45 protein-coding genes (2 of these 45 running past the window's edge) are annotated in these 57,671 nt (G+C 66.6%); 21 read left to right on the top strand and 24 right to left on the bottom strand.

Features of this window, described 5'->3' with window-relative positions; all coding sequences use genetic code 11:
• Positions 1 to 989, bottom strand: partial view of a DNA topoisomerase IB gene (locus tag NDN16_RS07240; RefSeq protein ID WP_251112934.1) — the 5' portion only. 49 nt of this gene lie to the left of the window's left edge; 989 of the gene's 1,038 nt are visible here — the first part of the coding sequence; its start codon is at positions 987 to 989; the stop codon falls past the left edge of the window.
• Positions 990 to 1,120: 131 nt separating this feature from the next.
• Here NDN16_RS07240 and NDN16_RS07235 point away from each other — a divergent pair, with 131 nt between their 5' ends.
• The 9 genes from NDN16_RS07235 (at position 1,121) to NDN16_RS07195 (ending at position 8,935) form a co-directional block, all read left to right on the top strand.
• Positions 1,121 to 1,330 carry a DUF2945 domain-containing protein gene (locus tag NDN16_RS07235; protein ID WP_251112933.1) on the top strand — a complete coding sequence of 70 codons (210 nt, stop codon included), beginning with the start codon at positions 1,121 to 1,123 and terminating at the stop codon, positions 1,328 to 1,330.
• 71 nt (positions 1,331 to 1,401) lie between these two features.
• On the top strand, positions 1,402 to 2,739 hold the full coding sequence (locus NDN16_RS07230; RefSeq protein ID WP_251112932.1) for a TldD/PmbA family protein: 1,338 nt from the start codon (positions 1,402 to 1,404) through the stop codon (positions 2,737 to 2,739).
• Positions 2,740 to 2,741: 2 nt separating this feature from the next.
• Positions 2,742 to 3,527, top strand: coding sequence for a 3'(2'),5'-bisphosphate nucleotidase CysQ (locus NDN16_RS07225; protein ID WP_251112931.1), 786 nt, complete (start codon positions 2,742 to 2,744; stop codon positions 3,525 to 3,527).
• Positions 3,528 to 3,584: 57 nt separating this feature from the next.
• Entirely contained in the window at positions 3,585 to 3,824 is a 240-nt protein-coding gene (locus tag NDN16_RS07220; RefSeq protein WP_251112930.1) for a DUF4170 domain-containing protein, read from the top strand.
• Positions 3,825 to 3,855: 31 nt separating this feature from the next.
• A complete protein-coding gene (locus NDN16_RS07215) occupies positions 3,856 to 4,647 on the top strand; it encodes a lysophospholipid acyltransferase family protein (RefSeq protein WP_251112929.1) in 792 nt (263 codons plus the stop codon).
• A complete protein-coding gene (waaA, locus tag NDN16_RS07210) occupies positions 4,640 to 5,974 on the top strand; it encodes a lipid IV(A) 3-deoxy-D-manno-octulosonic acid transferase (protein WP_251112928.1) in 1,335 nt (444 codons plus the stop codon). The genes NDN16_RS07215 and waaA overlap by 8 nt, the downstream gene beginning before the upstream one ends.
• On the top strand, positions 5,971 to 6,999 hold the full coding sequence (gene lpxK / locus NDN16_RS07205) for a tetraacyldisaccharide 4'-kinase (RefSeq protein ID WP_353050199.1): 1,029 nt from the start codon (positions 5,971 to 5,973) through the stop codon (positions 6,997 to 6,999). Before waaA ends, lpxK begins: the two co-directional genes overlap by 4 nt.
• Positions 7,000 to 7,144: 145 nt before the next feature.
• Positions 7,145 to 7,771 carry an NYN domain-containing protein gene (locus NDN16_RS07200; RefSeq protein ID WP_251112927.1) on the top strand — a complete coding sequence of 209 codons (627 nt, stop codon included), beginning with the start codon at positions 7,145 to 7,147 and terminating at the stop codon, positions 7,769 to 7,771.
• A 96-nt stretch (positions 7,772 to 7,867) separates the two neighbouring features.
• Positions 7,868 to 8,935: an NAD(P)-dependent alcohol dehydrogenase gene (locus NDN16_RS07195; RefSeq protein ID WP_251112926.1), complete on the top strand. Its 1,068-nt coding sequence runs from the start codon at positions 7,868 to 7,870 to the stop codon at positions 8,933 to 8,935.
• Here NDN16_RS07195 and NDN16_RS07190 read toward each other — a convergent pair.
• The 5 genes from NDN16_RS07190 to NDN16_RS07170 form a co-directional block, all read right to left on the bottom strand.
• On the bottom strand, positions 8,881 to 10,542 hold the full coding sequence (locus NDN16_RS07190; protein ID WP_251113020.1) for an ABC transporter ATP-binding protein: 1,662 nt from the start codon (positions 10,540 to 10,542) through the stop codon (positions 8,881 to 8,883). The genes NDN16_RS07195 and NDN16_RS07190 overlap by 55 nt on opposite strands.
• A complete protein-coding gene (locus NDN16_RS07185) occupies positions 10,539 to 11,672 on the bottom strand; it encodes an ABC transporter permease (RefSeq protein WP_251112925.1) in 1,134 nt (377 codons plus the stop codon). Before NDN16_RS07185 ends, NDN16_RS07190 begins: the two co-directional genes overlap by 4 nt.
• Entirely contained in the window at positions 11,665 to 12,588 is a 924-nt protein-coding gene (gene oppB / locus NDN16_RS07180; protein ID WP_251112924.1) for an oligopeptide ABC transporter permease OppB, read from the bottom strand. Before oppB ends, NDN16_RS07185 begins: the two co-directional genes overlap by 8 nt.
• Before the next feature lie 21 nt (positions 12,589 to 12,609).
• Positions 12,610 to 14,205, bottom strand: coding sequence for a peptide ABC transporter substrate-binding protein (locus NDN16_RS07175; RefSeq protein WP_251112923.1), 1,596 nt, complete (start codon positions 14,203 to 14,205; stop codon positions 12,610 to 12,612).
• Between the two features lie 134 nt (positions 14,206 to 14,339).
• Positions 14,340 to 14,780, bottom strand: coding sequence for an Lrp/AsnC family transcriptional regulator (locus tag NDN16_RS07170; protein ID WP_251112922.1), 441 nt, complete (start codon positions 14,778 to 14,780; stop codon positions 14,340 to 14,342).
• A gap of 127 nt (positions 14,781 to 14,907) precedes the next feature.
• Between NDN16_RS07170 and NDN16_RS07165 the strand changes: the two genes are divergently transcribed.
• Positions 14,908 to 16,029: a saccharopine dehydrogenase family protein gene (locus NDN16_RS07165; RefSeq protein WP_251112921.1), complete on the top strand. Its 1,122-nt coding sequence runs from the start codon at positions 14,908 to 14,910 to the stop codon at positions 16,027 to 16,029.
• A 7-nt stretch (positions 16,030 to 16,036) separates the two neighbouring features.
• Here the strand turns inward: NDN16_RS07165 and NDN16_RS07160 are convergent, their stop codons facing one another.
• From NDN16_RS07160 to NDN16_RS07100, 13 genes are all read right to left on the bottom strand, one after another.
• On the bottom strand, positions 16,037 to 17,512 hold the full coding sequence (locus tag NDN16_RS07160; RefSeq protein ID WP_251112920.1) for a CHAD domain-containing protein: 1,476 nt from the start codon (positions 17,510 to 17,512) through the stop codon (positions 16,037 to 16,039).
• 9 nt (positions 17,513 to 17,521) lie between these two features.
• The gene (locus NDN16_RS07155) at positions 17,522 to 17,764 is read right to left on the bottom strand and encodes a DUF2093 domain-containing protein (protein WP_251112919.1); all 243 of its coding nucleotides are present in this window, start codon (positions 17,762 to 17,764) and stop codon (positions 17,522 to 17,524) included.
• A 65-nt stretch (positions 17,765 to 17,829) separates the two neighbouring features.
• Positions 17,830 to 19,653 carry a DNA mismatch repair endonuclease MutL gene (mutL, locus tag NDN16_RS07150; RefSeq protein ID WP_251113019.1) on the bottom strand — a complete coding sequence of 608 codons (1,824 nt, stop codon included), beginning with the start codon at positions 19,651 to 19,653 and terminating at the stop codon, positions 17,830 to 17,832.
• 45 nt (positions 19,654 to 19,698) lie between these two features.
• Entirely contained in the window at positions 19,699 to 21,744 is a 2,046-nt protein-coding gene (gene glgX / locus NDN16_RS07145; protein WP_251112918.1) for a glycogen debranching protein GlgX, read from the bottom strand.
• The gene (locus tag NDN16_RS07140; protein ID WP_251112917.1) at positions 21,741 to 22,313 is read right to left on the bottom strand and encodes a DUF2585 domain-containing protein; all 573 of its coding nucleotides are present in this window, start codon (positions 22,311 to 22,313) and stop codon (positions 21,741 to 21,743) included. Before NDN16_RS07140 ends, glgX begins: the two co-directional genes overlap by 4 nt.
• An 11-nt stretch (positions 22,314 to 22,324) precedes the next feature.
• Positions 22,325 to 23,956 (bottom strand): alpha-D-glucose phosphate-specific phosphoglucomutase, encoded by a 1,632-nt coding sequence (locus NDN16_RS07135; RefSeq protein WP_251112916.1) that lies wholly within the window; start codon positions 23,954 to 23,956, stop codon positions 22,325 to 22,327.
• Positions 23,953 to 25,398, bottom strand: coding sequence for a glycogen synthase GlgA (gene glgA / locus NDN16_RS07130; RefSeq protein WP_251113018.1), 1,446 nt, complete (start codon positions 25,396 to 25,398; stop codon positions 23,953 to 23,955). The genes NDN16_RS07135 and glgA overlap by 4 nt, the downstream gene beginning before the upstream one ends.
• Position 25,399: 1 nt before the next feature.
• Entirely contained in the window at positions 25,400 to 26,671 is a 1,272-nt protein-coding gene (gene glgC / locus NDN16_RS07125; protein WP_251112915.1) for a glucose-1-phosphate adenylyltransferase, read from the bottom strand.
• Positions 26,672 to 26,800: 129 nt separating this feature from the next.
• The gene (locus tag NDN16_RS07120) at positions 26,801 to 29,269 is read right to left on the bottom strand and encodes a glycogen/starch/alpha-glucan phosphorylase (protein WP_251113017.1); all 2,469 of its coding nucleotides are present in this window, start codon (positions 29,267 to 29,269) and stop codon (positions 26,801 to 26,803) included.
• A 49-nt stretch (positions 29,270 to 29,318) separates the two neighbouring features.
• Positions 29,319 to 31,001 (bottom strand): glucose-6-phosphate isomerase, encoded by a 1,683-nt coding sequence (gene pgi, locus NDN16_RS07115; RefSeq protein WP_285292506.1) that lies wholly within the window; start codon positions 30,999 to 31,001, stop codon positions 29,319 to 29,321.
• A gap of 113 nt (positions 31,002 to 31,114) precedes the next feature.
• Positions 31,115 to 31,351 carry a hypothetical protein gene (locus NDN16_RS07110; RefSeq protein ID WP_251112914.1) on the bottom strand — a complete coding sequence of 79 codons (237 nt, stop codon included), beginning with the start codon at positions 31,349 to 31,351 and terminating at the stop codon, positions 31,115 to 31,117.
• A 143-nt stretch (positions 31,352 to 31,494) separates the two neighbouring features.
• The gene (locus NDN16_RS07105; RefSeq protein WP_251112913.1) at positions 31,495 to 36,858 is read right to left on the bottom strand and encodes a translocation/assembly module TamB domain-containing protein; all 5,364 of its coding nucleotides are present in this window, start codon (positions 36,856 to 36,858) and stop codon (positions 31,495 to 31,497) included.
• Positions 36,858 to 38,807, bottom strand: a complete 1,950-nt coding sequence (locus tag NDN16_RS07100; RefSeq protein ID WP_251112912.1) for an autotransporter assembly complex protein TamA — start codon at positions 38,805 to 38,807, stop codon at positions 36,858 to 36,860. Before NDN16_RS07100 ends, NDN16_RS07105 begins: the two co-directional genes overlap by 1 nt.
• A 307-nt stretch (positions 38,808 to 39,114) precedes the next feature.
• On the opposite strand from NDN16_RS07100, the gene NDN16_RS07095 reads away from it, so the two are divergent.
• Positions 39,115 to 40,350, top strand: a complete 1,236-nt coding sequence (locus NDN16_RS07095; protein ID WP_251112911.1) for a putative DNA modification/repair radical SAM protein — start codon at positions 39,115 to 39,117, stop codon at positions 40,348 to 40,350.
• 1 nt (position 40,351) lies between these two features.
• Positions 40,352 to 41,824 carry a UdgX family uracil-DNA binding protein gene (locus NDN16_RS07090; RefSeq protein ID WP_251112910.1) on the top strand — a complete coding sequence of 491 codons (1,473 nt, stop codon included), beginning with the start codon at positions 40,352 to 40,354 and terminating at the stop codon, positions 41,822 to 41,824.
• 12 nt (positions 41,825 to 41,836) lie between these two features.
• Here NDN16_RS07090 and NDN16_RS07085 read toward each other — a convergent pair whose 3' ends face one another.
• From NDN16_RS07085 to NDN16_RS07075, 3 genes are read right to left on the bottom strand one after another with little or no spacing between them, the layout of a single operon-like run.
• Positions 41,837 to 41,941: a DUF2474 family protein gene (locus NDN16_RS07085; RefSeq protein ID WP_251112909.1), complete on the bottom strand. Its 105-nt coding sequence runs from the start codon at positions 41,939 to 41,941 to the stop codon at positions 41,837 to 41,839.
• A gap of 6 nt (positions 41,942 to 41,947) precedes the next feature.
• A complete protein-coding gene (gene cydB / locus NDN16_RS07080; RefSeq protein ID WP_251112908.1) occupies positions 41,948 to 42,961 on the bottom strand; it encodes a cytochrome d ubiquinol oxidase subunit II in 1,014 nt (337 codons plus the stop codon).
• Between the two features lie 12 nt (positions 42,962 to 42,973).
• Positions 42,974 to 44,398 (bottom strand): cytochrome ubiquinol oxidase subunit I, encoded by a 1,425-nt coding sequence (locus NDN16_RS07075; RefSeq protein WP_251112907.1) that lies wholly within the window; start codon positions 44,396 to 44,398, stop codon positions 42,974 to 42,976.
• A 235-nt stretch (positions 44,399 to 44,633) separates the two neighbouring features.
• On the opposite strand from NDN16_RS07075, the gene NDN16_RS07070 reads away from it, so the two are divergent.
• The 5 genes from NDN16_RS07070 to NDN16_RS07050 all read left to right on the top strand — a co-directional run bounded on the left by NDN16_RS07070 (position 44,634) and on the right by NDN16_RS07050 (position 51,058).
• On the top strand, positions 44,634 to 46,145 hold the full coding sequence (locus NDN16_RS07070; protein ID WP_251112906.1) for an ATP-binding protein: 1,512 nt from the start codon (positions 44,634 to 44,636) through the stop codon (positions 46,143 to 46,145).
• A gap of 80 nt (positions 46,146 to 46,225) precedes the next feature.
• On the top strand, positions 46,226 to 47,476 hold the full coding sequence (locus tag NDN16_RS07065) for a glycosyltransferase (protein ID WP_251112905.1): 1,251 nt from the start codon (positions 46,226 to 46,228) through the stop codon (positions 47,474 to 47,476).
• Positions 47,473 to 48,633, top strand: a complete 1,161-nt coding sequence (gene crtY / locus NDN16_RS07060) for a lycopene beta-cyclase CrtY (protein WP_251112904.1) — start codon at positions 47,473 to 47,475, stop codon at positions 48,631 to 48,633. The genes NDN16_RS07065 and crtY overlap by 4 nt, the downstream gene beginning before the upstream one ends.
• Complete coding sequence (locus tag NDN16_RS07055; RefSeq protein ID WP_251112903.1) at positions 48,630 to 50,126, top strand: phytoene desaturase; 1,497 nt, start codon at positions 48,630 to 48,632, stop codon at positions 50,124 to 50,126. The genes crtY and NDN16_RS07055 overlap by 4 nt, the downstream gene beginning before the upstream one ends.
• Positions 50,123 to 51,058 carry a phytoene/squalene synthase family protein gene (locus NDN16_RS07050; protein WP_251112902.1) on the top strand — a complete coding sequence of 312 codons (936 nt, stop codon included), beginning with the start codon at positions 50,123 to 50,125 and terminating at the stop codon, positions 51,056 to 51,058. Before NDN16_RS07055 ends, NDN16_RS07050 begins: the two co-directional genes overlap by 4 nt.
• Here NDN16_RS07050 and NDN16_RS07045 read toward each other — a convergent pair.
• Positions 50,973 to 51,497 carry a sterol desaturase family protein gene (locus NDN16_RS07045; protein ID WP_251112901.1) on the bottom strand — a complete coding sequence of 175 codons (525 nt, stop codon included), beginning with the start codon at positions 51,495 to 51,497 and terminating at the stop codon, positions 50,973 to 50,975. The genes NDN16_RS07050 and NDN16_RS07045 overlap by 86 nt on opposite strands.
• Positions 51,494 to 52,420, bottom strand: coding sequence for a polyprenyl synthetase family protein (locus NDN16_RS07040; RefSeq protein WP_251112900.1), 927 nt, complete (start codon positions 52,418 to 52,420; stop codon positions 51,494 to 51,496). Before NDN16_RS07040 ends, NDN16_RS07045 begins: the two co-directional genes overlap by 4 nt.
• Positions 52,421 to 52,559: 139 nt before the next feature.
• On the opposite strand from NDN16_RS07040, the gene fni reads away from it, so the two are divergent.
• From fni to NDN16_RS07020, 4 genes are all read left to right on the top strand, one after another.
• The gene (gene fni, locus NDN16_RS07035; RefSeq protein WP_251113015.1) at positions 52,560 to 53,594 is read left to right on the top strand and encodes a type 2 isopentenyl-diphosphate Delta-isomerase; all 1,035 of its coding nucleotides are present in this window, start codon (positions 52,560 to 52,562) and stop codon (positions 53,592 to 53,594) included.
• 73 nt (positions 53,595 to 53,667) lie between these two features.
• Positions 53,668 to 54,687, top strand: a complete 1,020-nt coding sequence (locus NDN16_RS07030; protein ID WP_251112899.1) for a class 1 fructose-bisphosphatase — start codon at positions 53,668 to 53,670, stop codon at positions 54,685 to 54,687.
• 49 nt (positions 54,688 to 54,736) lie between these two features.
• Positions 54,737 to 56,746 carry a transketolase gene (tkt, locus tag NDN16_RS07025; RefSeq protein WP_251112898.1) on the top strand — a complete coding sequence of 670 codons (2,010 nt, stop codon included), beginning with the start codon at positions 54,737 to 54,739 and terminating at the stop codon, positions 56,744 to 56,746.
• 147 nt (positions 56,747 to 56,893) lie between these two features.
• Positions 56,894 to 57,671, top strand: partial view of a TerC family protein gene (locus tag NDN16_RS07020; protein ID WP_251112897.1) — the 5' portion only. The gene runs 251 nt beyond the window's last position; 778 of the gene's 1,029 nt are visible here — the first part of the coding sequence; the start codon lies at positions 56,894 to 56,896; its stop codon lies off the right edge, out of view.

The raw sequence follows: 57,671 nt of genomic DNA, 5'->3' as shown, positions 1-57,671 counted from the left end.
GCCTTGCTGAGGCCCTGCCGGGCGCGACCCTTCATCAGATCGAAGTCCAGCTCCTGCGCTTCGAACGCCGTGACGATGCCGGGATGCACATAGGACGAGCGCGCAACGGACGGCGTGTTGCGCAGGACATCGCTGACGGCGCGCATGGCCGCCGCCACCGCCCGCCGACGTTTCGGCTCGGTATCGGCCGACGGGCCGACCTCGTCTATGAGATAGCGCAAGGCCTCGGCCGACCCGCGAAAGGTGCGGAAGTCCTTTGCCGAAATGCGTGCGTGGCCGGCGGCATGGAGATAGTCGTTCAGCCGGTTGGCCGTCAGGATATGATTTTGCCTGTCCGATCCCTGGAAACGGAACAGGCGCTTGCCGCCGCCCTTCCGCATCTTGGCCAGACCGTTGACGAGCCGCCTGTCGCGGATTTCGACCGTCTGCTGCTTGCGGGATTTGCCGACGAAATCCAGCACCGCGCCATTGCCGCGCATGCGCAGGTTGCTCTTCTCGAGGGATGCGACGCCCCGGCCGCCGTCGATCGCGTACTTCTCGTGGCCCGGCCGCATGGACGACAGGTCGATCAGCCGCACGGCAGTCGCCGCCGCCAGCTTCTCGTCCGGCTTGCGGCGGCGCATGTCGCGGTCGATCCGCCGGCGCAACTGCGGCAGGGTGCGGCCGAAGCGGAGCAGGCGCTCCGTCTTCACGGCGTTGCGTACGTTCACCCATATGTCATGGTAGCGATATTGCAGGCGGCCCTTCTCGTCTCGCCCCGTAGCCTGGATATGGCCGTTTTCCTCGACGCAGATCCTGACGTCGCGCCAGGCCGGCGGCAGCACCAGCGCCTTGACCCGGGCCTTCAACCTCTTGTCCTGGATCGCGTCGCCATTGGCAAAGCAGATCCGGTGCCCCTTGCCGTGCGGCCTGCGCTCTACCTGGAAATCGCCCGGATCGACGATTGTCAATCCGTTTGCGGTGGCATGGAACTCGAGTGTCTTGGTCATGGGTTGCATCATCCGCTCCGGCCATTGGAAACGGGCGGTGCGCCATGCCGGTTCCTGCGGCGACGTGTCCCGGGAACGCGTGTCCGTCCGCACGATTGCCCCTCATGAACGCAAGACCGGGAGTGCGCGCGATGTATCGCAAGGGACAGAAGGTGACTTGGACGTGGGGCAACGGCACTGCCGAGGGAAAGGTCGAGGAAAAGTTCACCGAAAAGGTCACCCGTACGATCAAGGGAAAGGCGATCACGAGGGACGCCGACAAGGACAATCCTGCCTATCTTGTCGTGCAGGAGGACGGCGCGAAGGCGCTCAAGTCCGAATCGGAACTGTCAAAGGCCTGAACGGCATGCGCCGGGTTGATGGATGACGACCAACTGATACATGTGGACGGGAAGAATTCCGGGCCGAATCCATGCACGAAAAGACAGAACGCCTCCTGAACGCGGGACAGGACATCATTCGCGCAGCCTTGCGCCACGGGGCCGATGGTGCGGACGCGGCGATATCGCAATCGCGGTCGCGCGCGGTTCAGGTCCGCCTCGGCAAGCTCGAGGAGGCGGAATCGTCCGAATCCGACAGCATGTCCCTACGGGTTTTCGTGGACAGGCGCGTGGCGACCGTCAATGCCGACCTGTCCGGAGATCTCGACAAGGCCGCTGAACGCGCCGTCGCCATGGCGCGCGTGTCTCCCGCCGACCCGTATGCCGGCCTTGCCGAGCCGGACAGGCTCGCCACGGAATTTCCCGATCTCGACCTTTACGACGATACCGATATCGCCACCGTCGACCTGATCGAGCAGGCGCAGGCGCTGGAAGCAGCCGCCCGTTCGGTCGCGGGCGTGACGAATTCGGGCGGAGCCAGCGCCTCATGCGGGTTCGGCGGCTTCGTGCTGGTAACCTCGGACGGCTTTTCCGGAACACGTGCGCGCTCGGCCTATTCGCGCTCGGTCAATGTGATCGCGGGCGAAGGCACCGCGATGCAGCGGGACCACGATTTCGATTCCCGCATCCATTATTCCGACCTCGACTCATCCGAGACGATCGGCCGGAATGCCGGCGAGCGGACGGTGCGCCGCGTGAACCCGGCAAAGATCGAAACGGGCCGCTATCCCGTCGTTTTCGATCCGCGCATGGCGCGAGGGCTGATCGGCCATCTGGTCGGCGCCATAAACGGTGCGGCCATCGCCCGCGGAACGAGCTTCCTGCGCAAGCGGATGGGCATGCGCATCCTGCCGGACACCATCTCGATAACGGACGATCCGCTTCTGGCCCGCGGCTGGGGCTCCCGTTCGTTCGATGGCGAGGGCGCGGCTGCGGCGGCGCTGCAGCTGGTCACGGACGGCGTCCTCGTCAACTGGTTGCTGGACGGCGCCACCGCCCGCGAACTGGGTCTGGAGCCTAACGGGCGGGCTTCCCGCAGCGGCGGCGGCGTCTCTCCCTCGGCTTCCAATGTCATTCTGTCGGGCGGTCAACGTCCCGTTGCGGAGCTTCTGGCGGAAGCTGAAGGGGGCATCTACGTCACCGAACTGATCGGGCATGGGGCCGATCTGGTAACGGGCGACTACTCGCGGGGGGCATCCGGATTCCGCATCCGGGGTGGTCAGCTTGCCGAGCCCGTGGCAGAATTCACCATTGCCGGCAATCTTGCCGACATGCTCCTCAAGATATCCCCCGGAGACGACGTGGACAGGCGCTTCCCGATCATGTGCCCGACCATCGGGGTCGGCGAGATGACCGTGGCCGGGGTCTAGGCGTGCGATCCGTCGACGATCTCGTCCTGCTCCAACGTGCGGCCGGCGAGGCCGCGCGGATCGCGCTCGATTATTTCAGGCGCGATCCGGAGGTGTTCTGGAAGGAGGGAAACTCTCCCGTCAGCCAGGCGGACCTTGCCGTCGACGGCTTCCTGCGGGACTTCCTGTTTTCCGCGCGGCCGCGCTACGGCTGGGTCTCGGAAGAGACGGCTGCAGAGCCGCCCAGCGGCTCCGAGGAACGCTTTTTCGTTGTCGATCCGATCGACGGAACGAGGTCGTTCCTGCGCGGCGAAACCACCTGGTGCGTGGCCCTGGCCATCATCGAGGGCGGCCGCCCGACGCATGGCGTGATCCACGCTCCCGTCACCGGCGAGATCTTCACCGCCATCGCCGACGGACCGGCGCTCGTCAACGGCCAGCCGCTTGCAGAGCTGCCGCAGGCGGCCGAGGGCCGCATGACGCTGTCCCTGCCCGATGGCGTCCGGCGCCGGTTGGGCGCGGCGGATACGGCGAACATCGACCTCGCCCCGTCCATACCCTCTCTCGCCTATCGTCTGGCGCAGGTGGCGCGCGGCCGGCTCGACGGAACCATCGTCCAGCCGAGGGCGAACGATTGGGATATCGCGGCCGCCGACCTGATCCTGGACAGGGCGGGCGGCGCGCTGCTGAATGCCGCCGGCCAGCGCCACAACTACAACTTGACGCCACGACGCCACGGCCTGCTGGTCGCCGGTGGAATGGGCGTGCTGCCGCGCCTGCAGGAGATCGCTGCTTCCTTGCACGAATAGCCGGTTTCGTGGCAAGCATCCCGGCGAGAGCAGCATGGCCGACAAGGACGACTGACGATGATTGAAGAGAGCATCCCCAAGCAGAGGCTGCATCTGGTTTTCGGTGGCGAGTTGGAAAGCCTCGACGGTCTTTCCTTCCGCAACCTCGCCGACCTCGACATCGTCGGCATCTTCCCCGACTACTCGTCCGCGCTGGCGGCGTGGCGTGGCAAGGCGCAGGCTACGGTGGACAATGCCGCCATGCGCTACTTCATCGTGCATATGCACCGTCTGCTGGAGCCGGAAGCAGGCGCATGATGCGCGGCTGCCACGGGTGATGAGAGACGGCGTGCCATCGGACGACCAGCAGGGCGAGACCGGCAGACAGCGCGGGGACAGGCGGCGCTTCCTGCGCCGGAAACTGCGCGCGCTCGGCCGTTCCGGCGCGGCGGTGCGCATCGGCGGGGCCGCCATATACGGCGTGCTCCAGGCGATCCGGGCCACGCAGCGCATCGCGGACGGCTCGTCCGACTGGCGCGGCATCCTGGCCAGGGAGCATCCCGCTATCGTTGCGCTTTGGCATGGCCAGCACCTTCTGGCCCCCTTCTTCAGGCCTCGCGAATTGCCTTATGTGGCGCTCCTGTCGCGCAATGTGGATGCGGCCATCAACGCCGACGTCGTCGAGCGGTTCGGTATCGGCACCGTGCGCGGGTCGGGCGGACGGGTCCGGCACGCAGCGTCCGAAAAGGGCGGCGTGAAGGCGCTGATCCAGCTTCGGCGCTTCCTCAAGGAGGGATACGGCGTCTGCATGATCGCCGATGTTCCGAAGGGCACCCCGCGGGAGGCCGGTCTTGGGGTGGTGACGCTGGCGCGCCTGTCCGGCCGCCCGATCATTCCCGCCGCCGCGGTGACGAGCCGCAGGCATGTCGTGCAGCGTAGCTGGGACAAGACCACGATTCCGCTGCCGCTGGGCCGGATGGCCGTGTGGATGGGAGAGCCCATCCATGTTCCTGCCGATGCCGACGATGCGACGATGGAAGAAATCCGCCGGCAGGTCACGCTGGCCATAGAAACGGCCAACCGCCGCGCCATCGCATTGGCCGACGGCGTTCAGGCAGAGGCAGGTATCGCGCATGAGTGACGGCTGGGCGCGTGGCGTTCTGACCACGTACAGGCTTGTCGGGTCCCTCGCATATCCGATGCTTGGAGCCTATGTCGGCTGGCGGGCGGCACGCGGCAAGGAAGACCCCCGGCGACGGCGCGAGCGATATGGCTTCACCGATGCCGAACGCCCCGAGGGCGGGCCGCTGGTGTGGATCCACGCCGCTTCCATCGGCGAAAGCGCGGCCGTCGCGCCGCTGGTGCGCGAGATCGCCAACGAAGGCTTCAACATCGTCATGACGACGGGCACCGTCACCTCGGCCGCCATCGTGCGGGAGCGCCTGTCCGACGCCGTCATCCACCAGTATGTGCCGCTGGACCTGAAGCCATCCGTGGGGCGCTTCCTGGACCATTGGCGGCCCGATCTCGCCATCGTCGCGGAAAGCGAGATCTGGCCGATGACGCTGATGGAACTGACCAAGCGTCGCATACCGCAGGTGCTGGTCAATGCGCGTCTGTCGGACCGTTCCTTCCGGCGCTGGCGCGCCGTGCCGGCGCTGGCCGAGGCCCTCCTTGAGAACCTTTCGCAGATCGTGGCGCAGTCGGACGTCGACGGCGAGCGGTTCCACATGCTGGGCGCCCGCAGCGTCACGGTGGCCGGCAACCTCAAGGCCGATACGGCGCCGCCGCCTTTGCCGGACCGCGAGGCAGCCCTGGCGCTGGCGCAGGCCATTGCCCGGCGTCCCACCTTCGCCGCCGTTTCCACCCATGCCGGCGAGGAGACGATCATCGCCGACGTGCATCGCACGGTCGCCGAGCGGCTACCGCGCCTGATGACGATCATCGTGCCGCGCCACGTGGAGCGCGCGCCGGAGATCGCCAGGGAACTGACGGCCAGGGGCTTGCGCGTCGCCCGCCGCTCGCAGGGGGAAATGCCCGACCCGACCACCGATATCTATCTGGGCGACACGGTCGGAGAGATGGGCCTCTATCTGCGTCTGACGGAGGTGGCCTTCGTGGGCCGTTCCCTGGCCGGGGAGGGCGGGCAGAACCCGCTCGAAGCCGCGATGCTGGGCACGGCCGTCCTGTCCGGGCGTTATGTCCAGAACTTCCGGGACATCTATCAGCGCCTGATCAAGAACGGCGGCGCGCGTATCGTCAAGGACGGCGGGCAACTGGCCGAAGAGGTCGAGCTTCTCCTGACGGATGCCGAGGCGCGCGCCGCGATGAGCGCCGCCGGCAAGGCGAGCGTGCAGGAAATGCGCGGCGCCCTGTCCCGCACGATGCAGGCGCTGGAGCCATTCCTGCACCCGCTGCGCCTCGCCCTCAACTTCGAGCGTCGGCAGCGCGGCGATCCGCGCCGATGATGGGTGGCGAAACCCCTGCCTTCTGGTGGGGTGGGCCGCAATGGGCGGCGATGGCGTTGCGGCCCGTGTCTGCGGTCTACGGGTCGATCGCGCGTCGGCGCATGGACCGGGGGGTCCGCGAGGCGGTGGACGCACCCGTCCTGTGCGTCGGTAATTTTACGGTCGGCGGCGGCGGGAAGACGCCGACGGCGTTGGCCATGGCAGGCGCAGCGGAAGCTTGCGGCCTGCGCCCCGGCTTTTTGTCGCGCGGCTATGGCGGGTCTGCCGCCGGTCCGCTGCTTGTGGATCCGACCGCCCATGCGGCGCGGCTCGTCGGCGACGAGCCCCTGCTTCTGGCGGCCCGGGCCCCGACCGTGGTGGCGAAGGACAGGGGCGCAGGCGCGCGTTTCCTGATGGAGACCGCCGGCGTCGATTTCATCATCATGGACGATGGCTTCCAGAGCGCCCGGCTGCGGATCGACTTCGCTCTTCTGGCCATCGATGCCGGGCGTGGGCTCGGAAACGGGCAGGTGGTGCCGTCCGGCCCTCTGCGCGCTCCACTGAAAGACCAGATCCGCCACGCGGATGCCCTCCTGGTGATCGGGGAGGGCGCCGCCGGGGCACAGGCCATCCGCCTGACCGCACGGGGCGGCAAGCCCGTCTTCGAGGCGCGCCTGGAGCCGCTTGCCCATGCGCTTGCCGGACGGCGGGTGCTGGCGTTCGCGGGCATTGCCGATCCGGAGAAATTCTATCGATCGTTGCGCGCCGCCGGAGCGGACCTCGTGCGAACGCGCGATTTTCCGGATCATCACCCGTTGCAGCCGGCGGAAATCTCGGAACTGATGGCCGATGCCGCGCGCGACGCGCTGCACCTCGTCACCACGCGCAAGGACGCCGTGCGCATGGCGGGGGAGGGCGATTCCGCGCAGCGGCTTCTGGCCGAGACGAGCGTACTGGACGTCGATCTCGTCTTCGAGCCTTCGACCCTCGGCGCCCGCTTCGTGGCCGAAACGCGCGAAGCCTTCCACCGCCGGAAGTTCGGCTAGCGGCGGACGATACGACCCGGGAAAATGCAACCAGTAGTTTATTGACCCGGCTCGTCAAAGAGCGCAAACAAGCCTTACTTGCTCCCCGTCGGACCTGGCCGCCTCATGGCGGTCCCCGGCGGGGTTTTCATTTGTGGGGTCGCGTATGTCGAACGTTGCGCCGGCGAAGATCGCGATGGCCTTTTTCGATGGCCAGAACCTGTATCGTCATGCCAAGGACGCTTTCGGCCACCATCACCCCAACTACGATCCCGTCAAGCTGCATTCCGCTGTCTGTGCCGCACATGGCTGGCGGTCGAATTTGATACGTTTCTATACCGGCGTTCCCGATGCGCGGCGCGATCCGGTATGGGCAGGTTACTGGAATAATCGTGTCCTTGCGATGAAGCGCGCCGGGATCAATGTAACAACCCGAAAAATTCGCTATCACGACGAGCAGGTCACGATCGACGGAGCGACCACGACCGTAAGCTCCAGTCGCGAGAAGGGGATCGACATACGGATCGCACTCGATCTAGTGGCCTGCGCGCGGCGGTCGGAGTTCGATGTCGCGGTACTCTTCAGCCAGGACCAGGATCTGCACGAAGTCGTTGCCGAAGTCAGGGATATTGCCCGGTGCCAGAACAGACAGATCGAAATCTGTTGCGCTTTCCCATCGGGAGAGAACGCTTCGTCGAAACGCGGGATCGACAAGACGAACTGGTTCAGGATCGAGCGAAGCCTCTACGACGCATGTCTTGACTCCCACGACTATAGGCCGCGCGATAGCTGATTTGGCAGCCGCCGGAAGTTCGGCTGATTGCGCTTTCCATCCGACCGGCGGACCTTATCTTCGGATACGACTTTTCCCGACCCGAAAGGATTGAAGATGATCCAGAGCTATGGCTTTGCCTGCACGGCCGCCAACGAGCCGCTAAAGCCGTGGAGCTTCGAGCGGCGCGACCTGCGGGACGACGATGTTCGCATCGAGATCACCCACTGCGGTGTCTGCCACTCCGATATCCACCAGGCCCGCAACGATTGGGGCTTCGCCACCTATCCGCTGGTCCCCGGACATGAAATCGTCGGGCGGGTAACCGAAGTCGGCCCGGCCGTCACGGCATTCAAGCCGGGCGACAGCGTCGGCGTCGGCTGCATGGTCGACTCCTGCCAGGACTGCCCGTCCTGCGCCGATGGACTGGAACAGTACTGCGAAAAGGGAATGACGCAGACCTATGCCGACACGGACAAGCAGGATGGCCTGCCGACCTATGGCGGCTATTCCGACCAGATCATCGTTCGCGAGGCATTCGTTCTGCGGATGCCGGAGGGGCTGGATCCGGCCGCCGCGGCGCCCCTTCTGTGCGCCGGCATCACGACCTATTCGCCGCTGCGCCACTGGAAGGTCGGCAAGGGCCACAAGCTCGGCGTCGTCGGGCTCGGCGGGCTCGGACACATGGCCATCAAGTTCGGCGTCGCGCTCGGCGCGGAGGTGACGCTGTTCACCCGCTCGAAGTCGAAGGAGGCCGAGGCCCGCGCACTCGGAGTGCACCACGTGGTGCTGTCGACCGACGACGATCAGATGAGTGCGGTGGCCGGAACGCTGGATTTCGTGTTGAACACCGTGCCCGTGCCGCACGATCTGAACCCCTACTCGAACGCGCTGAAGCGCGACGGCACGCAGATCATCGTGGGGGTTCTGGAGCCCATCGAGCCGCCGGTCGCCGGCTTCCCGCTGATCTTCCGGCGACGGTCGCTGGCCGGATCGCTGATCGGAGGCATCGCCGAGACGCAGGAGATGCTGGATTTCTGTGCCGAGCATGGCATCGTCTGCGATATCGAGACGATCCGCATGAAGGATATCAACGAAGCCTTCGAGAGAACCGTCAAGGGCGACGTGCACTACCGGTTCGTCATCGACATGGCGTCGCTGGACGAGACGCGCCAAGCGGCCTGAGCGTTCCCGGCCTCGAAGGCCGCGGCGATGAGGCTGCGGGTATAGGCGGCCCTGGGGCGGGTGAAGATCTCATCCGTCCCGCCTTCCTCCATCAGTTTCCCGTCCTTCATGACCATGATGTGGTCCGACATCGCGCGCACGACGCTGAGGTCGTGGCTGATGAAGACGTAGGACAATCCGTGCTCGTCCTGCAGCTTGCGCAGCAGCGCCACGATCTGCACCTGCACCGACCGGTCCAGCGCCGAGGTCGGCTCGTCCAGCACGATCACCTTCGGCTTCAGGATGATGGCCCGCGCGATGGCGATGCGCTGTCGCTGCCCGCCGGAAAACTCGTGCGGGTAGCGGTTGCGCGCCGATGGCGGCAGGCCCACTTCCTCGAGCGCGGCGGCCGCCCGCTTGTCCCTGTCGGCCTTGCCGATGGATGGCTCGTGGACGAGAAGACCCTCGGTGATGATCTCGCCAACGGTCAGGCGGGGGCTGAGCGAGCCATAGGGATCCTGGAACATCAGTTGCAGTTCGCGGCGCAACGGCCGCATCGCCGCCTTGTCGCGCGTGCCGATCTCCTGCCCTTCGAAGATGATACGCCCTTCCGAGGGAACCAGCCGCAGGATGGCGCGCCCAAGCGTCGATTTTCCCGATCCCGATTCCCCGACGATGCCGATGGTCTGGCCACGCTTGAGGTCCAGCGAGATGGCGTCGACGGCGCGAAACAAGCGAGGTCCGCGTAACAATCCGTTGCCGCGAAGCCGATAGTCGACGCTGATCTCTTGGGCCGACAGGATGGAGGGCGCGTCCGCCGCCACCGGCGGCTTGCGGCCCTTGGGCTCCGCCGCGATGAGCATGCGGGTATAATCATGCCGTGGATCGGCGAAGATGCCGGACGTCTGCCCGGTTTCCACGATCTCTCCATGCCGCATCACCACGACGCGCGAAGCGTAATGGCGCACCACGCCAAGATCGTGCGTGATGAGCAGCACGGCCATGCCGAGGCGCTTCTGAAGGGATGCGATCAGGTCGAGAATCTGCGCCTGGACCGTCACGTCGAGTGCCGTGGTCGGCTCGTCCGCGATCAGGAGTTCGGGCTCGTTGGCGAGCGCCATGGCGATCATGACGCGCTGGCGTTGCCCGCCCGACAATTCGTGGGGGTAGGCGTCGATACGGCGTTCGGGCTCCGGGATGCCGACCAGGGCCAGAAGCTCCAGGACGCGCGCCCGCGCCGCCCGGCCCCGCATGGGACTGTGGTGGCGGATCACTTCGCCGATCTGCCGCCCGACCGTATAGAGCGGGTCGAGCGAGGTCATCGGCTCCTGGAAGATCATGGAGATGCGGGCCCCGCGGTAGCGGTTCAACTCCCTGGGCGGCAAGCCGATCAGATCCGTCCCGTGATACCGCGCCGAACCGGTGGCGCGGCCGTTTGCGGCCAGAAGGCCCATCACCGCCATCATGGTCTGACTCTTGCCCGAGCCGGATTCGCCCACCACGGCCAGCGTTTCGCCGCGCCGCACGCCGAACGACACCCCGCGCACCGCATGCACCGGCCCGTCCTCGGTGTCGAAGGTGACGTTAAGCCCCGTCAGCGTCAGGATATCGTCGTCGCTCATCGTCAGCGATCCTTGGGGTCGAAGGCGTCGCGCAGCCCGTCGCCGATGAAGTTCAGCGCGAACAGCGTGACGCAGAAAAAGGTGGCCGGAAAGATCAGCAGCCAGGGCGTCGCCTGTATGGTGGCCGCGCCTTCAGAGATGAGGGCGCCCCAGCTGGTCAGCGGCGCCTGCACGCCGAGGCCGAGAAAGGACAGGAAGCTTTCGAGCAGGATCACCTTGGGCACGACGATCGTGACGAAGACGACGACGGGGCCGATCGTGTTGGGGATGATGTGGCGGCGGACGATCTGCCAGTCGGTCAGGCCCATCGCCTCCGCAGCGGCCACGAATTCCCGCCGCTTGAGGGACAAGGTCTGCCCGCGCACGATGCGGGCCATGTCCAGCCATTCCACCAGCCCGATCACGATGAAGATCAGCACGAAGGAGCGTCCGAAGAAGACGACCAGCATGATGACGAGGAAGACGAAGGGCAGGGAATAGAGAATCTCCACCAGCCGCATCATGACATTGTCGACGCGCCCGCCGAGATAGCCCGCGATGGCGCCGTAGGTGACGCCGATGACGAGGGCGACGATGGAGGCGAGAACGCCGATGACCAGCGATATCTGCCCGCCGACCATCGTGCGTACCAGAAGGTCGCGTCCGTTGCGATCCGTGCCGAAGGGGAACAGGGCCTGTTGCACCCGGCCGGTGACGACCATGCTGCGGCCGTCGGCGGAAGTTTCCTCGACCTGCGAGCCGGCGAATTCGTTGACGCGGTCGAAATAGCGGGTCACGCGCGGATCGATCTCCCGCTCGCTGGTGACCGTTGCGCGGAACATGCCGTCCTCGATGGCGAAATCGGCAAGGTCGACCCGGGCGCGCCGCGTGACGCCCTCGACCGCGCCTTGCAGGTCGGCCTCGCGCGGGAGAGGTTCGAGGCTCGGCGGAACCGCCACGTAGGACGCGAAGACCTGGTCGTAGCGATGGTCGATGAGATGGGGCCCGACGAAAGAGAACAGCGTCACCAGAAACAGCACGACGAAGCCGGCCATGGCGGCGCGGTTGCGGCGCAGCCGCGTGAGCGCCAGTTGCAGGAGGCTTCTGCTGCGCGTCTCCGCCGCCGGCACGCGGGCCTCTGCCGAAAGATCAGTCATGGCGAATCCTCGGGTCCAGCAGCGCGTAGAGGATGTCCACGAGAAGGTTGAACACGATGATGAAGACGGAGATCAGGATGACCGTACCCATCACCAGCGTGTAATCCCGGTTCAGCGCGCCCTCCACGAAATAGCGGCCGACGCCGGGGATGGTGAAGATTGTCTCCACCACCGTCGAGCCCGTCAGCAGCGCCGCGCAGCACGGCGCCAGATAGGACACGATGGGCAGCATCGCGCCGCGCATGGCGTGGGTGACGACGATGCTGCGTGCGGGCAATCCATAGGCCCGCGCCGTGCGGATATGGTCGGTGCGCAGCGCCTCGATCATCGAGCCGCGCGTCAGCCGTGCGAAAACGGCAAGTTGCGGCAGGCCGAGGGCGACCACCGGCAGGACAAGGTTGCGGAAGCCGCCGTCGCCCCAGCCGCCCGCCGGCACCAGCGACAGGATCACCGCGAAGACCAGCGACATCAGCGGCCCGACCACGAAGTTGGGAATGGTCACGCCTACGGTGGCAACGCTCATCACCGCATAGTCGACCCAGCCGTTCTGGCGCAGGGCCGCGATGACGCCGGCGGTGACGCCGCCAACCAGGGCGAAGGCCAGCGCCCAGAGGCCGAGCGTGATCGAATAGGGCAAGGCCTGCATGATCAGTTCCGCCACCGAATAGTCGCGGTAGATGTAGCTGGGCCCGAAATCGCCGGTCAGGGCGTTCTTCAGGTAGGTGCCGTACTGCACATACAGAGGCTGGTCGAGCTGGAACGTCGCCATGATGTTGGCCATCGTCGCCGGCGGCAGCGGTCTTTCGAGGTTGAAAGGGCCGCCCGGCGCAAGCCGCATCAGGAAGAACGACAGGGTGACGACGATGAAGACCGTGGGGACGGCGCTCATCAGCCGGTGGGAAACGAACCGGAACATGAAGCCAGCCGGGTCGCGCGCCTACCGCTCGACCGACAGATATTTGGACAGGTGCACGTTGACCGCGTTGTCCTCCCACCCGGAGACCTTGTCGGAAACCAGCCACAGGGACGCCGTGTTCATCAGCGGAACGACCGGCTGCTCCTGCATCAGGATCGTCTCTGCCCGGTGCATGAGCCCGGAGCGCTCCTGCGCGTCCCGCTCATTGTAGGATTGCGCCATCAGCGCGTCGAATTCGGCGTTGCTCCAGTGCGCGTAGTTGAACGTCTTGTTGCTCGACAGGCTGAGCGCCAGGAAATTCTCCGGGTCGGCGTAGTCGGCGACCCAGCCCGCACGCGCGACGTTGAAGGCGCCGCCTTCCTGCAGGTAGGCATAGTGGGACGACACGTCGAGATTGGTCAGCGTCACCGTCGCGCCCAGCACCGTGGACCACATGTCGGCGATCGCGGTGGCGACCCTCTCGTGATTGGCATTCGTATTGTACCGGATCTCGACCGTCAGCGGCTTGCCGCCCGGGCCGTAGCCTGCTTCTTCGATCAGCCTGACGGCCTCGTCCTCGCGGTCGAGCTGGCTCATGGCGGCAAAATCCGCCTCGGCCGGCTCTCCGTAGTTTTCCATGCCGGGAGGCACCATGGCATAGACCGGCAATTGTGCCCCGCCGTAGATTTCTTCCGACAGGAAGTCGCGGTCCACCGCCATGGACAAGGCGCGGCGGACATCGACGTCGTCGAAGGGAGCGGTCCGCGTGTCGAACGTGTAGTAATAGGTGGAGAGATACGGCGTGACGCGGACCTGATCGCCGAGTTGCTCGCGCAGGAATTGCAGCTGGTCGGCAGGGAACTCCTTGTTGATATCCAGCTCGCCGGCCTGGAACCGTCGCAACGCGGCGGCCTGGTCCTCGATCGGGTAGAAGATCACGCTGTCCAGCGCCACATTGCCGGCATCCCAGTATTCGTCGTTGCGGGCGACGGTGATGTGGTCGTTGGCGACCTGCTCCGTCAGCCTGAAGGCGCCGTTGGACACCATCGTGCCGGGCCGCACGAAATTGCCGCCCTCGGCTTCGACGGTCGCCGGATGCACCGGAAGGCCTGTCTGGTGCGACAGGAGCTCCAGGAAGAAGGGCGTTGGACGCTCCAGCATGATTTCCAGCGTCTTGGCGTCCACGGCTCGCATGCCGAGCTGATCCACCGGCATCTTGCCGGTGTTGATCGCCTCGGCATTCTTGATCGGGTAGAGGATGTTGGCGTAGCCCGCGGCCGTCTCCGGATCCTGCAGCCGGCGGAAGGAATAGACGAAATCCTCCGCCGTCACCGGGTCTCCGTTGGACCAGTCGGCATCGGAGCGCAGCTTGAACGTATAGACCGTCCCGTCGTCCGACACGGTCCAGCTTTCCGCCGTGCCAGGCGCAAGCTCGCCGTCCGGGCCATAGATGGTCAGGCCCTCGTAGAGGTCCTTGAGGATATTCGCCTCGACATCGATCGAGGTGTGCGCCTGGTCGAGCGTCTGCGGTTCGCCGGCATTGCCGCGCCTGAGCGTTTCCGCCGCCGCCGGAACGGTCAGGATGGCCGTGCCGAGCACGGCGGAACCCAGGAATGCGAGCCAGGTCCGGTTATTCATGCAGTCACCTCCGGGTGCGGTGGCGGCCGGATGGCGCTACCTCCAATTGGGTACCTCTCATTCGAGCGGCATTCGACCCTATTGTAAATACTGCCGGTTGCGATTTCCCCAAACGTCAACGGAAGATCGATCGGTCAAGAGGACGAACGATCGACCTTCGTCGCCAGGATCACCGATGTCTGCGTGCGCTCGACGCCGTCCAGCTCTCCGATCCTGTCCAGGACGGCATCCAGCGCGGCTACGGACCCCGCCGCGACGATGGCGATCAGGTCGACTTCACCGCTGACGGAATGGAGCATCCGCACTTCGGCCATTTCGGTGAGTTCCGCGATGGTGCGGGACGCGTGCTTGGGGCGCACCCTTATGAGCACATGGGCCTTCACTAGATGCCGCTCCACCTGCTCGCCCAGGCGCAGGGTATAGCCGGAGATGACGTTCGCGCGCTCGAGCCGCTCGATGCGCGCCTGCACGGTCGTCCGCGACAGGCCCAGTCGCCGTGCAAGGTCGGCAACAGGCGTCCGGGCATTCTCGGCCAGAAGCGCGAGCAGGGCCTCATCCTTGGGAGAAATTTGCATAGTGACGAAATCCATCGGCGATACGACGAAATAGATCGGCAAACTATAGAGATTACCGGTTTGATCTGCAAAGTCCTGCATGATCCGTTGATGGGACGATCGGTCGCATCAGTCGGAGGGAATGTTCATGCGCGATATCGTCGTCATCGGAGCCGGGAAGATCGGTTCGGCCATCGCCGCGATGCTGGCCGAGACGGGAGACTACCGCGTCACGGTCGCGGACCGCGATGCGGCGGCAGCGGCGGAGGCCGCCCGCCACCCGAATGTCGACTCCATCGGCACCGACATCCGTAACGAGGCCGGGCTGCGCGCGCTTCTCAAGGGGCGCCACGCCGTTCTCAGCGCTGCGCCGTTCCACCTGACGACCGCCATCGCCGAGGCTGCCGCGGCCAGTGGAGTACACTATATGGACCTGACGGAAGACGTCGCCTCTACCCGCCGCGTGATGGAACTGGCCAGGGGCAGCGCCACAGCGTTCATACCGCAATGCGGGCTTGCGCCGGGCTTCATCTCCATCGTCGCCAACGATCTCGCCGGCCGGTTCGATACGCTGGACACGATGCGCCTGCGCGTCGGCGCGCTGCCGGAATTTCCGTCGAATGCGCTCGGCTACAACCTGACCTGGAGTACGGACGGCGTCATCAACGAGTATATCGAGCCCTGCGAGGCCATCGTCGACGGCCACAAGATCCTGGTGCCGGCCATGCAAGAGCTCGAGACGCTGTCGATCGACGGCACGCGATACGAGGCCTTCAACACGTCCGGCGGCCTCGGCTCGCTCTGCGAAACCTATGCCGGCAAGGTCCGTTCGCTGAATTACCGCACCCTGCGTTATCCCGGCCACGCCGCGATCATGAAGACGCTGCTCGACGATCTCGGCCTGCGGCATCGCCGCGAGGTCCTCAAGGACATCCTGGAACATGCACTCCCGGCCACCCGGCAGGACGTTGTGGTAACCTTCGCCACCGTCACCGGAATGCGGAACGGACGCCTGGTGCAGGAAACCGACGCGCGCCGGATCCATAGCGGGCCGATAGCGGGGGAGATGCATAGCGCCATCCAGATCACCACTGCAGCCGGCATCTGCGCGGTACTGGACCTGCTGTCGGCGGGTATCCTGCCGCAAAAGGGGTTCGTGCGGCAGGAGGACGTGCCTTTCGATGCCTTCCTGGCCAATCGCTTCGGCAGCCGCTATCGCCGGAGCAGCAAGGCGGATGGCGCATCGGAGCGGCTGCGCGACGCGGCCTAGCGGCGGGTCAGTTCCAGAACGGCTTGGCCGCCTCGACGGCTTCATGAGCGGAGGCGGCCCTGGCCAGAAGGTCGTCCCGGCGGTCTTCGCCGCCATGCCCGGCGATCTGCGAAACGGCTTCCGCGCCGAGATCGAGCCGTTCGATCGTCCGGGGTGCGGAAGCCAGGTCGTTCAGTGCGCCGAGTGAATCCTGAAGGGCTTCCAGCCCTTCCAGAAGCCGCTTGCGACGCTTACGGCTTCGCTTGTCGTCGAACAGCGGCGCATAGAATTCCGCCGCGTAACGCAGACGCTTGGCCATCTTGCGCAATTCGTGCCGCGCCTCGTCATCCAGCGTATCGAGGTGCCGTCCCGCCTTGCGAACCTTTTTGAACAGGCGGGAGAGGATCTGCGCGGAAGCATCGCGTGCCGGGGCTTGCCGAAGCGCCAGCGTATCGGCGGACGCGATCCAGTCGCCGAAGGACAGCCACTGCGAAAAATCGAGCAGCAGCGCCCGGGTGCCTTGCGACCTGAGGGCCTGGCACGCGCGCTCATAGGCGTCGCGGCGCGCCTGCTCGACAGGCTCCAGGTAGGCCGATCCTTCCATCCGGCCGGCAAGCACGTCGAGATCGCGTGCTTCGCCCAGCGCGGAGCCGAGATCGCGCAGGCCCGAGCGCATCGCCGAAAGCTGCTCTCCGGCCAGCATCTTCTTGTGGATGGACAGGGCGGAACGCAGCCGGCGGATGGCCACCCGGGCCTGATGCAGCGCATCGGGATAGGTGGGGTCCACCTGCATCTCGTTCAGCCGGAACTGGCGCAGGCAGGCCGAGGCGATCCGCTGAAAGGCGACCGCGCTGCTCATCCCTTCCGAAAGCGTCGCCGACTGCGACTTGACGGCATGGCGTACCGGGCCCAGAAGCCGATGGCCGCGCTCGGCCTTCGTCATCACGCCCGGCCATACGGGAACGACCTCGTCGATCCGCCGGGCAAGGGCGAACAGGTCCGAGGCTTCGCCGGCCTTCAACTCGATCTCGATCTCGCACACCGGCGCCTGGCGGTCGCCCGCCCGGACGACGCCCCTGTCCAGGACGATCTCGCACACCGAGCCGCCCTGCGACAGGGTCCAACTGCGGCGCTCCACGTCGACCTCGAAGAGGGGCGCCAGCATCTGCAGGCGATCGCCCATGCCTTGCCGGATGGGCCTCTCGTCGTCGAGCACCGGCTCGGGGCCGGGGAGTTCGCGCTCCCATTCCGGGCGCGCCATCAACCCGGCGGCTTCGTTGCCCAAAGCCTTCACCGTCTGGACGAACGTCCCGCCGCTTTCGCGCACGCGCAGCGAAAATCCGGCCGTGGCAAGGTCCAGCGTGGGCGTATCGAAATAGACGGTGTGCAGGGTCCGAACGTCGTCCGGCTCGCCGAGAAGGTCGGATCCGACCAGACTATCCGCCTCCGCCGGGTCGATCAGGAGCTTGAGCTCGACCTCATGGCCGTTGGAGGGGAGGGACATGCGCGCCCCCTAGCCGGTGGCGCGGCCGTGGGCGCGGCCGAGGGAAGGGTCGATCTCCAGTTCGCGTTTCAAGCTGGCGGCCGCATCGACATAGGCTTCCTGCCGGGCGACGCTCCAGTAGCGCAAAAGGTCGAGGGGTATGGATTGCCCCGTCACGGCGCAGAGCACGTAGCTGCCGGGGCGCACCACCTCGAAATCCCCGTCCAGATAGTTGATCCTGGCTTCCCCGCCGCCGTCCATACGGTTCATCATCACCGTGGCTTTCCCGTTCGCATTCGATGTCGCGGCTATGGTTCAATCAGGTCGGCGGCGCATCGTCAACGCCGGCCGAACAGCCGCTCGATATCGGTCTTCCTGAGCTCGATATAGGTGGGCCGGCCGTGATTGCACTGCCCGGAGCCGGGCGTGCGCTCCATTTCGCGCAGAAGCGCGTTCATCTCGTCGGCCCGCAGGGCGCGGCCCGAGCGGACCGAGCCATGGCACGCCATGGTGGCCGCGACGTGATCGATGCGCGCCTTCAGGCCGTCTGTCGTGTCGGAACCGGCCAACTCGTCGGCTAGGTCGCGCACCAGTTGCACAGCGTCGACCTGCCCCAGCATGGCCGGCACCTCGCGCACGGCTATCGCACCCGGCCCGAAGCGCTCGAGAGCAAGGCCGAAGCGCTGGAAGGTCTCTGCCGCGTCCATGAGCCGGTCCACGTCCGCCTCCGGCAAATCCACGATTTCCGGTATCAGCAGCATCTGCGCCGGCAGCGGCCTGTCGTGCAACGCCGCCTTCAGGGCTTCGTAGACGAGGCGCTCATGGGCGGCATGCTGGTCGACGATCACGAGGCTGTCGGGCGTTTCCGCCACGATGAACGCCTTGTCGATCTGCGCGCGGGCCGCACCCAGCGGAAAGGTTTCGACGGTCTTTTCCCGGGCCGGCTCGTCGATGCGCGCCGAGGGCGCGAGCGGCGCAACCCCGCCCATCGGGCCGGGAGAGGAAAAGCCGCCGGCCGCGCCGCCGAGCGGGCGGAAAGGGGAGGCGGCGGGCGTATAGCCGATGGGCCGCGGTTCGGGCCGGTAGCCCTGGCCCATCGCCCCGGATCGCGGGCTCTCTGCCGCCATGGCGGGGCGGAAGGCCGCCAGCATCGCCGCCGTGCCGCTGGTGGAGGAACGCAATCCGCCCTCGGCCAATCGGGCCCGGATGGCGCCGACGACGAGCCCGCGCACGAGGCCGGGGTCTCGGAAGCGTACATCCGCCTTGGCGGGATGCACGTTCACGTCCACGTCGCGCGGATCGATGGTCAGGAAAAGCGCGGCCACGGCGTGCCTGTCCTTGGCCATGGCGTCCATGTACGCGCCCCGCATGGCCGACAGCAGCATCTTGTCCCGCACCGGGCGACCGTTGACGTAGAAGAACTGGTACAGCGCGTTGCCCCGATTGAAATTGGGCAGCCCGGCAAAGCCCGTTAGGCCCACCCCCTCGCGCAGGGCATCCAGCTCGAGCGCATTGTCGGCGAAGTCCTTGCCGATCACGTCGGCGATGCGCGCCAGGGGGTCGGATGCCGCCTCGTACACGGTCGGGGTCCGGTCCTCGCCCGTCAGCTCGAAGCGGACTTGCGGAAAGGCCAGCGCGATCCGGCGCACAACATCGGTTATCGCGCCGCTTTCGGCCCGCTCGCCCTTGAGGAATTTCAGCCGCGCCGGGATGGAGTAGAAGAGGTCGCGCACCTCCACCACCGTACCTTGTGACAGCGCGGCCGGGCGCGGTCCCTGCAGGACGCCGTTCTCGACGCGAATCTCGGCGGCTTCCGCCGCGTCGGCCGGCCGCGACCGGATCGACAGCCGTGCGACCGATCCGATGGAGGGAAGCGCCTCGCCCCGGAAGCCCAGGGTTGCGATGTCGTGCAGGCTCTCGGCCAGTTTGGACGTGCAGTGCCGCCGTACGGCCAGCGGCAGCTCCATCGCGGGAATGCCGCAACCATCGTCTGTTATGCGCAACAGGCTTTTGCCGCCGCCCGCCGTAACGATGGAAATGCGCCGGGCGCCGGCGTCGAGCGCGTTTTCCACCAGTTCCTTGACGACGCTGGCCGGCCGCTCGACCACTTCGCCGGCGGCGATCTGGTCGATCATGTGTTCGGAGAGCTGGCGGATCGTCATCGCGTCGTAGGGCTGGGTAACTCGGATGCCGCCCAACCTAAGAGGTCAGGCCGCCGATTGCGATGGGGCGGCCGCTTCTTCCACCAGAATCGTCACCGAGCGCGGACCGAGGCGGAGCGGGTCCGAAGCCGGCGATTCCGGCACGTCCGGCGTATCGGAGCGCAGCTTCACAACCAGCTTGCGGCCGGCCCGGGCCGGTGGCAGGGCCATGTCGGCTTCGTCCATGCCGGCATTGAAAACGGCAAGGACGCCGTCGTCGGCGCGGCGCAGGAACAGGCCCAGAAGGCGGCGAGCCGCCTGCCGCCATTCGTCGATGGTCAGGATGCCGCCCTCTCCGTACCAGACGGCGTCCGGCAGGTCGCAGCCCTCGACCGCCTCGCCGCTCAGCCAGGTGTCGGCCGACAAAGCGGGGTGCCGCATCCGCAACGCGGCCAGCCGCGCGGTGAAGGCGGCCTGCGCCCGGTCGGCGGCTGCCCAGTCGAGCCAGGACAGGTCGTTGTCCTGCGCATAGGCGTTGTTGTTGCCGGCCTGGGTGCGGCCGAACTCGTCGCCGGCCGTCAACATCGGAGTTCCGCGCGCTACGAACAACGTTGCCAGAAGGGCGCGGATGTCGCGCCTGCGCGCCTCGATCACCGCCGCGTCATGGGTGAAGCCCTCGACGCCCCAGTTCCACGAATGATTGTCGTTGTGCCCGTCGCGGTTTGCCTCGCCGTTGGCCTCGTTGTGCTTGCGCTCGTAGGCGACGATATCGGCAAGGGAGAACCCGTCATGCGCGGCGATGAAGTTGACCCCGGCGGAGGGATCGCGCCCGTTGCGCTGGAAGATGTCGGCGGAGCCGGCAAGGCGTGTCGCCAGGGCGCCGGCCATCGCGTCCTCTCCCTTCCAGAAGCGGCGTACATCGTCCCGGAAGCGGTCCTGCCATTCGCCGTAGGGCGGCTTGAAATTGCCGAGCTGGTAGCCGCCGGGACCGATGTCCCAGGGCTCCATCACATGGATGCGGCCCGCCAGTACCGGGTCCGCCGCGATCTGCCGCAGCAAGGGTGCGTCGGGGTCGAAATAGCCGGTCTCGGTGCGGCCGAGCACCGTGCCGAGATCATACCGGAAACCATCGACACCGGCCGCCTGCACCATCAGCCGCAGGGCATCGAGCGTCATGCGGCCGACCGGCTCGCGCTCCAGCGCCAGCGTATTGCCGCAGCCCGTATCGTTGATGAGAAGGCCGGGATCGTCCGGATGGGTGCGGTAATAGAGGCGGTTGTCGAGCCCGCGATAGGAAAGGGTCGGGCCGAATTCGTCGCTCTCGCCCGAATGGTTCAGGACGACATCGACCAGAACGCGGATGCCGCGTGCATGGAACGCGTCCACGACGCGGCGCAACTCGGCATAACCGCCGGGGGCAAGGCGCGGGTCGAGGGCCATATGGGTGACGGGGTTATAGCCCCAGGAGTTGCGCAGGCCGAGTGCGAACAGGTGCCGCTCGTCCACCCAGCCGCACAGCGGCATCAGCTCTACCGTCTGCACGCCGAGGCCGGCGATATGGTCCATCAGCGCGGGGTCCGCCAGCGCCGCAAGGGTGCCGCGCAGGGCGGGGGCGATGCCGTCGTGCCGCATGGAGAAGCCGCGCACCGACACTTCGTAGGTGAAGCCCGGCTTTCCCGGTGGCATCGGCGCCGCATCGCGCGGCAGGTCCGTCACGATGGCGCGAGGGACGATCGGAGCCGTATCGACGGCGGCGGCGGGCGGAGCCGACAGGCATGGATCGTAGGCATAGGGCCTGTCCAGCGCCGTCGCGTACGGGTCGACCAGCAGCTTGGCCGGGTCGAAACGGTGGCCGTGCGCCGGCTGCCACGGGCCGTGGGCGCGATAGCCGTAGAGCGCGCCGGCCTTCAGGCCCGGCACGAAGCCGAAGAAGACGTCGCCCTGGCGCCCCGGCAGCACGAGGCGACGGTTCTCGCGCGTCATGCCGCCCTCGAACAGGCAGAGTTCCATCCTGTCGGCATGGCGCGAGACGATCGAAACGTGGACGCCGTCGGTATCCACGACCGCGCCGAGTTGCGGCGGCAGGCCCCGTTCGGCGGTGATTCCGCTCACGCGCCGCCCTGCCATGCCCGGATCCAGTCCTGCGGCCATATCAGCATGATGACGTTGAGCGTCAGGTTGTCGCGGATCATGTATCCGGTGAAGAGCTCGAAGAAGACGGCGATGGCGACCGTCAGCCACACCGGCAACCGGCCCGCCAGCAGGAAGCCGGCGATCATGAAGCCGATGTCGGACACGGAATTGATGACGCTGTCGCCGAAATAATCGAGCGCGATGGTGGAATCCCGGTAGCGAGCGATCACCGCATCGGTGTTTTCGACGATCTCCCAGCCGGCCTCGATGATGGTGGCGATGAACAGGCGCCAGCCCATGCTCTTGTTTCGGGCGATGAGCCACAGGAACCAGTAGAAGATGAAGCCGTGGATGAGGTGCGAGGGCGAATACCAGTCCGAAAGATGCTGCGAGTTCTCGGAGCTGGCGACCGCGCCATGCCACAGCTTCACCGTCCCGCATTCGCAGATGGGGACGCGGCCCATGGCCAGGAGGATGGCGGCGGCGGCCGCGACGACGCCGAGCGTCGCCAGCCACCACCGCGCGTGGATGCGTCGGGTACCCTCCATGGCCGTGCCCGTCAGGTGCGCACGTCGGGTTCGGCGCGGCCGGTACGCTTGCGGATTTCCCCGATGGCGTCGGCCGTATCGATCAATTCCTTCAACGCCTCCTCGACGGGCAGGGCGTGGCGATCCGGGTTGGCTTCGAACCGTTCGAGATAGACGCGCAAGGTGGCGCCCTTAGTGCCGGTGCCCGACAGGCGGAAGACGATGCGCGAGCCGCCCGAGAAGATGATGCGCACGCCCTGGCCCGTGGCGACCGAGCCGTCGACCGGATCCTTGTAGGAGAAGTCGTCGGCCTCGGAGACGACCAGCGTGCCGAAGCGCTGGCCGGCCATGGAGGCGAGGCGGCCGCGAAGCGAATCCATCAGGTCTTCAGCGGCCTTCTTGTCCACTTCCTCGTAATCGTGCCGCTGGTAATAGTTGCGGCCATAGGTCTTCCAGTGCTCATGCACGATGTCGGCGACGCCCATGCCTCGCACCGCGAGGATGTTGAGCCACAAGAGGACGGCCCAGAGCCCGTCCTTCTCGCGCACGTGGTCCGAGCCGGTGCCCGAGCTTTCCTCGCCGCAGATCGTGACCTTGCCGGCATCGAGCAGATTGCCGAAGAACTTCCAGCCGGTCGGCGTCTCGAACATGCCGATCTTCAGTTTCGCGGCGACCCGGTCGGCCGCCTGGCTGGTCGGCATGGAGCGGGCGATTCCGGAGATGCCGCCCGAATAGCCCTTTGCCAGGTGCGCGTTGGCCGCAAGGATGGCGAGGGAGTCGGACGGCGTCACCACGATGCCCTTGCCCAGGATCATGTTGCGGTCGCCGTCGCCGTCGGAAGCGGCGCCGAATGCCGGTGCATTGGCGCTCATCAGATGGTCCACCAGCGGGGCGGCCCAGACGATGTTGGGGTCCGGGTGGCCGCCGCCGAAATCCTCCAGCGGCACGGCGTTGACGACGCTGCCGGCCGGTGCGCCGAGGCGCCGCTCCAGGATCTCCGTCGCATAGGGGCCGGTGATGGCGTGCATCGCGTCGAAGCGCAGCGTCAGGCCGCCCGCGATGGCGGCTCGGATGGCGTCGAAGTCGAAGAGCGTTTCCATGAGGGCTGCATAGTCGGCGACCGGATCGACGATCTCGACGTCCATCGTCTCGATACGTGTCGTGCCCGGCTGCGACAGGTCGGGCGCGTCGGCGTCGGAAATCCGGTATTCGGACAAATCCCTGGTGCGGGCATAGATGCGCTCGGTGACGCCTTCGGGCGCCGGGCCGCCATTGGCGACATTGTACTTGATGCCGAAGTCTCCGTCCGGACCGCCGGGATTGTGGCTGGCCGACAGGATGATCCCACCCGCCGCCTTGCGCTGGCGGATCAGGTTGGAAGCCGCCGGTGTGGACAGAAGCCCGTCGCGGCCCACGACGACACGACCGAAGCCGTTGGCCGCCGCCATGCGGATGACCTTTCCGACGACGTCGCGGTTGAAGAAGCGCCCGTCGCCGCCCACCACCAGCGTTGCGCCTTCCGGCGCGTCGGCGGCATCGAAGATCGCCTGGATGAAATTCTCGGCATAGTTCGGCTGCTGGAAGTGCGGCACCTTCTTGCGCAGGCCCGACGTGCCCGGCTTCTGGTCGTCGAAGGGTCTGGTCTCAACGGTGATGATGCTCATCGATCCTGATCTTTCAGCAAGTCGCGGTAAAGCCCGGCATAGCGCTGGGCGCTGAGTTCCCATGAAACATTGCTGCGCATGGCCTGCAACTGGATGTCCCGCCATTGGGCGGGATCCTCGTAGAGGCGGCGCAGCCGCACGAGGCCCTTCACCAGCGCATCGCGGGTGACGGGCTCGAAGATGACGCCGGTGGCCACCCCGGCCGTGACGGCGGCGACATTGGCGTCGATGACGGTGTCCGCCAGCCCGCCGACGCGTGTGACGACAGGCAGGCAGCCGTAGCGCAGCGCATAGAGCTGCGTCAGCCCGCATGGTTCGAACCTCGATGGCACGAGGAGCGCGTCGGCGCCCGCCTGCACACGGTGCGACAGGGGCTCGTCATAGCCGATGCGCACGCCGATGCGCCCGGCATGGCGGGCCGAGGCGGCCAGGAACTCGCCTTCCAGGAGCCGGTCCCCGGAGCCGACGATGACCAGGCGGAAGCCGCCGGCCACGATGGGCTCGATCGCCTCGACGAGAATATCAAGCCCCTTCTGCCACGTCAGGCGCGAGACGACCGCAAGGATCGGCCCGTCGTCTTCGGCAAGGCCGAACTCGGCCTCCAGCGCCCGTTTGTTGATCTGGCGCTTGAACACGTCGTCGACGGTGAAATTGGCGGCGATCTCCGGGTCGGTGGCAGGGTTCCACGTCTCGACGTCCACGCCGTTGACGATGCCGACCAGGCGGTCGGCGCGGCCGCGCAGCAACCCGTCGAGGCCCATGCCGCCGTTCGGCGTCAGGATTTCGGCCGCATAGGTGGGGCTGACGGTGGTTATGAGATCGGCAGCGTGCAGCCCGCCTTTCAGGAAGCCGACCGAGCCGTAATATTCGACGCCCTCGATCGACCAGGCGGTGTCCGGCAGGCCGAGCTCGGGAAAGATCGTGTGCGGAAACGCGCCCTGGAAGGCAAGGTTGTGAATGGTGATGACGGTGCGCGGGCGCGGCCCTTGCGCAAAGGCCAGGTAGACCGGCGCCAGCGCCGCCTGCCAGTCGTGCGCGTGGACGATATCTGGCCGCCATCCGTCGATCGCGCCGAGGCCGATCTCGGCCGCGGCCTTGCCGAGCGCCGCGAAACGCGCCCAATTGTCCGTATGGTCGTAGCCGTTCAGGCCGATATAGGGGCCGCCCGGCCGGTCGTAGAGGTGAGGGGCATCCAGCAGCAGAAGCTGCAGCCCGTGCGCCTCCGCGGCCAGCACCGTGGCGGCGCCACCGAACAGGTCGGTGAAATGCGCCTTCGGCGCCAGCGGACCGACCCGGTCGAGGATACTGGGATAGGCGGGCATCAGCGTGTGGACGTCCTTGCCCAGCCGCTCCAATGCCAGGGGCAGGGCTCCCGCCACGTCTGCAAGCCCGCCCGTCTTGATCAGGGGAAAGACTTCGGAAGCGACCGAAAGAACGCGAATGTCACTCAAAGCGTGTCAGCCTGTCTATCATCGGCTGCGTCACCAGGCTGATGCCGCTGGCCGTGCGCCGGAAGCGCTGGGCGTCCAGCTCCGGATCCTCGCCGATGACGAGCCCCTCGGGAATCTCGACACCCCGGTCGATGACCGCGTGGCTGATGCGGGCATGCCGGCCGATGACGACGCCGGGCAGCACCACCGCATGGTCGAGCCGCGAATAGGAGCGCATGCGCACGCCGGTGAAGAGCAGCGAGCGTTTCAGCGACCCGCCCGAGATGATGCAATCGCCGGAAACCAGCGAAGACACGGCATAGCCGCGCCGTCCTTCCTCGTCATGCACGAACTTGGCCGGGGGCGTCACGTCGGCATAGGTCCAGATGGGCCAGTCCCGGTCGTAGATGTCGAGCTGCGGGACGACGTCGGTCAGGTCGATATTGGCCTGCCAGTAGGCATCCACCGTGCCGACGTCTCGCCAATAGGCATCGGCCTCGTTGGAGGAGCGCACGACCGAGCGGTTGAAGGAATGCGCGTAGGCCGCGCCATGCCGAACGACGTAGGGGATGATATCCTTGCCGAAATCGCGCGCCGACTTGAGGTCGGCGGCATCGCGCCGCAACTGATCGGCCAGGAAGGCGGTGGAGAAGACGTAGATGCCCATGGACGCCAGCGCGGTGTCGGGCCGGCCGGGGATGGCGGGCGGGTCTTCCGGCTTCTCGATGAAGTTCGTCACACGGCCCTTCTCGTCCACATGCATGACGCCGAAGCTGCGCGCCTCCATGCGGGGCACTTCGAGGCAACCGATGGTGACGTCGGCGCCGGTGTCCACATGCTGCTGCAGCATGATCTCGTAGTCCATCTTGTAGACGTGGTCGCCCGCAAGGATGATGATGTATTTCGGGTCGTAGGCCTCGATGATGTCGAGGTTCTGGTAGACGGCGTCGGCGGTGCCCGCATACCACTGGTCTTCCGATACGCGCTGCGATGCGGGCAATACGTCGAAGCTCTCGTTACGGCCCGGCCGCAGGAAGTTCCAGCCGCGATGCAGGTGGCGGATCAGGCTGTGCGCCTTGTACTGCGTGGCCACGCCGATGCGGCGGATGCCGGAATTGACCGCGTTGGACAGGGCGAAATCGATGATGCGCGACTTGCCGCCGAAATAGACGGCCGGCTTGGCGCGGCTGTCGGTCAGTTCCATCAGGCGGCTGCCCCGCCCCCCTGCGAGCACGTAAGCCATCGTATCGCGCGAAATCGGAGCCACATGGCGCTCATTCGGCATTCAGTCCCTCCCCGCCCGCGCGCGGGCGGGCACCGAACATGTCGCCGGCCCTTCGGCCGTTCTGCAATCGAAGATAGCGTCCGCCGGGGCGGACGCCATATCCCGGAACCGGCTAAAATGCTTGCCGGCTCATGCCTTTTTTTCGAAGGCCCCTGCGTGCCAGATATCGCGCGCATACTCCGCGATCGACCGGTCGGACGAGAACCAGCCCATGCGCGCCGTGTTGTGGACGGCGATGCGGTTCCAGTCGGCCTTGTCGTGCCACAGCGTGTCCAGCCGGCGCTGCGTCTGCCAGTAGGAGTCGAAGTCGGCGGCGATCATCCACCAATCCCTGTCGCGCAGCGAGCCGACGAGGCCGCGATAGCGTCCGGGCTCGCCCTCCGAGAACACGCCCCCCTCGATGGAATCCAGGGCGGCACGCAGCAGCGGCTGCTGGTCGATCAGCGGCTGGCCGCGATGGCCGTCGGCGCGCCTGCGGGCGACTTCGTCCGCCTTCAGGCCGAAGATGAACATGTTGTCCTCGCCCACATGGTCCTGCATCTCCACATTGGCCCCGTCCAGCGTGCCGATGGTCAGGGCCCCGTTGAGCGCAAACTTCATGTTGCCGGTGCCCGACGCCTCCAGCCCCGCCGTGGAGATCTGCTCGGATATGTCGGCTGCCGGCATGATGATCTCGGCCAGGCTGACATTGTAGTTGGGAATGAAGACGACCTTCAGCAGGTTGCGCACCGCCGGATCGGCGTTGATCACGCCGGCCACGTCGTTGATGAGATGGATGATCTCCTTGGCCTCGTGATAGCTGGGGGCGGCCTTGCCGGCGAAGATCTTGACGCGCGGCGTCCATTCCAGATGCGGCGATGAGCGGATCTGGTCGTAGAGCGCCACCGTCTCGATGATGTTCAGGAACTGCCGCTTGTATTCGTGGATGCGCTTGACCTGGATGTCGAAGATGGCCTTCGGATCGACATAGGTTGCGAGCCGCTCCTCGATCACCTTGGCAAGGCGCTGCTTGTTGGCAAGCTTCACCGCTGCGAACCGGTCGCGGAAGCTGGCGTCGTCGGCATACGGGTCGAGGTCGGCCAGCCTTTCCAGGTCGTCGCGGTAGGCCGTGCCGATGGTCTCGTCGATCAGGCTGCACAGGTGCGGATTGCATTCGAACAGCCAGCGGCGCGGCGTCACGCCGTTGGTCTTGTTCTCGATCCGGTCCGGGAACAGCCGGTGCAGGTCGTGGAAGACGGTTTCCTTCATCAGGTCCGTATGCAGCGCGGAAACGCCGTTCACCGCGTGGGAGCCGACGAAAGCGAGCTGCCCCATGCGCACGCGGCGGCCATTGTTCTCGTCGATCAGCGAGATCGCGGAAATCTCGCCGTCGCCGAGGCCCTTGTCCTGCCGCGCATGGCGGATCATGTCGGCGTTGATGGCGTAGATGATCTGCATCTGGCGCGGCAACAGCCGCTCGAACAGATGGATCGGCCAGGTTTCCAGCGCTTCGGGCAGCAGCGTGTGGTTGGTGTAGGAGAAGGTCGCCTGCGTGACGGTCCAGGCCGCGTCCCACTCCATGCCGTGGATGTCGACCAGGATGCGCATGAGCTCCGCCACCGATACGGCCGGGTGCGTGTCGTTGAGCTGGATCGACACCTTGTCCGCAAGGTTCGTCAGCGTATCGTAGGTCTGGAGATGGCGGCGGACGATGTCCTGCAGCGACGCGGACGAGAAGAAGAATTCCTGGCGGAGCCGCAGTTCCTGGCCGGCCTGGTGCGAATCCGCAGGGTACAGCACACGGGTGATGGCTTCGGCGCGGTTGGATTCCAGCAGCGCTCCGATGTGGTCGCCGGAATTGAAGGCGTCGAGAAGGATGGGGTCCAGCGCCTGGGCGCTCCACAGCCGCAGCGTGTTGACGTGCTTGCCGCGCCAGCCGACGATGGGCGTGTCGAAGGCGACGGCCAGGACGCGCTCGGCCGGGCGCCAGACGCAGCGGGGCGGACGCCCCGGCTCTTCCACCATGGTGACCTTGCCGCCGAAGCCGATCTCGTAGGCCGTCTCGCGCCGCTCGAACTCCCAGGGGTTGCCGTGGGCCAGCCAGTCCTCCGGCAGTTCCACCTGCGCGCCGTCCGCGATCTCCTGGCGGAAGAAGCCATGGACGTACCGGATGCCGTAGCCGAAGGCCGGCACCTCGGTAGAGGCCATGCTTTCCATGAAGCAGGCCGCAAGCCGGCCGAGGCCGCCATTGCCGAGCGCCGCGTCCGGCTCCAGAAGCTCGACCAGGTCGAGCTCCACTCCGTAGCGGGCAAGGGCCTGCTTCACCGGTTCCGCAAGGCCGAGATTGTTGATCGCATCGCGCAGGAGCCTGCCGATCAGGAATTCCATCGACAGGTAGCAGACGCGCTTGGACTGATCCTTGTTGACCTTCTGGGTCGAGGAGATCCAGTGGTCGATGATCCGGTCGCGAACGGCCAGGCACGTCGCGTCCATCCAGTCGTACATGCGGGCGACGCCGGTGGTCTTGCCCAGCGAGTAGGTCAGCTTTTCGACGATCTCGAGCGCCAGCGTGTCGGCGTCGTTACCGCGTGGCAACGGGTTGTGCGTGGCCCGGCGCATGGGGCTGGCGGCCTCGGCCGTCGGCAACGTGGCGTCGTTCGGCATGGTCTCAACCTTTCAATGTCGAAATCGCGTTCACGAGCCCGACGGTCGATCCGTCGCGCCCTTCGGCCGATGCTTCCCCCCGGACGACGGGGAGGAGGCCCGTCGCCAGTTCCTTGCCCAGTTCGACGCCCCATTGGTCGAAGGCGTTGATGCCGAAAAGCTGCGCTTCCACGAAGACCCGATGTTCGTAGAGCGCGATGATGCGGCCCAGCGTGAACGGGTCCAGCGTGCGATACAGTATGGTGAGGGAAGGACGGTTTCCGGAAAATTCGCGGTGCGGTGCGATGCGCTCCGCTTCGTCGGGGGCCCGGCCAGCCGCCAGCAGTTGACGGCGCGCTTCCTCGAGGGTGCGGCCCTTCATCAGCGCCTCGCTCTGCGCAAGACAGTTGGCGATGAGAAGGTTTTGGTGATCCTGCAGTTCGGGCTCGTGCGAAACCGCGCCCAGCAGGAATTCCACCGGAACGACGTCGGTGCCCTGATGCAGAAGCTGGAAGAAGGCATGTTGGCCGTTGGTGCCGGGCTCGCCCCATACGACGGGCCCGGTCGGCGTCTTCACGCGCTCGCCGTCGAGCCCGACATGCTTTCCGTTGGACTCCATGTCGAGCTGCTGGAGGTAGGCCGGCAGACGCGCCAGGCGCTGGTCGTAGGGGATGACGGCGCGGGAGGGGCAACCCTGCGCGACGCGATGCCACCAGCCGACGAGACCCAGAAGAATGGGCAGGTTCGCGGCCATCGGAGCCGATTTGAAGTGCCTGTCCATGGCGCGGGCGCCCGCCAGAAACTCGCGGAACCGGTCGGGACCGATGGCGATCATGATCGGCAGGCCGATGGCCGACCAGAGGGAATAGCGACCGCCGACCCAGTCCCAGAAGCCGAAGGCGCGCGACTCGTCGATACCGAAGGCAGCGACCTTGTCCAGCGCCGTCGAGACCGCGCAGAAATGCGCACCGACGGCCGCCTCGCCGAGCGCGTCGGCGATGAAGCGCCTGGCCGTCGCGGCGTTCGTCATCGTTTCGATGGTGGTGAAGGTTTTCGACGCGATGATGAACAGCGTCGTCGCAGGGTCGAGCGCACGCAACGTATCGGCGATATGGGCGCCATCGACATTCGATACGAAGTGAACGCGCGGGCCGTCGTGATACGGCGCCAAAGCCAGAGTGGCCATAACGGGTCCGAGGTCCGAGCCGCCGATGCCGATATTGACGACATCGGTGAAGCGGCCGCCGCGTGCCGGCGCGATCTCGCCACTGCGGATGCCGTCGGCAAAGCGGGACATGGCGGCAAGAACGTCTTCGACGGCGTCGCCGACATATTCGCCGGCTGCCTCGTAGCCGTCTTCGGGCTGCCCGCGCAACGCGACGTGGAGCACGGAGCGCCCTTCCGTGGCATTGATGCGGGCGCCCGCAAACATGGCGTCGCGCCGCTCCTCCAGCCCGTATTCGCGCGCAAGGGAATAGAGCGCCTCGCGGTCCTCCGCGCTCAGCGCAGTCTTGGAATAATCCAGGGTCAGGTCGTCGAGCGCCGCGCTGAACGCCTCGAACCGGTCCGGCGCATCGTCGAAGAGCGCCTTGATGCCGCGCCGGCTTGCCGCATCGCCGCGCTCCGCGAGCGTGCGGACGGTCGCGCCATATCCTTGAGTATCAGCCACGTTAACTGCCTGCCCTGCTGTTGTGCTGCGCCGCACCATCAATGTGCTGCGGCGCGTTGTCCCGGTCACTATCTAACGCCTTTCGGCGTTCGGAAAGGGGCAGATTGCGGGACGGGCAGAAATAAGCGGCGCCGCAGCGCCGCCGAACCCGGTCAGTGCCGGGTCTCGCCCAGCCTGTCGAGCGCCCTGTCGAGGGAGGCATGACGCCGCCGGACGACGTCGCTGGAGCCGGCACGCGCTACGCGTGCGTCGAGGCGAAAACGCCAATCCTCCAGGAGGGCCTGCTTTTCGCCGTGCGACAGGTTCCTGTCGTCGACCACCTCGGCAGGGTCGGAGAAATGGCTGCCGACCCGGTAGTCGATCTCGGACGGTTCAAGCGCTTCGCTCATGGTTCACACTCCATGGTTTCATGTGTGAAGTTGACATGACAGGATTGGATACGCCCCATCGGCCCGAAATGAGGCATGGCGGCATATCGTTCCATCCATGAAGAAATTTTAACGTGCGCAGGTGGGTGAGGGCGCTGTCGCCCTCAATATTCCTTCTCGTAGAAGATGCCGACTTCGCCGCCGCCATTGGCGGTGACGGCCCCGCGCGCCTTGATGTCCCGTCCGAGCTCGAGGTCGATGGACACCCGGCCCGTGGTATCGACGCCGACATAGGTGTTCTCGTTCAGGTACTGGCCGACGCCCACCGCCGCCTGTCCGTCCGCCGTGGTGCGGATGTCGATGTCATCGACGCCGAGTTGCGAGCGCAGATTGTCCAGAAGCCCGGTAGAGCCGCCGACACCGGCCAGCGATGCCGCCGCCGAGGCGAGCTGCGCGATCTGCAGGGGCGACAGGTCGCTGGTCGCCTGCCCGAAGATCAGCCTGGCCAGCACTTCGTCCTGCGGCAGCGCCGGGTTTGAACTGAAGGTGAAGGCCGGATTTTCGGCCGGGCCCGTAACCGCGACGTAGACCGTGGCCTGGCCCGTGTCCGATTGCGCCAGGAAGTCCAGCGTCGGGATGAGGTTGCCCGTGAAGGAAAGGGAGGCGCGCTCGAAATCCAGCCGCCGGCTGAGGATCTGCAACCGGCCGCGCTGCAGGTCGAAGCCGCCGACGATGCCGACATTGGATGCCGGTCCGGTGATGCGGATGGTGCCGCCCAGTTCCAGGTCGAGGCCGCGTCCGCGCACGAAGACGCGGTTCGGCGCGTTCAAGGTCAGGTCCAGCGTGATACCGCCGCCGCTGGCGCCGCCGGCGCCGGGATTCGGGTTGATTTCCCGCTGCTGGCGGTACACCGCAGCCGGCGCATTGACGTGCCGCACGTCGAGCTCGGCAAGCGAACTGGGCAGGTTGTCGGGGACGACGATGGCGATTTCCTGCGCGTTGACCGTCCCTCCCAGGACCGCCGCACCGGTAATCGGGCCCGTCAGTGTCAGATCGGCGTCGAGCCGCGTCGAGAACAGTTCGCCATCGGCATAGCGCCCGTCGCGGATGGTGACGGTGATGTCGGCGGGGAAGCCGGCGCCGAGGCCGACGCCGCCCGCCACGTTGATCGCGCCGCCGCTGCCGAGATTGGCCGAGAAGGCGCTGATCGTCGCGCGGTTGCCGGAAAGGGCGATCGTGGTGTTGATGTTTTCGACCGCAAGGTTGATGCCCGTATCCACGAAGCGGGCGCCGCTGGTGGACACCGTTCCGCTGACATTGGGGTTGGCCGCCGTACCGGACACGCGTGCATCGACGCGCACGTCGCCCTGGATGGAGCGGCCGCCCTCGGCCAGGATGCGGTTGGCCAGCGACAGCGGCGCGTTGCCGTTCAGCGCCAGGTCGAAGGCGGGCGTACCCGCCAGGTTGACCGACCCGTCGGCGTTGAAGTCGATGCCCGAGCCCGAAAGGTTGCCGTCCAGCGTCACCCGGTTCTGCGCATAGGTGCCCCGCGCCGCGACGTCCAGAGGCCCGACGCCGGCTTCCCGCGTCTGGGCCACGGACAGGCCGCCGACGCGCATGTCGTAGGTCACGTCCGGATTGGCGATGGTGCCGCGCGCCTGGACATTGCCGCCGATCGTGCCCTGCGGGGCCACGTCCGGTGCTGCTGCGGCCGCGATGGACGCCGGCACGTTGGACAAGGTCACGTCGAGATTGAGCCGCCGTCCGGCGCTGCCCGTGGCCACGATGCTGCCGCCGCCGGAAAGGTCGATGCGGGCGGTGCGCAGGGAAACGGTCTCGTCGCGGAAATCGCCTGCCGCGGCAAGGCTTGCCGCAGGGGCGCCCGCCGCACGCGAGGCCGCCACCGAAATGTTCGCGCCGTTGATATCGAACGTGGCGGCCGGGGCCGACAGCGAGCCGGTGGCGCGCGCCGTTCCGGAAAGCGTACCCTGCGCTCCCAGCGCGGGGGACGCCGCATTGGCGAGCGCCAGCGGAAGCTGCTGCATGGCCAGTTGCAGGTCCAGCGTATCGCCGACCGTTCCGGACACGTTCAACGTGCCGCCGCCGGCGCGGATGTCGCCGCGCTCGAGCGTCAGCGCGTCGTCGCGGTAGCCGCCCGCGATGTCGAGCGCCACAGTGTCGACGCCCGACTGCCGCAACGGCGCGGCGGCAAGGTTGTCGCCCGCCAGTTGGAAGGTGGCCTGCGGACGCGCCAGGGTGCCGGCGGCCCTGGCCGTGCCCGATACGTCGCCGGTGGCGTTCAGCCCCGGCACGAAGGCGTTGGCCAGCGCGACCGGCAGCCGGTCGATATCGAGGTCCAGGTCGAGGTCGCGCCCGACGCTACCCGTGGCGCGGACCGAGCCGGAGCCGATTTCGGCGACGGCCTGCGACAGGCGGACCGTGTAGTTGGCGAGGCGGCCCGAAAGGTCGATCGTCATGGGCCCGGTGCCGGCGGCGGCAACCCTATCGGCCGAGATGCCGCGTCCGTCGAGGTCGAAGACGACGATGGGATTGTCGAGCTCGCCGGTCGCCTCGGCCCTGCCGCTGAGCGTGCCGGATGCACCGAGATCGGCTACGAAGCCATTGGCGAGGGATACCGGAATGTCGCTCAGGGTCAGAACGGCATCCAGCGTCTGGCCGACGTCGCCCGACAGGTTCACCGTGCCTCCGCCGATATCCAGCCGCGCTGCATCTAGGCTCGCGATGCCGCCGCGATAACGCCCGGCAAGGGCGCCGTTCACGGCCGGCAGGTCGGCCCGGCGCGTCTGACTGGTCTGCAGCCCGGCCAGCGCCAGATCGAAATCGGCGCGGATGTTTTCCGCCGGCCCGGCGGTCGACAGGTCGCCCGTCAGGGTGCCCGCGGCATCGAGGTCGGCGACGAAGGGGTTGGCGACGGCCAGAGGGAAGGCATTCAGCGACAGGTCGAGCTGCACCTCGTCCGAGATCGCGCCGGTCAGTTCCAGCCCGCCCTGGCCCACGGCAAGCAGGATGCGGCCGAGGTTGACGCCATTCTGCCCGATGGTCATGCGGGCCGGTTCCCGCAGCGCCACGGCGGCGCCATCGATATCGGCGGTCAGGCGGCGCAGATCTATGGCCGTCTCGCCCTGTACCGAGGAAACGCTGCCGTTCAGCGCCGTGGCCACGTTGTTGACGGTGGTGCTGCCGTCGATCACCGTCGCATCGTTGAGGCGCGACAGGTCGAGGTCGAGTGCGGAGACCGTCAGCGAGGGAAGGGCCAGCGACGCCGCCTGCACCGTACCTTCCGCCTGCGGCCTGTCGACATAGTCGAACAGGGTCACGTCCACCGTGGCGTTGGCCAGTTCCGTTTCGCCGAAGGAAAGCGAGCCGGACCGGATGTCGATGGCGGCCTGCGGCGCGCCGTCCGGTGTGGTCAAGGCGATCGAGCCCGCGACATCGCCGCCGGCTTCGAGACCGATAAGCCCCGCCAGCGTCGACATATCGGGCGCCGCGATATCGAGATTGCCTGTCGGCACGTTATCGGCGCCCAGCGCCACGGCCCCGGTGACGCGGTTGTCGCCCTGCACGATGGCAAGGTTGCGCAGGGTCCGGACCTCGCCCTGCGTATCGAAATCGGCCGTTATTTCCAGCGGCTGGTCGTTGAACCGTCCGTTGACCGCCACGGTGCCGTTGGGGGCGTCGGGTGCGAAGGTGCCGTCTATGCGCGCGGAGATTTCCTGAAGGGTCCGCCTCGCGATATCGAGGTTCGCGCCATTCACCGTCAGGTCAACCTGCGGTGCGCCGAGCGTGCCGGCGGCCTGCAGGGCGAAGTCGGCGGTGCCCGTCAGGCCGGAATCCGGTATCTGTGCCTGGTCGAGACGGCCAGTCGCGTTGGCCGTGATGGCTTCCCCGGACAGGCTGCCTGAGGCTTCGACGGAAAGTCCCGTTCCTTCGATGGATATGTCGCGGCCCTCAAAGCCCTCCGCCGTCCGGGCGACCGAACCGCCGAGGGCTATGCGCTCGCCCGCATACTGCGTCAGCTGCTGCGCCAGGGCGGCGCTCTCCACGTCGGAGCGCACGGCAAAATCGAATGTCGAGAAATCGCGTGCCGCCCGTCCGGTGACGGCGGCGCTCGCCGCGCCGGTCGTCAGGCTGTTGGACTCGATGACGATTTCGCCGTCCGTCAGTTGCCCGTCGACGGCAAGCGCGATAGGGCCGGTCAAGAGGTTCGCCGCCACGCCTTCCGGCGCGCTTGCGCCGGCGGCGTCCAGCGCCAGCTGGAACGGGCCGGAGACCGCATCGAGGTTGAAGCCGGGGCTCGTCGCGCGCAGGGTGACGTCGCGGGCGAGGTAATCCTCGTAACCCGCGGTGCGCGCGGCTGCCTCCACGGTCACCGCCGCCGATGCCAGCGCGCCGGACAGGGTGGCGTCCAGCGAGGACACTTCCAGGAAGCTGCGCGCACCGAGCTGGCCGAAGGACAGCGGCACGGGGTTGCCTTCCTCGGTCGCCAGCATGACGCGTAGATCGTTCGTGGAGCCGCTCGGGTCGTAGGTGCCGGACGCATCCAGTTGCAGCGCGCCGGATACGAGCTGGCCGCGATCGATGGTGACGATGCCGCCTTCGTTGCGCAGCAGGATATCCGCAGCCACCGTGGCCGTGTCGCCGACCATGTCCGCGTATTGCGCCGGCACGAAGGGCCCGGTGATGGTGGAGATGTTTGCGGTCAGGCGGCGGCCGTCGGCGCCGTCCTGTACGGCGGCCTCGATGGTGATCGCGCGCTCGGACGCGATGTCGAGCGCGCCGTTGGCCGTGAAATCGCTGAGCGGCCCATTGCCCGTGACGTTGACGGTTACGGGCGGTGCGCCCGGCAGTTTTAGAAGGCCGGCGATGATGCCGCCTTCCGGCTCGTTCGCATCGATATCGAGGACGAGCCGGTTCTGGTCGGGAGCAAAGCCCAGGGTGGCGTTGACGGTGCCAGGCCTGTCCAGCCGTTCGACCGCGAAGCGCACGTCCAGTGCCGCGGGATCGCGCGTCAGCGTCAGGCCGCCATTGGCCGACAGTTCCGCAGCGACGCCGGCCACGGCTTCGCCAAGCGTGAAGCGCCCGATGGAGATTTCGCCGACATTGGCGGTGATGTTGGGCAGCGAAAAACCGCCGCCGCCGCTTTCGTCCTCGGCCGTTGCCGCCGTACCCTGCGGCAGGCGCGTGAAGTCTATCGAGCCTGCAGTCAGGCGCTGGATTTCGACCGTGCGACGGATCAGGGCCGTCGGCGACCAGTCCAGCGCCAGATCGCGTGCGGTCAGGTAGACGCCGTCCGGATCGGACACGGTCAGGCTTTCGATGCGGATATTGCCGGACAGGGCGCCCGACAGGCCCTCGATTTCGACCTGCGCGTTTTCCGTCGAGATCAGGTTCTCGATCTGGTTCGCGATGAAACCCTGCGCATGGGCTGCCGGCGCCGGCAGCAGGAAGGCTCCGCCGAGGGCGGCGAGGGCGGCGATGCGGGTACGAAGGGAGCGGAGCTGCAGCATCAGAACGACTGCCCTATGCCTGCGTAGATCTGGAAATCGCCGTCGCGCGGACCGGGATCGAGCGGGATGCCGACATCGACGCGGATCGGCCCGAAGCTGGTGAGATAGCGGGCGCCGACGCCGGCGCCGATCTTGAACTCGCCGAAATCGGGGAAAAGGTCGTCCGAAACGGTGCCGCCGTCCACGAAGGGCACGATCTGTATGGACTCCGTGATGCCGATGCGCAGCTCCAGAGAGGCCTCGAACAGCGACAGGCCACCGGTCGGCGTATCGACGAAATCCGGGTTGGTGCCGGGCAGGGCGAAACTGGGGAAGTAGGGGCCGATCGACTGGTAGACATAGCCGCGAACCGAGCCGCCGCCGCCGGCGAAGAACCGCCGGTCGTTCGGCACGTCCTCGAGGTCGGCGCCAAGGATGGTGCCGTACGCCACCCGCCCGGCCGCCACGAACCGGTCGTTCTCGTCGAAGGACAGATAGGCCGAGGCGTCGCCCCGCGCCTTGAAAAACGGCACGGAGTTCAAGGCATCGTAGGAGGGTTCCGCCGTCGCCTTGAGCATGTAGCCGCCGGTTGGGTTCAACTCGTCGTTGCGCGCGTCGAAGGTATAGCTGAGCGGGACAGACCCGATCAGGAAGTCTTCCTTGCCGAGATAGTCCTCGATCTCCTCGTATTCGATGAGGATGCCGGCGGTGAAGGATTGCTGCCTGTCGATGCGATATTCGACGCCGCTGTAGGCCGCCACCGACGCGCGGTCGTAGGCGAGCGGCTGTTCGCGCAGGGCGGTCAGCGAGCCGATATAGACGGAATCGGGACCGAGCACGCCCGGCTTGCGGAAGACGGCGGAGCCGCGATAGTCGAACCCGTCCGTCTTGCGGCCGGTGTTCGAGATTTCGTTCGCGCCGATGCGCGTCACCGCGCCCTCGATACGCAGGCTCTCCGCCCCGCCGAACAGATTGCGGTGCTGCCAATAGGCGTTCACGCCGGCGCCGTCGGTGTTCGAGAAGGTTGCGCCTGCGCCGAATACGCGGAAGGGGCGCTCCGCCACCTCCACCATGACCGGCAGCGTCCCATCGGCGACCTGCCCGTCGTCGGGACGTACATTGACGCTGGAAAAGACGTTCAACTTGGACAGGCGTTCGCGCGCGTCGGCCAGTTCCTGCCGGGAGTAGACCGTGCCGGGGCGGATGCCGGCCATGTAGGCGACGAAGCCAGGGCGCACGGCCTGTGCGCCCTTGACGCTCGTCACGCCGAAAGGCACGCGCTGCCCCGGAGACAACGACAATTCGTAATCCAGCTCGCCGCGCGCCGAATCGGCTATGACGTCCCGGTGGGTGACCGCTGCGAAGGGGCGTCCCGTATCCTCGATATCGCGGTATATGCGATTCTGCGCCGACAGGATCCGCGTCGAATCCGCGGCGGAGCCGCGGGTCAGCTCGTACTCCGCAGGATCCACCACGGGCGGGCCGTCGGTGGCGATGGCGACGCGGCCGACCTTGTAGAGCTGGCCCGGTTCCACGGTGATGGTTACCGGCACCGTACCGGCCGTGTTGAACGTCGTGTCCGGCGGCAGGGTTGCGATGTCCTGCCCCTCGATGCGGATGGTGACGATGCCGTCATAGCGGGAATTCTCGTACAGCGCCGCAACCAGCCGCTTGCGATCGTTGCGTGCCTTGGCGAGAAGGCCGAGCGAGCCGGAAACCGGCTCGTCCTCATCCGCCATCAGCGTGGACGCGGATTCCAGCGCATCTTCCAGCCCGTCGACGGGCTGGGTCAGCGTCAGCGTGACGGAGTAGTCGACCGGATCGAGTACCGGCTCGGAATCATCCTCGCTTTCGAAGAACTTGAAGCCGAACAGCTCGAAGGCGTGCGCCGAAGGTGCGCCGGCCAGAAGGCCGAAACACGTCGTGGACGCCATCAAGGTCAGGACGATGCCCGTTCTACGCAAAGGCACGTTCGCAGTCACTTTCCGCAATTCGGAATGCTGGAGACATTCCCCCTCGAAATTCCACGCTCCCCCGAGCGCATCCGGTAAAATGCCGGGCATGCGGTAAATGACAACCTACGATCCGCCCCCCCGAGCGCATTCCGTGAAGCTTTTGTGGGACTTGCGCCACACTGCGCGCATCTGTCCAACAGGATCCAAAGCCGCTGCCGCAAGGGCTTCGCAGCCCATTAACGCGGCGTTAACCCCATCATACGGTGTTGCGCGACAATCCGTCACTGGATAGAACAAAGAGCGAACGGTATATGCATTGCCCATGGCCCGAACGACGCTTCTCGACAAACTCGCCATTTTGAGCGACGCCGCGAAATACGATGCCTCGTGCGCGTCGAGCGGATCGGTCAAGCGCAATTCGCTGAAGAGCGGAGGCATCGGCTCCACCGAAGGATCGGGGATCTGCCATGCCTATGCGCCGGATGGACGATGCATTTCGCTGCTGAAGATCCTGCTGACGAACTTCTGCATCTACGATTGCGTCTACTGCGTGAACCGGCATTCTTCCAACGTGGCGCGAGCGCGTTTCTCCGTGGAGGAAGTCGTCGACCTGACGCTCAATTTCTATCGCAGGAATTATATAGAGGGCCTGTTCCTGTCCTCCGGGATCATCCGCAATTCCGACTATACGATGGAAGAGATGGTGCGGGTGGCGAAGTCCTTGCGCCTGGACCATGGTTTTGCCGGCTACATTCATCTGAAAGCCATTCCGGAGGCATCGCCCTTGCTGATGGAAGAGGCGGGGCTCTATGCCGACCGCCTGTCCGTCAACATCGAGTTGCCCACGGATGTCGCCCTGTCGCAATTCGCGCCTGAAAAGAAGCCGCGCGATATCCGCCGCTCGATGGGGCATCTGCGCCTCAAGATCGAGGAAAGCATGCCGGAAGGGCAGTCGAAGTCGAAGCCGAAGCGCTTCGCTCCCGCAGGGCAGTCGACGCAGATGATCGTGGGAGCCGACGGGGCGGATGACGACGCCATACTGGCGCGTTCGGAAAACCTCTATGGCTCGTTCCGGCTGAAGCGCGTTTATTATTCGGCCTTCTCGCCCATTCCGGATGCGTCCAGCCGGCTGCCGCTGGCGCGACCGCCTCTGATGCGGGAGCATCGCCTGTACCAGGCCGACTGGCTGTTGCGTTTCTATGGGTTCGAGCGTTCCGAGATCGTGGCCGGCGGAACGGATGGCATGCTCGACCTGGCCATCGACCCCAAACTGGCCTGGGCATTGAAGAACAGGGGGCGTTTCCCGGTCGACGTCAACCGGGCCGACCGGGAGATGCTTTTGCGGGTTCCCGGCTTCGGCACGAAATCCGTCAACCGCATTCTCTCCACGCGCCGCCACCGGACCCTGCGGCTGGACGATATCGCGCGTCTGTGCCAGTCCGTGGCCAAGGTGCGCCCGTTCATATCGGCCCTCGACTGGACGCCCGGCGGATTGACGGACGGCGCGCGCCTGCGCGACGCGCTGGTGCCGCCGGCGCAGCAACTGAGCCTGTTCTGACATGTTTGCGGCAACCCTGTCCCATCCCGCCGATTTCGACGGCTGGCGCGAAGCCGCCCGGCTTGCGTTGTCGCACGGGCTGACGCCGGAAGCGATGAACTTCGTCGTGGAGGGGGAAGGGGGCCTGTTCGGCCAGCCGCTGCCGCGGCAGCCGGGGGGCGCGCCGCCGCCCAAGGTGCCGAGCGGTTTCATCGATCTTGCCCGCAACGCCGCCTGCAACCGCGATCCGCAACGCTTTCTCTTGTTGTACAGTCTGCTCTGGCGGCTGCAAACGGATCGCCGGCTTCTGGAAGTGGCGTCCGACCCGGAGGTGCGGCGCGCGCAGGACATGCAGAAAGCGGTGCTGCGGGACAGCCACAAGATGAAGGCCTTCGTGCGCTTCCGCGAGGTGCCGGGCGAAAGCGGCGCCCCGCATTACATCGCCTGGTTCGAGCCGTTCCATCATACGGTGGAACTGACGGCGCCGTTTTTCACCCGGCGTTTCACCGGGATGGAATGGACGCTTCTGACGCCGCTCCGCTCGGCCCACTGGAACGGCTCGGAACTGCAGTTCGGACCGCCGGCGCTGGCCAGCGACAAGCCGGACGAGGATGCCGTCGAGGCCTTGTGGCTGACCTATTATGCCTCGATCTTCAACCCGGCCCGGTTGAAGGTGAAGGCGATGCAATCGGAGATGCCGCGCAAGTACTGGCATAATCTGCCCGAGGCGCTATTGATCCGCCCGCTGGTGCAGGGCGCGGAAGCGGCCTCACGCCGCATGCTGGAAACCGCGCCGTCGATGCCGGGTTTGCGCCATGAGCGACATGCGGAGAAGGCGGCGATGGCACAGGCCGCACAGCCTGCTCAAGAAGCCTTTTCCGGCTTCAACCGGCGGCCGGAGGACATCGAGGAAGCACGCGACCAGGCGTCGCGGTGCCGTGCCTGTCCGCTCTGGGAGCCGGCGACGCAGACCGTGTTCGGGCGCGGGCCGTCCGATGCGCCCGTCATCTTCGTCGGCGAGCAGCCCGGCGACCAGGAGGACCTTGCCGGCGAGCCCTTCGTCGGGCCGGCCGGCAAGGTGTTCGACAAGGCTCTCTCCGAAGCCGGGGTGGACCGGTCGCAGGTCTATGTGACCAACGCGGTCAAGCACTTCAAGTTCACGCCGCGCGGCAAGCGGCGCATCCACCAGAAGCCCGGCGCGGGCGAGGTCAAGATGTGCCGCTGGTGGCTGGATATCGAGCGCGAGCTGATCCGCCCCAAGCTGATCGTGGCGCTGGGCGCGACGGCCGCCACCGCGGTGCTGGGCAAGGCGGTAACCATCCGCGACACGCGTTCGCGGCTGATCGACCTCGACGACCGCACGCGGCTTCTGGTGACGGTGCACCCGGCCTACATCCTGCGGCTGCCGGACCCGGCGGCGCAGGAGGCCGAGCAGCGGGCCTTCCATGCCGACATGGCGCTGGTGCGCGAGACCGTCCCCGCAATCGCCGCCTGAGACCGTGCCGGGCTACAGGATCATCGCCCTTATACGATAGGCGACGATGCTGAGGGCCACGATGCTGGCCGTCCACAGGCCGATGAACCAGAGAATCTGCGACAGGCGGCGGTTCATGGCAGGTCAGTGCCCATGCTGGTGATAGCCTTCGCCTTCACGGACCTTGCCCCGGAAGGTCCAGTAGGAATAGGCGGTATAGGCCAGGATCATCGGCACCAGCACCACAGCCCCGACGAGGATGAACGCCAGGCTCTCGTCCGGAGCGGCGGCCTGCCAGATCGTCAGCTCGGGCGGCAGCATGTTGGGATAGAAGCTGATGCCGATGCCGATATAGGACAGGACGAAGAGACCCAGCGCCGAAAGAAAGGGCCGGTAGGCGGAGATGGGGTCGCGCAGACTTCTGAACAGGCTCAAGGCGCAAACCAGCAACAGGATGGGGATGGGCGCCACGAACAGGATTTGCGGAAAGCTGAACCAGCGCGAATAGAAGGCATCCTGCAGGAAAGGCATCCACAGGCTGACCGCGCCGATCAGCGCCAGAGTGCCGATGCCCGTCAGTTCCCCATAGCGGGCGGCAAGACGGTTCAGCGGGCCTTCCGTCTTCAGGACAAGCCATGTCGAGCCGAGAAGCGCGTAACCCACCACGACGGCGCAGCCCGTCATGATCGAGAAGGGCGTCAGCCAATCGTACCAGCCGCCGGCATAGGCGCGGTTCTCGATCTCGATGCCCTGCACGATTGTGCCCAGCGCGACGCCTTGCGAGAAGGCGGCGATGAGCGAGCCGAAAAAGAAGGCCATGTCCCAGACGCCGCGCCATCGCACGGTCTTGAAGCGGAATTCGAAGGAAACGCCCCGGAAGATCAGCGCCAGCAGCATCACGATGATGGGCGCGTAGAGCGCCGGCATGACGATGGCGTAGGCCAGCGGAAAGACGGCGAACAGGCCGCCGCCGCCCATGACCAGCCATGTTTCGTTGCCATCCCAGAAGGGCGCGATCGTGTTGATCGCCGTGTCGCGGTTCTCATCCCGTTTCAGGAACGGGAACAGGATGCCGATGCCGAGGTCGAACCCGTCGAGCACGACATAGGCCAGGACGGCGAAGGCGATGATGAAAGCCCAGATGAGGGGAAGGTCCATGGCTCTCTCTCCTCAGCGCGACGGCGCGGTCGTGCCGCCGCTTTCCTGCATCTGCTGCCCGGGCGTGATGCCGGATGTGCGGATGGGCTCCTTCGGGTCCGGCCCCTGCTCGAAGACGGAGGGCGCCCTGGCCATCGACCGCAGGATGTAGAACGTGCCCGTACCGAACACGATGAAATAGACGATGATGAAGGCGACGAGGCTTGCGCCGACCGCTGCGGCGGCGATGGGCGAGTGGCTCTCCGCCGTCCGCAGCAGCCCGTAGACCGTATAGGGCTGGCGTCCGACCTCCGTGGTGATCCAGCCGGCCAGAACGGCCACGAAGCCCATCGGGCCCATCATGACGCTGGCCCGCTGCAGCCATGGGTCGGTGACGATGGAACCGCGAAACCGCCTGTAGAGCGCCCACATGCCGAGGCCGAGGATGGCGAAGCCGATGGCCACCATGATGCGGAACGAAAAGAAGACGATGGGCACATGCGGCCAGTCTTCGCGCGGGAAGGCGTCGAGGCCCTGAACCTCCCCGTCGAGGGAATGCGTCAGGATGACCGAGCCCAGATTGGGGATCTCCACCGCATAGCGTGTCTCGCCCGCTTCCATGTCGGGAAGCCCGAACAGGGTGAGGGGCATGCCGCCATCCCGGTTGGTGGTGAAATGTCCCTCCATGGCCGCGACCTTTGCCGGCTGGTGCTCCAGCGTGTTCAGCCCGTGCTGGTCCCCCGCGAAGATCTGTATCGGCGCGACGATGGTCGCCATCCAGAGCGCCATCGAAAACATGGTTTGAGCGGCCGCGTTGCCCCGGTCGCGCAGGAGGTGGAAGGCGCCGACGGCGCCGACGACCAGCGCCGTGGTCAGGTAGGCGGCCAGCACCATGTGGGCCAGGCGGTAGGGGAAGGACGGGTTGAAGACGATGGCCCACCAGTCTACCGGAACGAACTGGCCGTTTTCCGCGATGGCGAAGCCGGCCGGCGTCTGCATCCAGGAGTTGACCGACAGGATCCAGAAGGCCGAGCCGAGCGTTCCGATGGCCACCATCAGCGTGGCGAAGAAATGCAGGCCCTTGCCGACGCGGTTGAGGCCGAACAGCATGACGCCCAGGAAGCCGGCCTCCAGGAAAAAAGCCGACAACACTTCGTAGGCCATCATCGGCCCCAGGATGGGCCCTGTCCTGTCGGAGAAGACGGACCAGTTGGTGCCGAACTGGTAGGAAAGGACGATACCGGAAACGACGCCCATGGCGAAGGAGACTGCGAAGATCTTCAGCCAGTACTGGAAGATCGTCAGGTAGACCTGCTTGCCGGTTCCCAGCCACAGCCCGTGCAGCACCGCCAGATAGGAGGCCAGTCCGATGGTGAAGGAGGGGAAGATGATGTGGAACGCAACGGTGAAGGCAAACTGGAACCGCGCCAGCAAAACAGGGTCGAACGAATCGAACATGCCGTGTCCCCTATCCGACATCCGGTGCGAACCGGCATCGTTTCTTTGGAATCCATCTAGATGCGATGGAGGATCGAGAAAGACGCTACGGCAAAAAAACGAAACCGGTGATTGGACGGATTGTCTGTGGATCAAGCGCGCGGCGGGCTTCAAAGCCGCAGGCCCGGCGGTTATGAAGGCGGCCTGTCCTTAAACGAGGTGCTCGCGTTTCCGCCATGGCCGGATGTCCTCATCCATGAAGGTTGCCGTCGATCTCGGCTTCACCGCCACGGGCGACCCGGCGGAAATGGACCTGGAAGAGCTCCTGTCCACGCGCTTGCTGGTGCAGGGCAATTCCGGATCGGGCAAGTCGCATCTGTTCCGCCGCATCCTGGAGCAGAGCGCCGAAGTGGTGCAGCAGGCGATCATCGATCCGGAAGGCGACTTCGTCTCCTTTTCCGAGCGGTTCGGACATATCGTCGTGGACGCCAACCGCACGCCCAGCGAATTGGCCCGCATCGCGAACCGCATTCGCCAGCATCGTGCGTCCGTGGTGCTGAACCTCGAGGGGTTGGACGCCGAGGTGCAGATGAGCTGCGCCAGCGCCTTCCTGAACGGGCTTTTCGACGCCGACCGCCATTATTGGTATCCGATGCTCATAGCGGTGGACGAAGCGCAGATCTTCGCTCCGGCCGTCGCCGGCGAGGTGGGGGACGAGGCCCGCCGCGTTTCGCTTGGCGCGATGACCAACCTGATGTGCCGTGGCCGCAAGCGCGGGCTTGCCGGCATGATCGCCACGCAGCGGCTGGCCAAGCTTGCCAAGAACGTCGCGGCCGAGGCCTCCAATTTCCTGATGGGGCGCACCTTCCTCGACATCGACATGGCGCGTGCGGCCGATCTTCTGGGCATGGACAGGCGGCAGGCGGAACGCTTCCGGGATCTGGAGCCCGGCCAGTTCGTCGCGCTGGGGCCCGCTCTGTCGCGGCGCCCGATCCCCGTGCGGATCGGACCCGTGGAGACGGCGGGACGGTCGGGCCGCCCGACATTGATGGCCTTGCCCGAAACCCCGCGCGAGGCGATGGCGGACCTGATCTTCACCGCCGGCGCGGACGAGCCGGACGACCTGCCCGAGCCGATGCTGCGGGAGCCGCAGGTAGCGACGCGCGAGTTGCTGGAGCGGGTCAGCACGGCCCGTCCGTCCATTTCCGCTCCCCTGCCGGAAGAAGAGCCGACGCCGGAAGAGCTCGCGGACAGGCAGCAGACTTTGGACTCCATCTTCGCCGCACTGCTGGAAGATCCGGACGCGGCCTTCCGGCCGGCGGCGGTTCTGTATCAGGATTTCCTCATGCACTGCCGCCTGAAGCGCATCGGCGGGGCCGACACCGATATGTCAAGCTTCCGCAGGCGGCTGGCACTGGCACGCGCCGGTGTCAGCGAAGAGACCGAGGATGACGACTGGCGGCAGGTCATCGATCGTTCCGAGCAACTGCCGGAAGACATGCAAGGCGTCTACATGATGCTGGCGCATGCCGCGCGCGAAAATGACCCGTGCCCCAGCGACGAAGCGCTTGCCCGCGCCTATGGCAGCCACTCGCCCTCGCGCGGGCGCTTTCTTCTGACCTACATGGCGGACCGTTCGTTCATCCGCTGCGAAACGGATTTCCGTGGCCAGCGCGTGGTGACGATCGCCGGCAGCGGCTGGCGTACGGGAGCGGGTGCCGCCAAGCCCGGCGCGCCCACGGCGCCGCGCCGCGCCCGCCGCGCCTGACGCTTTTTTCCGGCCATTGCCCTTTAAAGCGGTTCCAAAGGGAGCAACTATCCCGCCATCGCACACCGATGACGGCTCCCATGCGTTTCGCCCTTGTCTGCCCACCCTACGCCAGCCACATCGCCGCCTTCGAGGCAATCGGCGAAGCGTTGCTGGCGCGCGGCCACGACGTGGCTTTTCTTGCGCATGGCGGGGTCGGACCGGAGTTGACGCTGGAGGGCGCGACCTTCCTTGCGCTGCCCGGTGACGAGGCCGACCTTGCCCGGCTTCGGCGTGAGGCGGGTGGGCGCAACGGCATGATTCGGCTGTGGAGGATTTTGCGGAACGGCGCGCGCGCGACCCAGGATCTTGCGCGCCATGCGCCCGCATTGCTGCGCGGCGAGGGGATAGAGGCGCTGCTGGTCGACCAGATGGAACCGGGCGGCGGCCTTGTCGCCCGCAGCCTCGGGCTGCCGTTTCTGTCCGTCGCCTGCTCCCTGCCTGTCGACGTCGATCCGGCCTTGCCGCCACCCTTCATCGGCTGGCCGTACGACCCTTCGCCGGAGGGCTTGAAGCGCAATCGCGGCGGCAGGCGCGTTGCGGACATGGTGCTGAGGCCGCAGAGGCAGGCGATCAGGCGGGCCGCCGCGCGATTGGGGGTAGACGAAGCCGAACGCCTCGAGGATTGCCTGTCGCCGCTGGCGACCCTGTCGCAGACAAGCGCCGAATTCGATTTCCCGCGCGCGGTCGATACGCGCGTCCGGTCGCTGGGCCCTTTCCGCCGCTTTCGGCCGGTGTCGCTTTTCGCTCCGAAGGAACGTCGGCCGCTGGTCTATGCGTCCTTCGGCACGATGCAGGGACACAGGCTGGACCTGTTCCAGCCCGTCGCCGCAGCCTGCCGGACGCTGGGATTGCGGCTTGTGGTGGCCCATTGCGGCGGGCTCGACGCGGCCGAGGCGGCCAGCATCGACGCCGAGATCGTCACGGCTCACGTCGATCAGCGCGCAATTCTGCGGCAGGCCACGATCTGCGTAACCCATGGCGGCTTGAATACGGCGATGGACGCGGTGGAGGCCGGCGTTCCCATGCTGGTGCTGCCCATCGCCTTCGACCAGCCGGGCGTCGCCGCCCGCGTCGTGCATCATGGCATCGGCCTTGCCCTGTCGCCACGCAGGGCAGATCGCCGTCGCATCGAGGCCGCGCTGCTGCGGCTGATGGCCGAGCCCGGATTTGCACGCAATGCCGCCCGCATGGGCCGCGACATCGAGACGACCGGCGGGGCAGCGGAGGCGGCCCGCCTTGCCGAGGTGCTGTGCGGCTGCCAACCGATGCGGATGGACCGGGCGGGGTGAGGGCGGTCGGATGCATCATCGTCGGGGGTGGACTGGCCGGCGGCCTTGCCGCCTACCGCATGGCCACATTGCGTCCGGAGATCGACCTGCTGCTGATCGAGAGCGCCGGGGCTGCGGGCGGCAACCATACATGGTCGTTCCATGACGGGGACATCTCCCCATCGCAACATCGCTGGCTGGACCCGTTCGTGGAGCATCGCTGGCCGCGTTACGCCGTTGCATTTCCCCGTCGCGGGCGCGTGGTCGAGACGGGTTACGCTTCGATCTCCTCCACGCGCTTTGCCGCGGTGCTGCAGGAAACGCTGGGCGACCGGCTCGCCGTCGGCGTACCTGTCCGCCGCCTGCGTGCAGACGGCGTAGACCTTGCGGACGGACGGTCCATCGCCGCGAACGCGGTGATCGACGCGCGCGGATATCGGCCGGATGCGACGCTGGATGTCCGCTTCCAGAAATTCGTCGGGCTGGAACTCGGCATCGCGGCGCCCGGGCCGGACATGCCGATCGTGATGGATGCGACCGTGCCGCAAAAGGACGGCTACCGCTTCGTCTACACGCTGCCCTTCGCGAAGGGCCGCATCCTGGTAGAGGATACCTATTATTCGGATGGCCCCGACACGCCGGAGGAGGCGCTTGCGGACGGCATCCGCGCCTATGCGCAAGCAAGGGGCTGGAGCCCGACGGACATCCTGCGGCGCGAGGCCGGCGTGCTGCCGATCGCGCTGGGCGGCGACCTGAAGGCCTATCTCGCACAAGCCGGCGGCGTCGTGCCGCTAGGCCTTAGGGCCGGGCTCTTCCACCCGACGACGGGGTACAGCCTGCCCGATGCGGTCCGGACGGCCGACCTGATCGCCACGCAGCCGGACATTGCGACGGCGCCGCTGGCCGCGGCGGTCACGCGACATTCATTGGCCGCGTGGCGGGCGCGTCGGATATTCCGGCTGCTCAACCGCCTGCTGTTCCTGGGGGCGGGCGACGGCGAGCGCCGCGACATACTTGAGCATTTCCATCGTTTGCCGGATACGACGATCGCGCGGTTCTACGCGGCGCGGCTGTCTCCCGCGGACATCATCCGCATCTTCGCCGGCAAGCCGCCGATGCCGGTGCGACGCGCCCTGTCGATCCTGGTGGATGGACGAGCGGCAAGGGAGGCCACATGAACGCGCATCGGGTGCAACGCGCCATCGTGATCGGATCGGGATTCGGGGGCCTTGCCGCGGCCATCCGGCTGCAGGCGGGCGGGATCGAGACGACCGTGCTGGAGCGCCGCGACGCGCCCGGCGGCCGGGCCTATGTCTATCGCGATGCCGGTTTCACCTTCGATGCCGGACCGACGGTCATCACCGACCCGACCGCGCTGGACGAGGTATTTGCCGTCGGAGGGGCGAAGCTGTCCGATTACGTGACCATGCTGCCGGTATCGCCTTTCTATCGGCTGATATGGGAAGACGGCACCGTCTTCGACTATGCCAACGACCAGCGGCAGCTCGACCGCCAGATCGAGGCGATGAGCCCCCCGGACGTCGCCGGCTACCGACGCTTCCTCGACTATTCGCGCGCGGTCTTCGCCGAAGGGTATCAGAAGCTGGGCGCGGTTCCCTTCCTGCATTTCCGCGACATGGTGCGCGCCGGGCCGCAACTGGCGCGCCTGCAGGCATGGCGGAGCGTCTATGCCAAGGTTGCGGGCTTCATCGAGGACGAACGCCTGCGGCAGGCATTCTCCTTCCATTCGCTTCTCGTCGGCGGCAACCCCTTCGCGACCTCGTCGATCTATGCGCTGATCCATGCCCTCGAGCGGGAATGGGGAGTCTGGTTTCCCAAGGGCGGCACCGGCGCGCTGGTCGACGGCATGGTGCGTTTGTTCACCGATATCGGTGGCCGTGTGGAGCTGAATGCCGATGTCGCCGAGATCACCATGGCGAGTGGCCGGGCCACGGGCGTCAGGCTGGCCGACGGGCGCACGATGGAAGCCGACATCGTGGTGTCCAATGCCGATGTGGTGCACACCTACGGCACCCTTCTCGGCGGCGCCGAGCGCGGACGGCGCGCGGCGCGGAAGCTGGCGGCGCGGCGGCACTCGATGTCGCTTTTCGTCATCTATTTCGGACTGGACAGGCTGCACGACCGGCTCGCGCATCATACGGTGCTGTTCGGGCCGCGCTATCGCGCTCTGATCCGCGAGATCTTCAACGGGCCGGAGGTGGCGGACGATTTCTCGCTGTACCTGCATAGCCCCTGCATCACCGACCCTTCGCTCGCGCCGCCGGGCATGGGAAGCTACTACGTCCTGTCGCCCGTGCCGCATCTGGGCAATGCGGATATCGACTGGCAGGTGGCCGGCCCGGCCTATCGCGACCGCATCCTGGACTACCTGGAAGCGCGGCACATGCCGGGTCTCAGGCAGCAACTCGTCACCTGCCGGACATTCACGCCGGACGACTTCCGCGACACGCTGAACGCCCATCTGGGAAGCGCCTTCTCCCTGGAGCCGATCCTGACGCAGTCGGCCTTCTTCCGGGTCCACAACCGCGATCCCGAAATATCGAATCTCTACTTCGTGGGAGCCGGCACCCATCCCGGCGCCGGGGTGCCGGGCGTGGTCGCATCGGCCAAGGCGACGGCGGGCCTCGTTCTGGAAGATGCGTCGCGATGAGCCCAGGCGAGATCGAGGCCCATGCGCAGGGGGCGATCGACAAGGGCTCGGCCAGCTTTGCCGCCGCCGCGCGCCTGTTCGACAGGCGGACGCGATCGAGCGTCGTGCTGCTGTATGCCTGGTGCCGGCACTGCGACGACGTCATCGACGGCCAGACGCTCGGCAGCCGGTCGCTGCGGCCGGATGGCGGCGGGCTCGAGCGGCTTGCCGGGCTGATGCGGGAGACGACGGCAGCCCTGGACGGGGTGCCCGATGGGCCTGCCTATGCCGGCCTGGAACTCGTCGCACGCCGGCACGAGCTTGCACGGGAAGACCTCTACGAACATCTCGAGGGCTTCGGGATGGACGTCCGGGGAGAGCGTTACGAGACGCTTGCCCATCTGCTCGTCTATTGCCATCGGGTGGCCGGCGTCGTCGGCTTGATGATGGCGCGCATCATGGGCGTCCGCGATGCCCCCACGCTGGCGCGCGCGGCGGATCTGGGGCTTGCCTTCCAGTTGACGAACATCGCGCGCGACATCGTCGACGATGCACGTGCCGGACGCGTCTACGTGCCGCAGGACTGGATTGCGGAAGAGGGGCTGTCGCCGGACGATCTCGAAGATCCCGCCCATGCCGCGGCCGTCGCCCGGTTGCGCAGACGCCTGGTGCTGGCGGCCGAGCCCTATTACGCCTCGGCTCGGGCAGGCATCGACAGGCTGCCGCGCCGCTCGGCCCTGGCCATCGCCGCCGCCCATGGAATCTACCGCCGCATCGGCCTCAAACTCGTGGCAGACGCGTCGGCGCCTTACGATCGTCGCATCTCCACGACGCCTGCGGAAAAGCTGGTCGAGTTCGGCCGTGCCGCTACGATCGCGGCCTCGCCCCGCCTGCGGCGCGGCGAGCCGCCTGTTCCGCCTTCACCGTTCCGGCAGCGCGCAGCTCTTCGCTGAGCTTGTCGACGGGCGGGGCGTAGAGGAATCCGAAGGAAACGCAGCCCTCGCGCCCTTCGACGGCGTGGTGCATCCGGTGCGCCTGCACGAGGCGCTTCACGTAGCCCTTGTGCGGAATATGCCGGAAGGGCCAGCGCTGATGGACGAGCCCGTCATGAACGACGAAATAAAAGAAGCCGTAGAGCGTCATGCCGGCGGCGACGGCGCCGGCGACCGGATAGCCGGCGCTGCCGAGGACGAAGAGGCCGATGGCCAGCACCGAAAACACGACCGCGTAGAGATCGTTCTTTTCGAACAGGCCTTCGTGCGGCTCGTGATGGCTCTTGTGCCAGCCCCAGCCGAAGCCGTGCATGATGTACTTGTGCGCCGCGAAGGCGACCAGCTCCATCGCCGCAAAGACCAGAATGGCGATGACGACGAGACCCGTCCAACTTGTCATGACAACGACACTCCTTCCACGCGGCGCTTGCGGACGATCAGGGCAGGCTGGCCCTGGAACACGCCGTCGAGCGCGCTGGACATGCGGCAATCGCGGCCGAATACGCTTTCCAGCGTGGCGTGCGCCGCATCCAGGTGATGGTTCAGGCGAACCTGCGTTCCCGTTGCGCCTTCCTGCCGCAGGAACGTCGATTTGGCTGCGTCCTTGCCGATATCCTTGCCGATGACGAGGGGATCGCCGGAGCTGTCGAGCAGGTCGTCGTAGAGCTGGAAAGCCTGGCCGAGATGCTCGGCGAAATCGGCAAGGGCGCGCTTGCGCATCGTGTCGGCCCGGGCGATGGCGGCGCCCATGGCGACCGAGGCGCCGATGAGCGCGCCCGTCTTGAGGGCGTTCACCGCCTCCGGATCGGCGCCCTCGGCGCCTGCGCCGCCGCGCAGATCCCGGAACTGGCCCCCGACGAGACCGCATGTCCCGACGGCTCCCGACAGGATCCGCGCCAATTCGTTGCGGGTTACGGCATCGGTGCCGCGCAAGGTCGACAGTATCGAGAATGCGCCGGCCAGCAGGGCGATCGCCGCCAATATGGCGGTATCCTCGCCGAAGGCGCGATGCGTGGTCGGCTGCCCGCGCCGCATCTGCGCGTCGTCCATGCACGGAAGATCGTCGAGGATCAGCGATGCCGTGTGCACCATCTCGGCGGCGCAGCCGGCGTCTATCGCAGGTGCGAGCGGGCCGCCGAGATCTTCGCAGACAACCGCGGTCAGCAAGGGCCGAAGGCGTTTGCCGCCTGACGTCAGGGCCGACGCGATCGCATCGCTCAGACCCGCATCGCGACCGGCGACTTGCACTGCAAGCTCCGCCAGCCGCTTGTCCACCTTGCGGCGAAGCTCCTCCAGGTGGTCGGCATGCGAAGGCGTCGGCAAGGCTTCTATGCTCCAGGACCATGGGGCGGTTGCGCCCGCATCTCAGCAGTCTATCTAGTGCGTGAGGCTGCATTGTAAGCACCTTCCGGCGCGGATCGGAAGCGGCACGCGGGGGCAAGGAAACAATGGCGTAATGGACATGCACCGGGGCGACATCTCGAACCGCAAGAACGATCATATCGACCTGGTCCTGTCGGGGGCGGGCATCGTGGCCGGTGCGGCCGACGGCTTGTCGGCCATTCGGTTCGAGCACGTGGCCCTGCCGGAGATCGACATGGAATCGATCGATCTTTCGGCGCGTTTTCTGGGGCGGGACCTGGCGGCGCCCCTGCTGATCAGTTCCATGACGGGTGGGCCGGAGCGGGCCGGCCTCATCAACGAGCGGCTGGCGGAAGCGGCGCAGCACCTGAAGATCGCCCTTGCGGTGGGCTCGCAGCGCATCGCGCTGGAGGGCCGCGCCTGCGAAGGCCTGACCGCGGGCCTGAGGCGCCGGGCGCCGGATATTCCCCTCCTGGCCAATATCGGCGCGGTGCAGCTTGTGGCGGGCCTCGGCGCGGATGGTGCACGCCGCGCCGTCGACATGCTGGAGGCCGACGCGCTGATCCTGCATCTCAACCCGCTTCAGGAGGCGATCCAGCCGGGCGGCAACCATGATTTTCGCGGTATCCTCGCAGCCATCGAGGCATTGACCCCGGCCATCGGCGTGCCCGTCGTCGCCAAGGAGGTCGGCGCGGGCCTGTCGGCGCCGGTCGCGCGAAGGTTGGTGGACGCGGGTGTCGCGGCAATCGATGTCGCGGGCACGGGCGGCACGTCCTTCGCGGCGATCGAAGCGCAACGCCAGGGCGATCCGACGATGCGGGCGGCGGCGGCGGCCTTCGCGGATTGGGGCGTGCCGACAGCCCGGGCCATCGCCGACGTGCGGGTCGCCTGCCCCGAAACCACGCTTATCGGTTCGGGCGGGGTGCGCACGGGTGTCGATGTCGCCCGCGTTCTGCGCCTGGGCGCGGACATGGCGGGGCAGGCGGCGGCCGGCCTCGGCCCGGCCGACCGTTCGACCGACGCGGTGATTTCACATTTCTCGGCCATCATCTGGCAATTGCGGGTCGCCTGCTTCTGTACGGGGTCGGCGGATATTGCCGCCTTGCGGCAGGCGCGGCTGCTGGATCCGCGGTAAAATGCCTTCCATCGGGGCCCTTTCGGCTCTACGAGACTTCCAGTCACGAATCTGAGTTCCTGAAGGACGCGACATGGCGAGAACGCTGACCACCTATCTGGAAACCGGCCGCGGGGATGTCGCCGGCCTGATCCGGCAACTGGCCGACGCTTCGCTCGAACTCGCGGGACTGATCGCCAGCGGCGCGGTCGGCGGCGAGGCGGTGGGCGACGCGCATAATGGCGGCGGCGACGTGCAGAAGGCCCTGGACGTTGCGGCCGACCGCCTGTTCGTGGCCGCGGCGCGGCGCGGCGCGGTGGCGTTCTACGGTTCGGAAGAGCAGGATGACGCCCAGCCCATGGCGGCCGACGGTACGCTGGCGCTCGCCATCGATCCGCTGGACGGATCGTCCAACATCGAGACCAATGTCTCGATCGGAACGATCTTTTCCATCCTGCCCGTCACGGACGCGCACAGGGCAGATCCGGCCACGGTTTTCCGGCAGAAAGGCCGGGACCAGCTTGCCGCCGGCTTCTTCATCTATGGCCCGCAACTGATGCTCGTCGTATCGCTGGGCCAGGGAACCCAGGTCTTCCTGCATGCGCCCGGCGCCGCCGACTTCGTCGAGGTCGACGCCGGAATGTCGATTCCGGAGAAGGCAAAGGAATTCTCCATCAACGCCTCGAACCAGCGCTATTGGGATGCCCCGATCCGCCGCTATATCGACGATTGCCTGGCCGGCGCCGACGGCCCCCGGGAGCGTAATTTCAACATGCGCTGGGTGGCATCGGCGGTGGCGGACGCCTATCGCATCTTCCTGCGCGGAGGCATCTATCTCTACCCCGGCGATACGCGCGAAGGGTATGCGGACGGGCGCATCCGCCTGGTCTACGAGGCGAATCCCATCGCCTTCCTGGCCGAGCAGGCGGGTGGCGCCGGCACGGACGGCGTCCGGCCGCTGCTGGACATCGTGCCGGAGAAACTGCACCAGCGCGTGCCCATCGTGTTCGGATCGCGCGAGGAGGTGCTGACCGTGGCGCGCTACGTCAGCGATCCGGAATCCATCGGCAAGGTCTCGCCGGTCTTCGGGGATCGCGGCGCGATCAATCTTTGATAGTTTGCGGCCTGGTGGTCGCCGGCAATACGGAAAGGAAATGAGTCACATGAGCGCAGAACCGACGCCCGCAGTTGCCTCGAGCGGCACCGATCACCACCCTCGCGACATGGCGAATGCAATCCGCGCACTGGCTATGGATGCCGTGCAGAAGGCCAATTCCGGCCATCCGGGCATGCCGATGGGCATGGCCGACGTGGCGACCGTGCTCTTCCAGGATTTCGTGCATGTGGATCCGTCCGATCCGCACTGGCCCGACCGGGACCGCTTCGTGCTGTCGAACGGCCATGGCTCGATGCTGCTCTACGCGCTGCACTACCTGCTGGGCTACGAGGACATGACCCTCGACGAGCTCCGCAACTTCCGCCAGATCGGGGCGCGCACGGCGGGCCACCCCGAATACGGCCATGCCCTGGGCATCGAGACGACGACGGGCCCTCTCGGCCAGGGGATCACCAACGCGGTGGGCTTCGCACTGGCCGAACGCATGATGAATGCGCGCTTCGGCGACGATCTGGTGGACCACTACACCTATGTCATCTGCGGCGACGGCTGCCTGATGGAAGGGATCAGCCACGAGGCCATCGACCTTGCCGGGCACCTCAAGCTGAACAAGCTGATCGTCCTGTTCGACGATAACGGCATCTCGATCGACGGCAAGACCAACCTGTCCACCTCGACCGACCAGGTCGCGCGGTTCAAGGCCGCCGGCTGGGACTCCTGGCATGTCGACGGCCATGACGTGGATGCGGTGCGCGACGCCATCGCAAAGGCCAAGACGTCCGACAAGCCCGTCATGATCGCCTGCAAGACGGTGATCGGCTACGGCTCGCCCAAGCTGGCCGGCTCCGAAAAGAGCCATGGCGCACCGCTGGGCGATGACGAGATCGCCGCGACGCGCAAGGCGCTCCTGTGGGAAAGCGAGCCGTTCGTCATTCCCGACGCCGTCCTGAAGGGATGGCGTGCCATCGCCGAGAAGAACCGGGAACGCCGCGCCGAATGGGAAAAGCGGCACGCGGCCCATGCCCGCAAGGCCGAGTTCGATGCCGCCGTCGCCTGCGAACTGCCTGCCGACTTCACGGAAGGCATGTCGGCCTATCGCCGGAAACTGTCGGACGAGGCGCCCAAGCTTGCCACGCGCAAATCCTCCGAGGCGACGCTGGAGGTCATCAATGCGATGACGCCGCTGACCATCGGCGGCTCGGCGGACCTGACCCATTCGGTCTTTACGCTCACCAAGGGCATGGCCTCGGTCCAGGCGGACGATTACGGCGGCCGCTATATCCACTACGGCATCCGCGAGCACGCCATGGCCGCGGTGATGAACGGGCTGGCGCTGCATGGCGGGTTCATCCCCTACGGCGGCACCTTCCTCGTCTTTTCCGATTACATGCGCGGGGCGATGCGCCTGTCTGCCCTGATGGGACAGCGCGTCGTCTACGTTCTGACGCATGATTCCATCGGCCTCGGCGAGGACGGCCCCACCCACCAGCCCATCGAGCATCTGGCGATGCTGCGCGCGACGCCGAACATGAACGTCTTCCGCCCGGCGGACGCCATCGAGACGGCAGAGGCCTGGGAGATCGCGCTGACGAGCACCGAGCGCCCGACGGTCCTGTCGCTGTCGCGCCAGAACCTGCCCACAGTACGTGCGGGCGACGTGGCCGAGAACCGCTCCAGGCGCGGCGCCTACGTGCTCCGCGAGGCCGAGGGCGGCGCACGGCAGGTGACGCTGATCGCCACCGGTTCGGAAGTCGAGATCGCCCTGGCCGCAGCCGAGAAGCTGAAAGGCGAGGGGGTTGCGGCCGCCGTTGTGTCGGCGCCGTGCCTCGACCTCTTCGCCGAGCAGGATGCCGGCTACCGCGCCGAAGTCCTCGGCACCGCGCCGCGCGTGGCAGTCGAAGCGGCGAGCGGCTTCGGATGGGACCGCTGGATCGGCGAGAATGGCCGCTTCATCGGCATGCACGGCTTTGGCGCGTCGGGCCCGGCGCCCAAGCTCTACGAAAAGTTCGGCATCACCGCCGACGCCGTGGCAAAGGCCGCGCGCGAGCTCATCTAAGCCCACGCGAGAGGTTGGCCCGGCATCCCCGCCGGGCCGACCGTTGCTTCGGAAACCGGCAGATCACAACTTCGCTATATCCGTTTGAACGCCGGTGACGAACAAATCCTGACGGTGTATTGCGGCGCGTCCTGAACGGAGATTCTCTTGGAACAGACGGCGATTGACGGGCTTGCGCCCGATGTGGTGCCGACCTGGGTCTGGCTTGCCACCATTGGTGGCATCGCGGCCCTTTTCGTGTTCGACTTCTTCACGCATGTGCGCAAGCCGCACGAACCCACATTCCGCGAATCGGCGATCTGGTCGACATTCTATGTCGCGCTGGCGCTGCTGTTCGGCTGGGGCGTCCTGCATTTCTGGGACCGGCAGCACGGCGTCGAGTATTTCGCCGGTTTCATCACCGAGAAAAGCCTTTCGGTCGACAACCTCTTCGTCTTCGTGATCATCATGAAGAGCTTCCGCGTTCCGGCCGCCTACCAGCAGAAGGCGCTTCTGATCGGCATCGTCATCGCGCTGATCATGCGCGGCATCTTCATTGCCCTCGGCGCTGCTGCCATCGAGCGCTATTCCTGGGTGTTCTACCTGTTCGGGGCGTTCCTCTTGTGGACGGCGTACAAGCTGGCAGTGGAAAGCTTCTCGCACGGGGCCAAGAGCACCGACGAGGAATACGAGCCGAACGCCCTGGTGAAGTGGTTCCAGAAGCACCTGCGCACCACCGACGATTTCCGCGGCAATGCGCTGACGGTCATCGAGAACGGCCAACGCTACTTCACCCCGATGTTCATCGTCATTCTGGCGCTGGGCATGACGGACCTTCTGTTCGCGCTGGATTCGATCCCCGCGATCTACGGCCTGACGAACGCGCCCTACATCGTGTTCACTGCCAACGCCTTCGCGCTGCTCGGTCTGCTGCAGCTTTACTTCC

The organism is Aureimonas altamirensis (assembly GCF_023702225.1).
Classification (GTDB): domain Bacteria; phylum Pseudomonadota; class Alphaproteobacteria; order Rhizobiales; family Rhizobiaceae; genus Aureimonas; species Aureimonas altamirensis_B.
Note: the sequence above shows the minus strand (reverse complement) of the source record. Positions and strands in the feature narration are given on the sequence as shown.

Coding starts and splice junctions, on each gene's coding strand:
- NDN16_RS07085 (WP_251112909.1), bottom strand. CDS start 41,941: ATGAACCGCCGCCTGTCGCAGATTCTCTGGTTCATCGGCCTGTGGACG.
- waaA (WP_251112928.1), top strand. CDS start 4,640: ATGAGTGACGGCTGGGCGCGTGGCGTTCTGACCACGTACAGGCTTGTC.
- NDN16_RS07230 (WP_251112932.1), top strand. CDS start 1,402: ATGCACGAAAAGACAGAACGCCTCCTGAACGCGGGACAGGACATCATT.
- fni (WP_251113015.1), top strand. CDS start 52,560: ATGCACCGGGGCGACATCTCGAACCGCAAGAACGATCATATCGACCTG.
- glgC (WP_251112915.1), bottom strand. CDS start 26,671: ATGCCGAATGAGCGCCATGTGGCTCCGATTTCGCGCGATACGATGGCT.
- mutL (WP_251113019.1), bottom strand. CDS start 19,653: ATGACGATCCGCCAGCTCTCCGAACACATGATCGACCAGATCGCCGCC.
- NDN16_RS07045 (WP_251112901.1), bottom strand. CDS start 51,497: ATGACAAGTTGGACGGGTCTCGTCGTCATCGCCATTCTGGTCTTTGCG.
- lpxK (WP_353050199.1), top strand. CDS start 5,971: ATGATGGGTGGCGAAACCCCTGCCTTCTGGTGGGGTGGGCCGCAATGG.
- NDN16_RS07065 (WP_251112905.1), top strand. CDS start 46,226: ATGCGTTTCGCCCTTGTCTGCCCACCCTACGCCAGCCACATCGCCGCC.
- NDN16_RS07170 (WP_251112922.1), bottom strand. CDS start 14,780: ATGCAAATTTCTCCCAAGGATGAGGCCCTGCTCGCGCTTCTGGCCGAG.
- NDN16_RS07195 (WP_251112926.1), top strand. CDS start 7,868: ATGATCCAGAGCTATGGCTTTGCCTGCACGGCCGCCAACGAGCCGCTA.
- NDN16_RS07160 (WP_251112920.1), bottom strand. CDS start 17,512: ATGTCCCTCCCCTCCAACGGCCATGAGGTCGAGCTCAAGCTCCTGATC.
- tkt (WP_251112898.1), top strand. CDS start 54,737: ATGAGCGCAGAACCGACGCCCGCAGTTGCCTCGAGCGGCACCGATCAC.
- NDN16_RS07235 (WP_251112933.1), top strand. CDS start 1,121: ATGTATCGCAAGGGACAGAAGGTGACTTGGACGTGGGGCAACGGCACT.
- pgi (WP_285292506.1), bottom strand. CDS start 31,001: ATGGTGCGGCGCAGCACAACAGCAGGGCAGGCAGTTAACGTGGCTGAT.
- NDN16_RS07055 (WP_251112903.1), top strand. CDS start 48,630: ATGAACGCGCATCGGGTGCAACGCGCCATCGTGATCGGATCGGGATTC.
- NDN16_RS07135 (WP_251112916.1), bottom strand. CDS start 23,956: ATGAGCATCATCACCGTTGAGACCAGACCCTTCGACGACCAGAAGCCG.
- NDN16_RS07120 (WP_251113017.1), bottom strand. CDS start 29,269: ATGCGCCGGGCCACGCACAACCCGTTGCCACGCGGTAACGACGCCGAC.
- NDN16_RS07200 (WP_251112927.1), top strand. CDS start 7,145: ATGTCGAACGTTGCGCCGGCGAAGATCGCGATGGCCTTTTTCGATGGC.
- oppB (WP_251112924.1), bottom strand. CDS start 12,588: ATGTTCCGGTTCGTTTCCCACCGGCTGATGAGCGCCGTCCCCACGGTC.
- NDN16_RS07165 (WP_251112921.1), top strand. CDS start 14,908: ATGCGCGATATCGTCGTCATCGGAGCCGGGAAGATCGGTTCGGCCATC.
- cydB (WP_251112908.1), bottom strand. CDS start 42,961: ATGGACCTTCCCCTCATCTGGGCTTTCATCATCGCCTTCGCCGTCCTG.
- NDN16_RS07070 (WP_251112906.1), top strand. CDS start 44,634: ATGAAGGTTGCCGTCGATCTCGGCTTCACCGCCACGGGCGACCCGGCG.
- NDN16_RS07220 (WP_251112930.1), top strand. CDS start 3,585: ATGATTGAAGAGAGCATCCCCAAGCAGAGGCTGCATCTGGTTTTCGGT.
- NDN16_RS07050 (WP_251112902.1), top strand. CDS start 50,123: ATGAGCCCAGGCGAGATCGAGGCCCATGCGCAGGGGGCGATCGACAAG.
- NDN16_RS07175 (WP_251112923.1), bottom strand. CDS start 14,205: ATGAATAACCGGACCTGGCTCGCATTCCTGGGTTCCGCCGTGCTCGGC.
- NDN16_RS07110 (WP_251112914.1), bottom strand. CDS start 31,351: ATGAGCGAAGCGCTTGAACCGTCCGAGATCGACTACCGGGTCGGCAGC.
- NDN16_RS07185 (WP_251112925.1), bottom strand. CDS start 11,672: ATGACTGATCTTTCGGCAGAGGCCCGCGTGCCGGCGGCGGAGACGCGC.
- NDN16_RS07090 (WP_251112910.1), top strand. CDS start 40,352: ATGTTTGCGGCAACCCTGTCCCATCCCGCCGATTTCGACGGCTGGCGC.
- NDN16_RS07030 (WP_251112899.1), top strand. CDS start 53,668: ATGGCGAGAACGCTGACCACCTATCTGGAAACCGGCCGCGGGGATGTC.
- NDN16_RS07155 (WP_251112919.1), bottom strand. CDS start 17,764: ATGATGAACCGTATGGACGGCGGCGGGGAAGCCAGGATCAACTATCTG.
- NDN16_RS07075 (WP_251112907.1), bottom strand. CDS start 44,398: ATGTTCGATTCGTTCGACCCTGTTTTGCTGGCGCGGTTCCAGTTTGCC.
- NDN16_RS07140 (WP_251112917.1), bottom strand. CDS start 22,313: ATGGAGGGTACCCGACGCATCCACGCGCGGTGGTGGCTGGCGACGCTC.
- NDN16_RS07105 (WP_251112913.1), bottom strand. CDS start 36,858: ATGCTGCAGCTCCGCTCCCTTCGTACCCGCATCGCCGCCCTCGCCGCC.
- NDN16_RS07095 (WP_251112911.1), top strand. CDS start 39,115: ATGGCCCGAACGACGCTTCTCGACAAACTCGCCATTTTGAGCGACGCC.